Source organism: Bordetella sputigena (assembly GCF_965137885.1).
GTDB classification, from domain to species: Bacteria; Pseudomonadota; Gammaproteobacteria; order Burkholderiales; family Burkholderiaceae_B; genus Bordetella_C; species Bordetella_C sputigena.
On the sequence record NZ_CBCSCA010000015.1, the window covers coordinates 1 to 56,091 of the forward strand.

50 protein-coding genes (1 of these 50 only partly in view) are annotated in these 56,091 nt (G+C 66.5%); 22 read left to right on the top strand and 28 right to left on the bottom strand.

Annotated features, from left to right (window positions below; all coding sequences use genetic code 11):
• Window positions 1–512 precede the first annotated feature (512 nt).
• Both ACNA0R_RS23360 and ACNA0R_RS23365 read left to right on the top strand, forming a co-directional pair.
• A complete protein-coding gene (locus ACNA0R_RS23360) occupies window positions 513–1,112 on the top strand; it encodes an ABC transporter ATP-binding protein (protein WP_415828462.1) in 600 nt (199 codons plus the stop codon).
• Window positions 1,109–1,906 carry an ABC transporter permease gene (locus tag ACNA0R_RS23365; protein ID WP_415828463.1) on the top strand — a complete coding sequence of 266 codons (798 nt, stop codon included), beginning with the start codon at window positions 1,109–1,111 and terminating at the stop codon, window positions 1,904–1,906. Before ACNA0R_RS23360 ends, ACNA0R_RS23365 begins: the two co-directional genes overlap by 4 nt.
• A 21-nt stretch (window positions 1,907–1,927) precedes the next feature.
• Here the strand turns inward: ACNA0R_RS23365 and ACNA0R_RS23370 are convergent, their stop codons facing one another.
• A complete protein-coding gene (locus ACNA0R_RS23370) occupies window positions 1,928–3,427 on the bottom strand; it encodes a catalase (protein WP_415828464.1) in 1,500 nt (499 codons plus the stop codon).
• 122 nt (window positions 3,428–3,549) lie between these two features.
• On the bottom strand, window positions 3,550–4,440 hold the full coding sequence (locus tag ACNA0R_RS23375) for an SDR family oxidoreductase (protein WP_415828465.1): 891 nt from the start codon (window positions 4,438–4,440) through the stop codon (window positions 3,550–3,552).
• A gap of 108 nt (window positions 4,441–4,548) precedes the next feature.
• Here ACNA0R_RS23375 and ACNA0R_RS23380 point away from each other — a divergent pair, with 108 nt between their 5' ends.
• Window positions 4,549–5,523, top strand: a complete 975-nt coding sequence (locus ACNA0R_RS23380) for a helix-turn-helix transcriptional regulator (RefSeq protein ID WP_415828466.1) — start codon at window positions 4,549–4,551, stop codon at window positions 5,521–5,523.
• Here the strand turns inward: ACNA0R_RS23380 and ACNA0R_RS23385 are convergent.
• The 4 genes from ACNA0R_RS23385 to ACNA0R_RS23400 all read right to left on the bottom strand — a co-directional run bounded on the left by ACNA0R_RS23385 (window position 5,453) and on the right by ACNA0R_RS23400 (window position 8,920).
• Window positions 5,453–6,328 carry a formate/nitrite transporter family protein gene (locus tag ACNA0R_RS23385; RefSeq protein WP_415828467.1) on the bottom strand — a complete coding sequence of 292 codons (876 nt, stop codon included), beginning with the start codon at window positions 6,326–6,328 and terminating at the stop codon, window positions 5,453–5,455. The two genes, ACNA0R_RS23380 and ACNA0R_RS23385, sit on opposite strands and share 71 nt — an antisense overlap.
• A gap of 27 nt (window positions 6,329–6,355) precedes the next feature.
• Window positions 6,356–7,294, bottom strand: a complete 939-nt coding sequence (locus ACNA0R_RS23390) for an SDR family oxidoreductase (protein WP_415828468.1) — start codon at window positions 7,292–7,294, stop codon at window positions 6,356–6,358.
• Window positions 7,295–7,366: 72 nt separating this feature from the next.
• A complete protein-coding gene (locus ACNA0R_RS23395; RefSeq protein ID WP_415828469.1) occupies window positions 7,367–7,828 on the bottom strand; it encodes a low affinity iron permease family protein in 462 nt (153 codons plus the stop codon).
• 207 nt (window positions 7,829–8,035) lie between these two features.
• Window positions 8,036–8,920 (bottom strand): manganese catalase family protein, encoded by an 885-nt coding sequence (locus ACNA0R_RS23400; protein WP_415828470.1) that lies wholly within the window; start codon window positions 8,918–8,920, stop codon window positions 8,036–8,038.
• Window positions 8,921–9,132: 212 nt separating this feature from the next.
• Between ACNA0R_RS23400 and ACNA0R_RS23405 the strand changes: the two genes are divergently transcribed.
• Window positions 9,133–9,624: a YciE/YciF ferroxidase family protein gene (locus tag ACNA0R_RS23405; RefSeq protein WP_415828471.1), complete on the top strand. Its 492-nt coding sequence runs from the start codon at window positions 9,133–9,135 to the stop codon at window positions 9,622–9,624.
• Window positions 9,625–9,788: 164 nt separating this feature from the next.
• Here the strand turns inward: ACNA0R_RS23405 and ACNA0R_RS23410 are convergent, their stop codons facing one another.
• The 10 genes from ACNA0R_RS23410 to ACNA0R_RS23455 all read right to left on the bottom strand — a co-directional run bounded on the left by ACNA0R_RS23410 (window position 9,789) and on the right by ACNA0R_RS23455 (window position 18,675).
• Window positions 9,789–10,430, bottom strand: a complete 642-nt coding sequence (locus ACNA0R_RS23410; RefSeq protein ID WP_415828472.1) for a DUF1109 domain-containing protein — start codon at window positions 10,428–10,430, stop codon at window positions 9,789–9,791.
• Window positions 10,427–10,987 carry a sigma-70 family RNA polymerase sigma factor gene (locus tag ACNA0R_RS23415; protein WP_415828473.1) on the bottom strand — a complete coding sequence of 187 codons (561 nt, stop codon included), beginning with the start codon at window positions 10,985–10,987 and terminating at the stop codon, window positions 10,427–10,429. Before ACNA0R_RS23415 ends, ACNA0R_RS23410 begins: the two co-directional genes overlap by 4 nt.
• 102 nt (window positions 10,988–11,089) lie before the next feature.
• Complete coding sequence (locus tag ACNA0R_RS23420; protein ID WP_415828474.1) at window positions 11,090–11,731, bottom strand: DUF1109 domain-containing protein; 642 nt, start codon at window positions 11,729–11,731, stop codon at window positions 11,090–11,092.
• A 13-nt stretch (window positions 11,732–11,744) separates the two neighbouring features.
• Complete coding sequence (locus ACNA0R_RS23425; protein ID WP_415828475.1) at window positions 11,745–12,272, bottom strand: DoxX family protein; 528 nt, start codon at window positions 12,270–12,272, stop codon at window positions 11,745–11,747.
• A gap of 4 nt (window positions 12,273–12,276) precedes the next feature.
• Entirely contained in the window at window positions 12,277–13,029 is a 753-nt protein-coding gene (locus ACNA0R_RS23430; protein ID WP_415828476.1) for an HvfC/BufC family peptide modification chaperone, read from the bottom strand.
• Window positions 13,019–13,945, bottom strand: coding sequence for an MNIO family bufferin maturase (gene bufB, locus ACNA0R_RS23435; protein WP_415828477.1), 927 nt, complete (start codon window positions 13,943–13,945; stop codon window positions 13,019–13,021). Before bufB ends, ACNA0R_RS23430 begins: the two co-directional genes overlap by 11 nt.
• A 23-nt stretch (window positions 13,946–13,968) precedes the next feature.
• Window positions 13,969–14,280, bottom strand: coding sequence for a BufA1 family periplasmic bufferin-type metallophore (locus ACNA0R_RS23440; protein WP_415828478.1), 312 nt, complete (start codon window positions 14,278–14,280; stop codon window positions 13,969–13,971).
• Window positions 14,281–14,379: 99 nt separating this feature from the next.
• Window positions 14,380–16,542, bottom strand: coding sequence for a putative bifunctional diguanylate cyclase/phosphodiesterase (locus ACNA0R_RS23445; RefSeq protein ID WP_415828479.1), 2,163 nt, complete (start codon window positions 16,540–16,542; stop codon window positions 14,380–14,382).
• 232 nt (window positions 16,543–16,774) lie between these two features.
• Window positions 16,775–17,530: a LytR/AlgR family response regulator transcription factor gene (locus ACNA0R_RS23450; protein ID WP_415828480.1), complete on the bottom strand. Its 756-nt coding sequence runs from the start codon at window positions 17,528–17,530 to the stop codon at window positions 16,775–16,777.
• The gene (locus tag ACNA0R_RS23455; protein WP_415828481.1) at window positions 17,518–18,675 is read right to left on the bottom strand and encodes a sensor histidine kinase; all 1,158 of its coding nucleotides are present in this window, start codon (window positions 18,673–18,675) and stop codon (window positions 17,518–17,520) included. The genes ACNA0R_RS23450 and ACNA0R_RS23455 overlap by 13 nt, the downstream gene beginning before the upstream one ends.
• A gap of 336 nt (window positions 18,676–19,011) precedes the next feature.
• On the opposite strand from ACNA0R_RS23455, the gene ACNA0R_RS23460 reads away from it, so the two are divergent.
• Window positions 19,012–20,571: a DHA2 family efflux MFS transporter permease subunit gene (locus ACNA0R_RS23460; protein ID WP_415828482.1), complete on the top strand. Its 1,560-nt coding sequence runs from the start codon at window positions 19,012–19,014 to the stop codon at window positions 20,569–20,571.
• Between the two features lie 84 nt (window positions 20,572–20,655).
• Here the strand turns inward: ACNA0R_RS23460 and ACNA0R_RS23465 are convergent, their stop codons facing one another.
• Entirely contained in the window at window positions 20,656–21,645 is a 990-nt protein-coding gene (locus ACNA0R_RS23465; RefSeq protein ID WP_415828574.1) for a quinone oxidoreductase family protein, read from the bottom strand.
• Window positions 21,646–21,881: 236 nt separating this feature from the next.
• On the opposite strand from ACNA0R_RS23465, the gene ACNA0R_RS23470 reads away from it, so the two are divergent.
• Both ACNA0R_RS23470 and ACNA0R_RS23475 read left to right on the top strand, forming a co-directional pair.
• On the top strand, window positions 21,882–23,351 hold the full coding sequence (locus ACNA0R_RS23470) for an MFS transporter (protein ID WP_415828483.1): 1,470 nt from the start codon (window positions 21,882–21,884) through the stop codon (window positions 23,349–23,351).
• On the top strand, window positions 23,351–24,211 hold the full coding sequence (locus ACNA0R_RS23475; protein WP_415828484.1) for an alpha/beta fold hydrolase: 861 nt from the start codon (window positions 23,351–23,353) through the stop codon (window positions 24,209–24,211). The genes ACNA0R_RS23470 and ACNA0R_RS23475 overlap by 1 nt, the downstream gene beginning before the upstream one ends.
• Before the next feature lie 8 nt (window positions 24,212–24,219).
• On the opposite strand, the gene ACNA0R_RS23480 is transcribed toward ACNA0R_RS23475, so the two are convergent.
• From ACNA0R_RS23480 to ACNA0R_RS23510, 7 genes are all read right to left on the bottom strand, one after another.
• Window positions 24,220–27,396, bottom strand: coding sequence for an EAL domain-containing protein (locus ACNA0R_RS23480; RefSeq protein ID WP_415828485.1), 3,177 nt, complete (start codon window positions 27,394–27,396; stop codon window positions 24,220–24,222).
• 247 nt (window positions 27,397–27,643) lie between these two features.
• Complete coding sequence (locus ACNA0R_RS23485; RefSeq protein ID WP_415828486.1) at window positions 27,644–29,074, bottom strand: GntT/GntP/DsdX family permease; 1,431 nt, start codon at window positions 29,072–29,074, stop codon at window positions 27,644–27,646.
• Window positions 29,071–29,619: a gluconokinase gene (locus tag ACNA0R_RS23490; RefSeq protein ID WP_415828487.1), complete on the bottom strand. Its 549-nt coding sequence runs from the start codon at window positions 29,617–29,619 to the stop codon at window positions 29,071–29,073. The genes ACNA0R_RS23485 and ACNA0R_RS23490 overlap by 4 nt, the downstream gene beginning before the upstream one ends.
• 176 nt (window positions 29,620–29,795) lie before the next feature.
• Entirely contained in the window at window positions 29,796–30,467 is a 672-nt protein-coding gene (locus ACNA0R_RS23495; RefSeq protein WP_415828488.1) for a thiopurine S-methyltransferase, read from the bottom strand.
• 190 nt (window positions 30,468–30,657) lie between these two features.
• Window positions 30,658–32,196 carry a PepSY-associated TM helix domain-containing protein gene (locus ACNA0R_RS23500; protein ID WP_415828489.1) on the bottom strand — a complete coding sequence of 513 codons (1,539 nt, stop codon included), beginning with the start codon at window positions 32,194–32,196 and terminating at the stop codon, window positions 30,658–30,660.
• 72 nt (window positions 32,197–32,268) lie between these two features.
• On the bottom strand, window positions 32,269–32,766 hold the full coding sequence (locus ACNA0R_RS23505; RefSeq protein ID WP_415828490.1) for a DUF2946 family protein: 498 nt from the start codon (window positions 32,764–32,766) through the stop codon (window positions 32,269–32,271).
• 56 nt (window positions 32,767–32,822) lie between these two features.
• Window positions 32,823–33,194, bottom strand: a complete 372-nt coding sequence (locus ACNA0R_RS23510) for a DUF2784 domain-containing protein (protein WP_415828491.1) — start codon at window positions 33,192–33,194, stop codon at window positions 32,823–32,825.
• A 190-nt stretch (window positions 33,195–33,384) separates the two neighbouring features.
• Here ACNA0R_RS23510 and ACNA0R_RS23515 point away from each other — a divergent pair, with 190 nt between their 5' ends.
• The 3 genes from ACNA0R_RS23515 (at window position 33,385) to ACNA0R_RS23525 (ending at window position 36,204) form a co-directional block, all read left to right on the top strand.
• Window positions 33,385–33,750: a response regulator gene (locus tag ACNA0R_RS23515; protein ID WP_415828492.1), complete on the top strand. Its 366-nt coding sequence runs from the start codon at window positions 33,385–33,387 to the stop codon at window positions 33,748–33,750.
• 254 nt (window positions 33,751–34,004) lie between these two features.
• A complete protein-coding gene (locus tag ACNA0R_RS23520) occupies window positions 34,005–35,525 on the top strand; it encodes an aldehyde dehydrogenase family protein (protein WP_415828493.1) in 1,521 nt (506 codons plus the stop codon).
• A gap of 55 nt (window positions 35,526–35,580) precedes the next feature.
• Window positions 35,581–36,204, top strand: a complete 624-nt coding sequence (locus ACNA0R_RS23525) for an FMN-binding negative transcriptional regulator (RefSeq protein ID WP_415828494.1) — start codon at window positions 35,581–35,583, stop codon at window positions 36,202–36,204.
• A 7-nt stretch (window positions 36,205–36,211) separates the two neighbouring features.
• On the opposite strand, the gene ACNA0R_RS23530 is transcribed toward ACNA0R_RS23525, so the two are convergent.
• The 4 genes from ACNA0R_RS23530 to ACNA0R_RS23545 all read right to left on the bottom strand — a co-directional run bounded on the left by ACNA0R_RS23530 (window position 36,212) and on the right by ACNA0R_RS23545 (window position 42,090).
• Entirely contained in the window at window positions 36,212–38,932 is a 2,721-nt protein-coding gene (locus ACNA0R_RS23530) for a mechanosensitive ion channel domain-containing protein (RefSeq protein ID WP_415828495.1), read from the bottom strand.
• A gap of 238 nt (window positions 38,933–39,170) precedes the next feature.
• Window positions 39,171–39,647, bottom strand: coding sequence for a winged helix-turn-helix transcriptional regulator (locus ACNA0R_RS23535; protein ID WP_415828496.1), 477 nt, complete (start codon window positions 39,645–39,647; stop codon window positions 39,171–39,173).
• An 81-nt stretch (window positions 39,648–39,728) separates the two neighbouring features.
• Window positions 39,729–40,895 carry a PQQ-dependent sugar dehydrogenase gene (locus ACNA0R_RS23540; RefSeq protein ID WP_415828497.1) on the bottom strand — a complete coding sequence of 389 codons (1,167 nt, stop codon included), beginning with the start codon at window positions 40,893–40,895 and terminating at the stop codon, window positions 39,729–39,731.
• 127 nt (window positions 40,896–41,022) lie between these two features.
• Entirely contained in the window at window positions 41,023–42,090 is a 1,068-nt protein-coding gene (locus ACNA0R_RS23545) for an Ldh family oxidoreductase (RefSeq protein ID WP_415828498.1), read from the bottom strand.
• Window positions 42,091–42,217: 127 nt separating this feature from the next.
• Between ACNA0R_RS23545 and ACNA0R_RS23550 the strand changes: the two genes are divergently transcribed.
• From ACNA0R_RS23550 to nuoH, 12 genes are all read left to right on the top strand, one after another.
• On the top strand, window positions 42,218–43,225 hold the full coding sequence (locus tag ACNA0R_RS23550) for a LysR family transcriptional regulator (RefSeq protein WP_415828499.1): 1,008 nt from the start codon (window positions 42,218–42,220) through the stop codon (window positions 43,223–43,225).
• Between the two features lie 160 nt (window positions 43,226–43,385).
• Window positions 43,386–44,888: an ABC transporter substrate-binding protein gene (locus ACNA0R_RS23555; protein WP_415828500.1), complete on the top strand. Its 1,503-nt coding sequence runs from the start codon at window positions 43,386–43,388 to the stop codon at window positions 44,886–44,888.
• Between the two features lie 176 nt (window positions 44,889–45,064).
• The gene (locus tag ACNA0R_RS23560; protein ID WP_415828575.1) at window positions 45,065–46,867 is read left to right on the top strand and encodes a gamma-glutamyltransferase family protein; all 1,803 of its coding nucleotides are present in this window, start codon (window positions 45,065–45,067) and stop codon (window positions 46,865–46,867) included.
• Between the two features lie 350 nt (window positions 46,868–47,217).
• Window positions 47,218–48,402 (top strand): porin, encoded by a 1,185-nt coding sequence (locus tag ACNA0R_RS23565; protein ID WP_415828501.1) that lies wholly within the window; start codon window positions 47,218–47,220, stop codon window positions 48,400–48,402.
• Window positions 48,403–48,758: 356 nt separating this feature from the next.
• Complete coding sequence (locus ACNA0R_RS23570) at window positions 48,759–49,118, top strand: NADH-quinone oxidoreductase subunit A (RefSeq protein ID WP_415828502.1); 360 nt, start codon at window positions 48,759–48,761, stop codon at window positions 49,116–49,118.
• Window positions 49,119–49,160: 42 nt separating this feature from the next.
• Window positions 49,161–49,640, top strand: a complete 480-nt coding sequence (locus ACNA0R_RS23575; RefSeq protein ID WP_066353485.1) for a NuoB/complex I 20 kDa subunit family protein — start codon at window positions 49,161–49,163, stop codon at window positions 49,638–49,640.
• A 48-nt stretch (window positions 49,641–49,688) separates the two neighbouring features.
• The gene (locus ACNA0R_RS23580) at window positions 49,689–50,318 is read left to right on the top strand and encodes an NADH-quinone oxidoreductase subunit C (RefSeq protein ID WP_415828503.1); all 630 of its coding nucleotides are present in this window, start codon (window positions 49,689–49,691) and stop codon (window positions 50,316–50,318) included.
• A 2-nt stretch (window positions 50,319–50,320) separates the two neighbouring features.
• A complete protein-coding gene (locus ACNA0R_RS23585) occupies window positions 50,321–51,577 on the top strand; it encodes an NADH-quinone oxidoreductase subunit D (protein WP_415828504.1) in 1,257 nt (418 codons plus the stop codon).
• Window positions 51,578–51,639: 62 nt separating this feature from the next.
• Entirely contained in the window at window positions 51,640–52,134 is a 495-nt protein-coding gene (nuoE, locus tag ACNA0R_RS23590; protein WP_415828505.1) for an NADH-quinone oxidoreductase subunit NuoE, read from the top strand.
• On the top strand, window positions 52,131–53,498 hold the full coding sequence (gene nuoF / locus ACNA0R_RS23595) for an NADH-quinone oxidoreductase subunit NuoF (RefSeq protein ID WP_415828506.1): 1,368 nt from the start codon (window positions 52,131–52,133) through the stop codon (window positions 53,496–53,498). The genes nuoE and nuoF overlap by 4 nt, the downstream gene beginning before the upstream one ends.
• Before the next feature lie 14 nt (window positions 53,499–53,512).
• Window positions 53,513–55,843 carry an NADH-quinone oxidoreductase subunit NuoG gene (nuoG, locus tag ACNA0R_RS23600; RefSeq protein ID WP_415828507.1) on the top strand — a complete coding sequence of 777 codons (2,331 nt, stop codon included), beginning with the start codon at window positions 53,513–53,515 and terminating at the stop codon, window positions 55,841–55,843.
• Window positions 55,843–56,091 carry the start of an NADH-quinone oxidoreductase subunit NuoH gene (nuoH, locus tag ACNA0R_RS23605; protein WP_415828508.1) on the top strand. Its footprint extends 825 nt past the window's final position, so 249 of the gene's 1,074 nt are visible here — the first part of the coding sequence; its start codon is at window positions 55,843–55,845; the stop codon falls past the right edge of the window. The genes nuoG and nuoH overlap by 1 nt, the downstream gene beginning before the upstream one ends.

Below are 56,091 nucleotides of genomic sequence, written 5' to 3' on the forward strand. Positions count from 1 at the left end.
GGGTGGCGGGGCCGGCGTTCCCGGGGGAGNCGAGCCGGGGGGGAAGCGGGTGGGGAAAGCCACGGCGAGTACCTTTGCGGTGATTGCGGCGGATGCCACTCAACCACGGTACACCTCGCCGTCATCGATCCCTAGGCGTAATGTGAAACAAACACTTTTATCCGGCAGTAATGGGAGAAAACCCGCTGGCGGATCAACCCCATCAAGCGGCTGAACAGGATGCCGGCCGCTACCAGCATGGCGTGCCGCCCGCTATTGTCCTTTGCCATGAATGCGCCCGGGAAAGGCGCTGATTCTAGCAAGGCGGGATAAGCGCCAGCCTTTCGTGCTGGGACCTCCACGAGCTGAAGCAGCTCGTCCAGGGACGCGGGCCGGGCCTGCCAAGGGCAGTGTGGCGCGTTACGAGACAGCCTGCATAATCTGGAGAAGACGTTCTTCTTCGGCGACAATGTCGCGCCCGACCAAGCTGGTGTCTTTGAAATCACCGCGCGTCGCCTGCATGTGGATAGCCCATGTCCCTGCTCACCTTGGATAGCCTTTCTTCCCCCCGGCTGGCGCCCGTCAGCCTCGAATGCCAACCGGGGGAATGCCATGCCATCCTGGGGCCTTCCGGCTCCGGAAAGTCCGTGCTGCTGCGCCTGATCGCCGATCTGGATCCGGGCGAGGGCAACGCCGCCCTGCGCGGCGCGCCGCGATCGCGCATGTCGGGCCCGCAGTGGCGGCGGCAGGTGGTCTACTGCCAGGCCGAGGCCGGCTGGTGGCATGAACGCGCCGGCGGGCATTTCGCGGATCGGGACGCCGCGCTGACGATCATGCGCCGGCTGGGGCTGGCGGCCGACAAGCTGGACGCCATGGTGCATGAGCTGTCCACCGGCGAGCGGCAGCGGTTGGGCTTGATACGGGCCTTGCTCCTGCGCCCCGCCGTCCTGCTGCTGGACGAACCTACCGCGGCGCTGGATGCGCAGTCGACGGCGCAGGTCGAGCAGGAAATGCGGCGTTGTATGCAGGAGGGCTCCGCCGTGCTGCTCGTGACGCATAGCGCCGAACAGGCGCGGCGGATGGCGACGCATTCCTGGCGCATGGACCATGGCCACCTGGAGCGCGCCGCGTGAACGTGATCTATCTGACGACCGCCGATCTGGCCCTGGCGGCCAGCCTGGTCGCGCTGGCCGCGGTAATTTCGCTGGGCTTGCGTCTGGCACTGCACCGCCAGGTGCTGTGGGCCGCGGCGCGTACCGTCGTGCAGCTCTTGCTGGTCGGCCATATCCTGCGGCTGGTTTTCACCCACGCGTCGGCGTGGATGACGATTCTGGTATTGCTCGTGATGATGGCGCTGGCCGCGCGCGAGGTCGCCGCTCGCCCGCGCGAGCGTATCGTGCGGCACGGCAATGGCGTGGTGGCGGTGGTGACGGTGATCACGACGACCCTGGTGACCGCCATGTTCATCCTGCATACGGCGCTGCGTCCGGACCCTTGGTACGACCCGCGCTATTCGATCGCCCTGGTCGGTATCGTGCTGGGGAGCGTGCTGAACGCCGCCAGTCTGAGCCTGGATACCGTGCTGTCCGGCGTGCGGCGCGAGCGTGCCGGTATCGAGGCGCGCCTGGCGCTGGGCGCGACGGCGCGGCAGGCCTTTGCCGGCCTGTTGCGGGAATCCGTGCGCCGCGGGATCGTGCCGACGATCAACCAGATGTCGGCGGCGGGAATCATCACCTTGCCCGGCATCATGACCGGGCAGATCCTGGCCGGCATGGACCCGGTGGAAGCCGCCAAGTACCAGATCCTGCTGATGTTCCTGCTGTGCGGCGCCAGCGCGCTGGCGGCGATGGGCGCCGGGTATCTGGCGATGAAGCGCCTGACGGATGGACGCGACAGGCTGCGGCTGGACCGGCTGCGGGACAGGTAAGCCCGCAGCCGTATCACGCTTTCAAGCCTGGCCCTGGCCTTCGGCCGGCTTGGGCGCCTGGCCCTTGCGCACCTTGTCTTCGATGCGCGCGCCGACGTCCGCATCGATCTTGCGCCAGTACTCGAACGCGCGGCTCAGGACGGGTTCGCGGACGCCGCCCAGCAGGCTGCCGGCGACGGTATCGACCAGCGCGGCGCGGTCGGCGTCGCTGAATACGTCGCGCACCAGCGCGCCCGGCTGGCTGAAGTCGTCGTCCTCGGCATGCAGCGTATACGCGCTGCGGACCATCTCGCCGTCCGACTCCCAGCCGTTGTCCACTTTGCCGGTTTCATCCGACCACGGGCGATCGCCGCTGTTCGGCGCATACACCGGCGCCGCGCCCGTATGGTGGTACGCCATTGGGCCGTCGATCATATAGGTGTTGACCGGCACCTTGGGCTGGTTCACCGGCAACTGGTGGAAGTTGGCGCCGATGCGGTTGCGCTGCGCGTCGTTGTAGGCGAAGGCGCGGCCCAGCAGCATCTTGTCCGGCGACAGCCCGATGCCGGGCACGGTGTTGCCCGGGGAGAATGCCGCCTGTTCGATTTCGGCGAAGAAGTTCACCGGGTTGCGGTTCAAGGTCATCTTGCCGACCTTGATCAGCGGATAGTCCTTGTGCGGCCAGACTTTGGTCAGGTCAAAAGGGTTGATGCGGTAGTTCCTGGCGTCGGCATAGGGCATAACCTGCACCGACAGTTCCCAGCTTGGACAGTCGCCGCGTTCGATGGCTTCGAACAGGTCGCGGCGGTGGTAGTCCGCGTCGGAGCCGGCCATGGCGGCGGCTTCGGCGTTGCTGAAGAAGGCCATGCCTTGCTGGCTGTGGAAGTGGTACTTCACCCAGAAGCGTTCGCCCTTTGCGTTGACCCACATGTAGGTATGCGAGCCATAGCCGTTCATCTGGCGCCAGGTGCGCGGCAGGCCGCGCGGGCCCATCAGGTAGGTGACCTGGTGGGCGCTTTCCGGGTTGTTCGTCCAGAAGTCCCACTGCATGTTGTTGTCACGCAGCCCGCGATCCGGCAGGCGTTTCTGGCTGCGGATGAAGTGCGGGAATTTCATCGGATCGCGCACGAAGAAAATCGGCGTGTTGTTGCCGACCAGGTCGTAGTTGCCTTCGCTGGTGTAGAACTTCAACGAGAACCCGCGCACGTCGCGCCAGGTATCCGGACTGCCTTGTTCGCCGGCCACGGTCGAAAAGCGCGCCAGCATCTCGGTCTTGGCGCCGCGCTGGAAGAGGGCGGCCTTGGTGTACTGCGACACGTCTGCCGTGGTCTCGAAAACGCCGAAAGCCCCGGAACCCTTCGCGTGGGGCTGGCGCTCGATGACCTTCTCGCGGTTGAAGTGCGCCATCTGTTCAAGGAAGTGCACGTCATGCAGAACGATGGGCCCGTTCGGGCCCACGGTGAGCGAATTGCGGTCGCTCACCGCGGGCGCGCCCGCGGTGGTGGTCGACGGCGCCGAGGCGTCGAATAGCTTGTCGGTCATGGTGATCTTCTCTCCCTGTGGAGTTGACGGCATGTGACGCGGGCAGCTGCGTACACGCGGAAGCGGATGAGCACAGGGGTAGAGTGCCACAGGGCCCGGGCGCCATGCAACGGCGGCGAAGCTTACATTTCGGCCAGGCGCTCGAGATCCTCCAGCAAGCCTGGGCCGGTGGGTTGCCATCCCAGTTTGCGTCGCGTCCGTTCGCTGGATGCCGGCATGTCGCGCGTGACGAAATGGGCCAGCCAGCCGAAGCAGGCTTCGGCTTCGGAGGCGGCGATCGATTGGACCGGCAGCGCCAGGCGGCGTCCGAGCGTTTCGACGATGTCGCGCATCGCTACGCCTTCTTCGGCGACGGCGTGGTATTTCGCATTGGGCTCGGCTTTTTCGATTGCCAGACGGTACAGGCGGGCGACGTCGCTGACGTGCGCGGCGGGCCAGCGCATATCGCCCGCGCCGATGCAGGCGAGCCTGCCTTGTTCGCGTGCCATGGCGATCAGGTAGGTGATCAGGCCTTGCCTGGCGGTGTCGTGGACTTGCGGCAGTCGCATGACTGACACGTTGACGCCGTCCGCGGCCACGGTCGCGGCGGCTTCTTCGGATGCGGCGCGGGGGATGACGGAGGAACTGATGACCGGGTCGGTTTCCCTGGCGGGCTCGCCTGGCTGGGGGCGGGTCAGGGCGGCGCCGGAAGTGACGATCAGCGGTTTCGCCGTGCCGGCCAGCGCGGCGCCCAATGCCTCGATGACGCGGCGGTCGTCTTCGCAATTGGCCTTGAACCGGGAAAAGTCGTGGTTGAAAGCCAGGTGGATAACGCCGTCCGCCCGCGCCGCGCCGGCTTGCAGGCTCGCCGTGTCTTCCAGGGCGCCGCGGTGGACGGTGGCGCCCGCGCCGGAAAGCGCCGCGGCCTTGTCGTCGGAGCGGCACAGGCCGATGACCTCATGGCCCGCCGAGATCAGTTCCTTGACGACGGCCGAGCCGATGAAGCCAGTGGCGCCGGTGATGAAAATACGCATGGTGATGCATCTCCAGGGAATGGATGAAGGTGGTCCGAAGGAGATAATCTGGGCGTTTTGGCTATCCTGGTAAAGTAGTGGCGTTATCAGGGTATAAGGGTTAACGGGATGGGCACCAACAGCGCCGCCGCCGGCAGGCTTGCCCGCCTGGACACCGCGAGCGCGCCTGCGCGGGCCTCCGCCTCCAATCCGCTGGGCGCCTACCTGAAGGACCGGCGCGCCAGGCTGGATCCGGCGGCCTTCGGGTTTCCCGCCGGCCGGCGTCGCACGCCGGGCTTGCGGCGGGAAGAGGTCGCGCAGCGCGCGAACATCAGCCCGACCTGGTACACGTGGCTGGAACAGGGCAGGGGCGGCGCGCCGTCCGCCGACGTGCTCGACCGTATCGCCAGCGCGCTGATGCTGACGGAGCTCGAGCGGGAGCATCTGTTCCTGCTGGGGCTGGGCCGGCCGCCGGAGGTCCGCTACCGCAAGGACGAAGGCGTGACGCCGCGCCTGCAGCGGGTGCTGGACGCGCTCGATCCCACCCCGGCCTTGATCCGGACGGCGACGTGGGATGTGGTGGCCTGGAACCGCGGCGCCACGGTAATGCTGACGGATTACGGCGCGCTGCCGCCGGAACAGCGCAATATCCTGCGCATCGTGTTCCTGGATCCGCGCGCTCGCGCGCTGCAGTACGACTGGGAGAGCGTTGCGCGTTTCGTGGTGGCGGCGTTCAGGGTGGACGCGGCGCGGGCGGGCGCGGCCGAAGTGGTGGCGCCGCTGGTGGAAGATCTCTGCCGCCTGAGTCCGGAGTTCAAGGCCATGTGGCGCGACAACGATGTGCAGGGACCGCATGGCGACGGCGTTAAGCACATAAAGCATCCGGTGCTGGGACCGCTGTCCTTCGAGTACTCCATGTTCGCGGTCGACGGCCGGCCGGATCTCGGCATGGTGGTCTACAACCCGGCGAAGGCGGCGGATGCCGAGCGGATCCGGTCGCTGATCAAGCCTGGGGCGGCGTCCGAGGCGCGGGCTAGCCGGAGCGCCCGGCCGGCCCCGATTCCTTGCGGTCCCGCAGTTCGGACGCCACCGCGGCGTGATTGATCATCGCAACCAGCGACACGCCGCCGATCACGTTGCCCAGCAGCGTGGGGGCGAAGAAGCGCAGCAGGAAATCTCCCACCGACGCATGGCCCGTCATCACCGCATACGCCGCCTCGACCGAGCCCGCGATGATGTGCGATAGGTGGCTGATGCCGACGATGTAGCTGATGAACAGGATGGTCATCAGCCTTGCCGCCCGGGCGCTGGGCAACAGCCAGACCATCAGCGCGATGAGCCAGCCCGCGAACACCGCGCGCAGCACGGTGGGCCAGAAGCTATCCGGCATGGCTTCGATGGCCAGTGTCCGCAGGTTCCCGACGACCTCTGGCTCGAAAACACCCGGGACCAGCAGCAGGGCTGCGAAGACGATGGTGCCGGCCAGGTTTGCCGCCAGCACCACCAGCCATAGCCGTAACGCGAGCAACACGGTGCGGACGTCGCGGTGGACCAGCACCGGCAGCACGACAGTCAGGGTACTTTCGGTGAATAGCTGCTGGCGCCCGAGGATGACGATGACGAAGCCGGTGCAATAGCCCAGGCCGGCCACCAGATGGCGCCAGGGCGCGTCCGGCATGCCCGCGGCCAGCACTGCCTGCACCAGGAAGGAAAACCCCATCGAAAGTCCCGCCGCGAGCGCGGACCATGCCAGCGCCCGCACCGGACGCTTCAGGGCGTTCTCGCCATCTTCCCGGACGACCTCATGGATGACGGGGGCCTGTGGTGTCGTGTGCTGGGACGCCTGCCCTTGCTCGTCGCTGGAAAGATGCGGAGAGTGGCCGCCGGCCTCGTGCTGCTGCTTAGCCATGTGTGATCGGGCGCCGCCGGTATGGCTTCAATGCACGGGCCGGGTGTTGCGCTGCATGGCGTCGTCCGGATCGGCGGGGTTGCTGTTGCCGAAGCCAGTCGTTTCGCCACTTTCACCCGGGACGTACAGCGTGCCTTGATGCGGTTCGGACGGCGCATTGCGCTGCTGCCGTCCCATCTGCTTGCGGGCCATGCGGTCGGCCAGACCGGGCATCAGCTTGAACATGGTGGTGTTGATCACCGACATGCTGCCAACCTTGACTTCGCGATCCGGGCTGGTGGCGGCATTGAGGATGGCGCTGGCGACCTTGTCCACCGATATCATCGGCGAGGGCAGCTTGGCGACCTGGTCCATGTAGTTGGCCGCATGCTCCGGAAACGGCGTGTCCACGGCCGTGGGCTGGATCAGCGTGACGGAAACCGGCGCCTTGTCGGCCTCCAGCTCCATGCGCAATGCATCAGTAAAACCTTTCACGGCGTGCTTGCTGGCGGAGTACATGCCCTGCAGCGGGACCGAGGCGTCGGACACCTCGCTGCCCACATTGATCAGCGCGCCGCCGTGCGCCTTCAGCAGCGGCAATGCCGCCAGCGATCCGTGCACCACGCCCCAGAAGTTGACCTGGAAGAGCCGCTGCGCGTCTTCTTCCGGCGTTTCGTCGAGGCGTCCGAAGATGGACAGGCCGGCGTTGTTGATCCAGGTATCGACACGGCCGAATTCGGCCATGGCGATGCGCGCGACGCGGTCCATGTCCTCGCGTACGGACACGTCGGCTTCCACCGCGATGGCGTCGAAGCCATCTTTCTTGAGTTCCGCCGCCACGTGTTCCAGGGTGCTGCGGCTGCGTGCCGCCATGATCACCCGTGCGCCTTGATGCGCGGCCATCATCGCGGTGGCCAGCCCGATGCCGCTAGAGGCGCCCGTGATCACGATGACTTGTTCCGCGATCGGCTTGAGTTCGAGTGCCATGGCGTTCTCCCGTGTGAATGTCCGCGGGGCGAACGCAATCGGCATGCCGCCGCATCCCTTGCCGGACGCGGGTCAGGGGTGGCGGTTGCCCGGGGCCGGGTCGGTGTCGCGCGGCGGGTGTGGATGCGCGTTCCTGCGCGAACGCTTTTCGCGTTCGCCGCGTGTCTTGTCCAACCCGACCTGGAATGCCTTGGCCGCCGCTTCGCAACGCGCATGCAGCACGTCCAGTTCCTTGTCGGAGAGCTTTTCTATGCCCATGAACTCGTCTTCCGCGTTCGATGAGCGGATGAGCTCATCGAGCTTGGTCTGCAACGCGTGGCCGTCGCGGTTCTGGGTGTTCTGGATCAGGAAGACCATCAGGAAGGTGATGATGGTTGTACTGGTGTTGATGATGAGCTGCCAGGTCTCGGAGTAGTGGAACATGGGGCCCAAGGCCGCCCAGACCAGCACCAGCAGGACACAGAGTATGAAGGCGTAAGGGCTGCCCGCGGCGCGGGCCGTGGCGTTGGCGAATTTGGCGAACAGTCGATCCATGGTCATCTCCCTGCGGCTGGGCAGCCATGGTAGGGCAAATCACGTGCCTTATGCTGAGCAGAAGCTGTAAAGGGGCGTCCGTTTTTCCGCCGCCTTCGCCCGCGCGGCGACGTTCATGAGTGGCGGCACGCCAAAGGCGGCCATCACAGCGAGAACGCGGCCGGGCATGACGCCGCGGCCGCGTTCCTGTCCGGCATGGGACTGCCTTTATACCGAACGCGTGGCGTTGCCCGCGCCCAGCTCCGCGCCCGTTTCGGGGTTGGAATCCGGATCGGAGGCCGTGCGTGCCACCAGTCCTTGCAGGGCGGTGACTTCGTCCGCGGCCAGTTGTACCGTCGCCATGCCGTCGCCATCCTGCGGCCCGGCTTCGGCGGCGGTCGCGACGAATTCGAAATTCTCGTCGCTGTTCCAGGGACCGCGCGTATCGCCTTCGCCTTCCGACATATTGAAGTAGGTGTTGGCGAAGCGCGGGTCGGGGGGAAGTTTCCCCGGCGGGAAATTGGGCTGCATGGAATACAGCGCCTTTTCGAAGGACTTCTGGTGCGAGACTTCGCGCGTCATCAGGAAGGTGAGCGCGTCCTTCACGCCAGGATCGTCGGTGACGTTGATCAGGCGTTCGTAGATGATCTTGGCGCGCGCTTCCGCCGCGATGTTCGAACGCAGATCACACGACGGGTCGCCGATGGAGTCGATATAGCCGGCATTCCACAGTTGCCCGCCGGAGTTGGTCAGCGCGGGGCCGCCGCCGTACAGAACCTGCGTGACGTGGGAGTCGTTGCCGGCGCCATTGAGGGCGCGATACAGCTCCGCTTCTTCCTCGACCGCTTCGGCGAGCTTGCCCTTGGCGCCCTTGTTCAGCATCGCCACCAGCGTGCCGATGACTTCGAGGTGGCTCAATTCCTCGGTCGCGATGTCGATGAGCATGTCCTTGCGGCCGGGATCTTCTTCGGCGACGTATTGTGTGAAGTAGCGCATCGCGGCGGCCAACTCGCCTTGGGGGCCGCCGAACTGCTCCAGAAGCAGGTTCGCCAAGCCCGGATTGCCGCCGGACACGCGCACCGTGTATTGCAGTCGCTTGTTGTGAGCAAACATAAAACCTCCGTTGGGATCCACGCCGCGAGCCCGCTGCCCGCGATCGGTGCTGCAAAGAGCAACCGCTATTCCCAACAGTGCTTGCTCTGCGTTATCCCGGGCATAGCGTTTGCAGAACGGATCAGTGAACCCGGCATGACGCGCTGCGCCGACGAAGGCCGGTTCGATAAGCAAGTCATCCCGATATCCCCATCACGTACAGGAGCACATTCATGGCTGCGAAAACCGTTGAAGATCTCTTTCTGCACGAACTGTCCGACGTCTATAGCGCGGAGAAGCAACTGACGAAGGCGCTGCCTAAGCTGGCGCGCGCCGCGACCAATCCGGACCTGAAGGCCGCTTTCGAATCGCATTTGCAGGAAACCCAGGGCCAGATCGAGCGTATCGACCAGATCGTCGAATCGGCCGGACTGAAGCTCAAGCGCGTCAAGTGCATGGCCATGGAAGGCCTGGTCGAAGAAGGCAAGGAAATCATCGACGAAATCGAGAAGGGCCCGGTGCTGGACGCCGCCCTGATCGGCGCCGCGCAAAAGGTGGAGCACTACGAAATCGCCAGCTACGGCACGCTGGCCGCCTTCGCCAAGCAACTGGGCCAGCAGGACGCGCTGAAGCTGCTGCTGGAAACGCTGCAGGAAGAAAAGGCCACCGACGAGAAGCTGACGGCGCTGGCCGGCAAGGTCAACCCGGCCGCCAAGGGCCAATAAGCATGGCCGTCCGGCCCGGGCATGAACCGGGCCATCGACAGGTGTGGTCGCCCCGCGTCGCCGCAGGCGTCTCCCCGAACCGGGAGTGCCGCGCGACGCGGGGTCTTTTTTGTTTTGGGCCGCCCCAAGGGCAGGACGGCCGCCGCGGGGAGCGGCAAGCCGGTTTACCAGCGCAGCAATCTCGGGCCGAGCAGCGCGCCCAGTAGGGCCGGAATCGCCATGCCGGCGACGTACCACACTGCCCAGAAGGCAACGCCCATTTCGGGACAATGCAGGCAGTAGGCCACCGTGGCGACGGCGCTGGCCAGCAGGCCCGCGACGGCCCCGGCCTGCCGCAACCGTGTAGGCGCCAATCCCTTCATCGCCCAGAACACCGCGATGAAGGATGGCACCGATAACAGCGTGATATTGAAGGGGCAGGTGCGCCACGTGGCCCCGAGGACCATGGGCAGGCGTTCCGGCGCGGGCGCCAGGGCCAGCATCACCGCCGCGACGATCCAGACCAGGGCGATCGGCGCGGCCAGCAATCGCCACCCGCGGCCGACCGGCATGCCGGGGCGCGACAGGCGCGCGGCCGTCAGCAAGGCGGCCGCGGCGACGCTGACGGGTAAGGCGATCTTCGCCCAGAACAAAGGCGTCACCAGCATTTCGCGGATGTCGGGCCGGATGCCGAACTTCACCGACATCAGCAGCGTCGAGCCCAACCCACCCAGCAGCAACGCCCATCGGTAACGTCGCGCCAGCGCACCGCGATCCACGGGCGCCACGTTCGCCGCGAGCAGCGAGATCATGTCATCGGTTTTCATAGCGAGCCTCTTATTTTTGCGGCAAGCGCCTTCAGTCCACGGTGCACCCCCACTTTGACCGCGGATTCGGACAGGCCGGTCAGCTGCGCGGTCTCGGCGACCGACAGCCCCTGTAATTTGACATGCAGGATGGGCAGTCGATGCCGATCCGGCAATTGCGCCAGCAATTTGTCGACATCGCGGCGCGCCTGCGCCGCTTCTTCATCGGATTCCGCGAAGATATCCTGTTGATCGTCCAGCGGCTCGTTGCGCGCCTCGTGCCGCGATCGATGGCGCAGGTAATCGGCCACCTTGTAGCGCGCAATGGCGTGCGTCCAGGCGGTCAGCGGCTGTTCGGGCAGATAGGTGTGGCGGCCGTTATGCACGGCGATCAGGATTTCCTGGACGATGTCTTCGATGTCGTCCGGCAGCCGGTACAGCCGCTTGCGCAGAAACGCCCGCAGATGGGCGCCCAGCGCCTGCAGGAATGCGTGGTAGGCCTTGGCGTCGCCGTCCAGGCCGGCCAGCAGCAGGGCCCTGAGCCTGGCTTCGGCGGATTCCGGCGATCCATTCTGCATGGCTGGATTCATGGCTCTAGGGCTTGTGCCTGGGTAAGTGCCGTGATTCTACGCGGACGATCGAATGCGGCGTGTTGGCGGGTAGGGTTCATGGGCGGATGGCTACCAGCGCAGGTACTTCGGCGCCATGCCGGCGCCGATGCTTGCGGTCACGGCGATGGCCAGGACATGCCAGACGCTCCAGAACGGCACCGGCATTTCAGGGCAATAAAGCGAATAGACGAGCAGTCCTTGCGCGCCGGCCAGTACACCCGCGCCGGCGCCCGCGGCGATCAGGCGCGTGGGGGCCAGCGTCTTGAGCGCATGCATGGTGGCCGCCAGCGACGGCAGCGATAGCAGCACGACGCCCGCGGTCGTGCTGCGCCAGCCGTCGCCCACCACCAGCTGCAAGCGGTAATCGGATGGCGTGGCGGCCTGGAAGCCCGCGGCGACCAGCAGCATGGTGGCGATCGGCGCCATGGCCGTCAGCCAGGCCAGCGCGGAAGGCGCCCCCGGCCGTGCCAGCCGTTCCGTCAGCTTCAGCGCCGCCGCGATCATGGCCAGCGGAAACGCCAGGCGTATCCAGAACATGGCCGTCAGCAGTTGCTCCGGCATGTCGCTGCCGAATCCATACAGCGCGACGAGCAGCGCGGTGTTGCCGGCCAACCCGGTCATCAATGCCCGGTTCAGGGTTCGCGGTATGGCATTGCGCGGAACCGGCGCCAGGTTGCCGGCCAGGCGCGCGACCAGGTCCTGCGTTCTCATCGGCGCTTCCGTATCAGGTACGCGGCCGGCGGTCGCCGAGCACATGGTCCAGGGAGATGCGGCCGGGGCCCCAGGCGGCGATGGCCAGCGCCATGGCGGCCCAGGTCAGGTGCACCGGCCAGCCGTCGGGCACCGTCAACTCGATGATGCAGGTCATCAGCAGCAGGCCGACGGCCGCGAAACGGGTGCCCAGGCCCAGTACCAGGAACACAGGGAACATGACCTCCCCGCATCCGGATAAAAAGGCGAAAAGGGCCGGCGCCGGGAACGGATAAGGACCGCCCGGCAGGTGCAGCCGGAATTCATCGGTGAACAGCGTGATGGCCGTGTCGTTCAACTGCAGAAAGCCTTGCCATTTCAGAATGCCGGATTTCCAGAACGGCACGGCCAGGGCGATACGAAGCAGCAACTGCGCCAGCCAGGGCTGCGCCAGTCGTTCGACGCCGCGTCGGGCCGCGGCGATTGCCGCGGGCAGCGCGAAAGAACGGTCCTGGCGCGGGCTGCCCGGCGCTGTTTGTCGTGGGTCTTGCAGGGCTGACATGTCGTCAATCTCCGTATTGGATGGCGGCGAATACGCCCGCCGAAATCATCCCCGCCAGGTTGGCGGACAGGTCGAAGGCAGGCTCGGCCTGGAAAGCGGCCGTTGCCGCCAGGCCCAGCGGAATGCCGGCCAACAGGCCGTTCAGGAAGACTGCCCCGCCGGGCGGCAGGCGGGTAACGAGGACATCGTGAGCGGGCCGTGTGATCAGCGCGTCTTCGGCCTCGCCGGAACACAACGGCGTGACCGGGCCATCGCCCTTGTTCATGGTAAAGATGGAGACGGCCGGGTAAGGCGACCGCAGGACGCGCGCGGCGGGATGGGGCGTGAAGCGCAATTCCGGCAGCGATGCGGGATGGACGGCGGCGAGGCCGGCCGCGTTCAGCGGCATTGCGTCGGCGGCGTGGTAGGCGTCCAGCCAGGCGCGCTCGACGCGCGCGGTATCGGCCAGCCATGGCATATCACGCGCGTACTCGTAGGATGCGATGAACGCCGGAAAATCGCGGCCGTATTCGAACAGCAGCGGCGACGCGGGCGGCGTGGCGCGCACGTGGAAGCGCGCCATGGCGCGGAAGAACTCGACGCCGGTGATGCGCCGGACCGCGGGATAGATGGCGGCCAGCGCGTCGATCAGGCTGACCGTGACGTTGTTGCGGTAGACGTTGTAGCGCTTGGCCACGCCCTTGCCGGACCGCGCGATCACGTCCGTGGGCGCGGCGTAGCCGGGGTTGGTCAAGCCGGCCGCGAAATCAGCATGCATGGCTGGCCTCTCGCGCGTGGTTCGACGCATGCGCGTCCATGATGCCGCGCGCCGTTGCCGCCTGCGCTCGCAGGACGGGCCAGGCGGGCAGCTCGCTGTCCCACTCGATCAGCGTGGGCCGGGGACCGATGCGGGCCATGACCTGGCGGTACAGCGCCCACACGGCATCGGCGACGGGGCGGTCGTGGCTGTCTATCAGCAGGATCCCGTCTTCATCGTCGCGCTGTTCGTCATGGCCGGCCAGATGGATCTCGCCCACACTGTCCAACGGAAACGCGTCCAGATAGCCGATGGCCGAATAAGCGTGATTGGTCGCCGACACAAAGACATTATTCAGGTCCAGCAGCAGGCCGCACCCGGTGCGGCGGACCACCGCGCGTATGAAATCCGTTTCGCTCATCGTCGACGACGCGAAGGCCACGTAGGTCGCCGGATTCTCCAGCAGCAGCGGCCGGCGGATCGCGTCCTGTACCTGTTCGATGTGCGCGCAGACGTGTTCGAGCGTGGCCGCGTTGTAAGGCAGCGGCAGAAGATCATTGAAGAACGTGCCGCCATGCGACGACCACGCAAGGTGTTCCGACACCAGCAGCGGCTCGTAGCGCGTCACCAGGTCGCGGAAGCGCGCCAGATGCGCAAGGTCCAGCGGCGCCGGCCCGCCGATGGACATGCACACGCCATGCAGCGAAACCGGATAGCGTTCGCGTATGGCGGCCAGCATCCGATGCGGCGGGCCGCCGGCGCCCATGTAGTTCTCGGCGTGAACCTCGAAGAACGCCCGCGCGGGCCGGTCGTCCAGTATCGCGGCCAGGTGCCCGTGCTTGAAGCTGGTGCCGGCGAGTATGGACGCCGCGCGTATCTCGCCGCCCGGGGGACCGCCAGGTTCGCGTATCGTCGTTGATTCGATGAGGGCGCCCATGGCTGTCCCCGTTGCCGGCGCGGTCAGGACTTGATCGGGGTCAGCGAGCCGTGGCCGCCGCCGGGCACCTGGATGCTTGCGCAGGTGCCACCCTGCACGAACTTCCACGCATTGCCCTGGAAGTCCATGGTCGACGTGCCCTGGCAGGTGGTGCCGGGGCCGGCGGCGCAATCGTTCTGGCCTTTCAAGGCGACGCCGTAGCACTTTTCCTTGTGCGCGGCGATGGCCGCATTGGCTTCGGCCTGCGTCAGCGGCGCGGCATGGGCGATGGACGCGAAGATGCTGGCGACGGCGGTGGCCAGCATGGCGGACGTTACTGTGGTTTTTGCGGACATTCGAGCTCTCCAGTGGGTTCGATAAGCAGGTATCCGTCGCGGATACACAAGCTAATTCGCCCCGGCTGGAAAGCCGGTTACAGCGACATCAAAAAATATTCAGGCGCAGCGGGCTATTCCCGCATCCTGCCCGATGCCGTAGGCACGCGCGAAATCCAGGGCCGGGATCGGCGGGCTGAAGAGGTAGCCCTGACCCTCCGCGCAGGCCGGCGCCAGGGCATCGCGCTGCGCGCCGGTTTCCACGCCTTCGGCGATGGCGTTCACATTGAACGCGCGCGCCATATCCAGCACCGCCCGCACCACCGACGCATCCCGCTCCGATTCCAGCATGCCGTGGACGAAGGAGCGATCGATCTTCAGGCGGTTCAGGGGATAGCGCTTCAACACCGCCAGCGATGCGTAGCCCGTGCCGAAGTCGTCGAAGGCGATGGATACGCCTTCGTCGTGCAGGCGGCGCAGCATGTCCAGCACCACATCGTCGTGATCGAGCGCGATGTTTTCGGTGATTTCCAGTTCCAGCGCATTCGGCGGCAGGCCATGGCGTTCCAGCGCCCGCAGGACATCGCGCGCCAGGTCGCCGACGTGGAATTGGGCGCTGAACAGGTTGACGCCCATGCGGAAGCCGGGCGCGCCGGCGTTGCGCCACCGCGCGGCCTGTGCGCAGGCTTCGTCCAGCACCCAGGCGCCCACCGACGCCGCCAGCGGACCGCCTTCCAGCGCGGGCAGGAAGGCGGCGGGCGCGAGCAGGCCGCGGCGCGGATGGCGCCAGCGGATCAGGGCCTCGGCGCCGACCAGCGCGCCATCGCTCAAGCGCACCTGCGGCTGGTAGAACAGCACGAATTCGCCATCGGTGACGGCACGGTGCAGCTCCATGCCGTGCAGGCGGCGCGAGGTGGCCTCCATCCGCAGCGCGGGCACGAAGACGTAGGCCTGGCCGCGTCCCACCGACTTGGCGCGTGCCAGCGCCAGGTCCGCATCGCCGATCAGTTCCAGTGCTTCCTGCGCCTGCAGGGGCGCGACCGCCACGCCGCAGCTGGCGGCGATAGGTACCTGCTGGCCGGCCGCGGTGACCGGCTCGGACAGCGCGGCCACCGCCTTGGAGGCCACCTCCATGGCGGGCTCGCGGGCATCGACGTCGGGCAGCAGGATGGCGAATTCGTCGCCGCCCAGGCGGGCGACGGTGCCGTCCTGTCCCGCGAGCGCCTGCAGGCGGCGGCCGGTTTCGCGCAGCAGTTCGTCGCCGACCTCGTGGCCCAGGGTATCGTTGATGTCCTTGAAGTTGTCCAGGTCCAGTATCAGCACGGTGGCGGCGCGTGGATGCGTCAGCGTGGCTTCGACCTGCCGGTAGAACTGGTTGCGATTGGCCAGGCCGGTCAGCGGGTCGATGTGGGCCAGGCGGCGCAGGGCGTCTTGCTCGTGGTGCCGCGCGGTCAGGTCCTGCAGGTGAGCGTTGAAGGTCAGGCCCGCGGGGCCGTTTTCGCGCCAGCAGAACAGGGACAAGCCCAATAGAAAAAGACTGCCGTCGCGCCGCTGGCCTTGCAGCGTGTCCGGCATGACGAGGTCTTCGACCGAGCCCGCGGCGAGCGCGCGCCGCACCAGATCGCGGAAGACAGCGACGCTATCGCCGTCCAGCAAGGCATCGAAGGCGAGGCCGGGCGGCTGGGCGCCGGCGCCCTCAGCGTCATAACCGAAGAGCGTGGCGGCGGCGCTGTTCCAGGAAACGATGTGGCAGTCTTCGCCGAACCAGACGACGGCCGTGGGCGAGTCCTTGGCGTAGGCGTCGAATGGCCGCCGCGTAGTTTCGGCGGATACCTCGATGCGGCGCAGCTCCAGGCGGTCGGCGGCCATCAGGGCAAGTTCGCGCAAACGCTGGCGGTCGTCCTCCGAAAAGTCGTGATGGGGCTGGCCGTCGATGATGCACAGGGCGCCCAGGGCATGGCCGGACGGCGAGCGCAGCGGCACGCCCGCGTAGAAGCGTACGCCAGCGCTGCCGGTGACCAGCGGATTGTCGTGGAAGCGCTCGTCCAGGGCGGCGTCGGGCACCACCATGACGTCTTCCTGGTTGATGGCGTGAGCGCAGAAGGATACGTCGCGGGTCTTGTCCACGTCCTCCGGGATGCCGGTCTGGGCAGCCAGGAAAACGTGGTCGCTGCCTATCATGTTCACCGCCGCTACCGGCATGCTGAACATGCGCGCGGCGATCTGGACGACGGGATCGAGGCTGGGCAAAGGGCGTTCGCTGCCCAGCCCGTATTCGGACAATGCCTGGAGCCTTGAACCTTCCTCCGCAGGTATCTCGGGGCATTTCATCGGATTCTCCCTTGCCGTTCACCGGTTCTGGTTGGGGCCACCGAATGCTTCTTGGCCGCGCGACGGGCTTTTGCCGCCGCAATCTCCTCTATTTATAACATCCAGTAACACCGGTGTGTAGCAAAGAGTAATCCCTTGTCGCAATGGCAGAGGGACGTCCTCGCATCACGCCGGAGCCGGCGTGCTAGAAGCGCGCCATGCGGGCCGCTGACGGCTGGGCCGAAAGTTGTTTCTTCAGGCGCTCGAACGCGGTGCCGCCCAGTTCGATGGGCGTGGCCTGCCGCGTGAATTCGACGAACTTGCGCGCGCCCCCGCCGACACGCGCGACGTGATCCAGGTTCAGGATGATGGATCGCGAGGCCTGGAAGAATGGCGGCGAGGGCAGTTGCGGCCGCAGGCCGCTGAGCGTGGCGTGGATCAACTCGGCGGAGCCGTCGGCGCAGCACAGCCTGACGTAGTCGCCCTGTGCGACGACGGCCGACAAGGTCTGTACGCCGATGCGCCGCAGGCCTTGGCGGGTGCGGGCTACCAGGTGTGGCTGCATGGGCGGATCGCCAGGGCCGGTTGCGGCGCCACGGGTGGCCGGGATCAGGGACTGGCGCAGCCGCGTCAGCGTTTGCGCCAGCCGCGGCGCATCGACCGGCTTGAGCAGGTAGTCGACGGCCGCTACGTCGAAGGCCCGCAGCGCGTGATCGGCGTGCGCCGTCACGAAGACGACCGCGGGAGGCTGGTCCAGGCTGTCCAGCACGTCGAAGCCGGTGCCGCGGGCCAGGTCGATGTCCAGGAAGACGGCGTGCGGCCGGTGCATGCGCACGGCGCGTCCGGCTTCCTCGCGGGTTGCCGCTTCGTCGACGATGGCGACGTCGGCGTGGGTTTCCAACAGGCGCCGCAGGTAACGGCGCGCGGGCGCCTCGTCGTCGACGACAATTACGCGAAGCATGGGTCGCCCGTCATATAGAGCCTGGCCACGGTGCGGTCGGCGCGCTGCGCCAGGGAAAAGCGGCTGCGGCCGGGATAGTGCAGCGCCAGGCGCTGGCTGAGGTTGCGCAGCCCCACGCCATTCGATGCAAAGGCGCCGCCGGCGGGCCGCAAGCCTTCGATGGACGGATGGATACGGTGGCCGCCTTGTTCCGTGCCGCCGTCCGCCGGGGCATCGTCCATCCCGCCCGCGCCATCGCCGAAGTCGAAGGGCATGCTCAGGGTGCCGGGATTCTCCATTTCCACGATCAGGGCCGCGCCCTCGCGCCAGGCCCGCAGGTTTATGGAGAAATGCGGGGTTTCGGCGCGCATGCCATGCTTGATGGCGTTTTCCGCCAGGCCTTGCAGCGTCATGTGCGGAATGGGCGCGTCCAGGGAATCCGGATCCACCTCGCAGCGATACTCGAAACGATCGCCGAATCGCAGCGCCTGGATGCCGATGTAGGTTTCCAGCGCGGCGACCTCGTCCCGCAGCCGGCAGATCGCGCTGCCGCGCGCGTTCAGCGAATAGCGCAGATAGGCGGCCAGGCGCCGCGTCATTTCCTCGGCGATGGCGGGGCGATCGGCGATCTCGGCCACGATGGTGTTCAGCGTGTTGAACAGGAAATGAGGCTCGATCTGCAGGTGCAGATGTTCCAGTTTCAGCTGCAACGCGCGCGTCTCGGCCTGCATCGTGGACATGCGCTGCGTACGGGCGTCGAGTTCGGCGCTGACGCCGAAATACACCAGCGTCCAGATGGAAAAAATCCCCAGGTAGTAGATGAACCCCATGGAGAAGCCGTTGCGCGGCACGTAGGTGAGGGCGTGGGCGGGAAACAGCCCATGGATCGTATTGGCGATCAAGGCATTGATGGCGGCGGCCGTGATGCATAGCAGCGCGGCGGTGACCATGGCCTTGATCTTGCCCGTCCCGGGATGACGGGCATGAAAGACGGCGCTCGCGCTTGTCGCCAGGAAACCCAGGGTATCCAGCACCACGGTCAGCACCAGTGCCAGGGTGGCATGGCCGAACGCGCCGTAGCGGGTGAAGAAACCGATGGCGGCGAGGCATAGCCAGCCGATAATCTGGGCGCGCCAGAAACGGGGACCGGTGTCGCCTGCGCTCAACTTCCGGAAAGTATCCACGGAGTCCATTTCTACGGGGCTATCGGGCGTGGGGCCGAGGGAAAGGTCGGGCCGCGGAACAGGGCGGAGGTCCGCCCGCGCCGCGCGTGCCGAAGCATAGCTTTCACCCGGCTTCCGTAACAAGCCCTGTTTTGCGTGTCGATGGCCGTCCGGGCCGGACCCTGGGGCCGGCTCCGGCGGTGTCGCTGGCTCCGGGCTCGCCCGGGGGCCTTGCGCCGATACCCATGACCCTGGGTTGGCCAAGGGTATCGGCGAACGCTCAGGCTGTGTTCAGCTTTGCATGAGAACCTAGGTACACGCGTTTACCAGGCAGGTCCCATGGCTACCTCGCAGAATCCTTCCCCCTTGCCGCCGCTGCAGGGCGGCCAGCTCGTCCTGGCCACCCTGGCAGTGGCGCTCGCCACTTTCATGAACGTGCTGGATACATCGATCGCCAACGTGGCGATACCTACGATTTCCGGCAATCTCGGTGTGTCCGTCGACGAGGGCACCTGGGTGATCACCGTGTTCGCCGCGTCCAACGCGGTGTCGATTCCGCTGACCGGCTGGCTGACCCAGCGCGTGGGGCAGATACGGCTGTTCGTGGCGGCCATCGTGCTGTTCACGCTGGCTTCGTGGCTGTGCGGTATCGCTCCCAGCCTGCCGGTGCTGCTGTTCGCCCGCGTCCTGCAGGGCGCCGTGGCGGGTCCCCTGATACCCATGTCGCAGGCGATTCTGCTGGGCTCCTATCCCAAGGAGAAAAGCTCCATGGCGCTGGCGCTTTGGGCCATGACCGCCACGGTGGGGCCGATCGCCGGGCCGTCGCTGGGCGGATGGATCACGGACAGCTACAGCTGGTCGTGGATTTTCTACATCAATATTCCGGTGGGAATATTCGCCGCCGCGGTGACCTGGAGTATCTACCGCCAGCGCGAGACGCCGACGCGCAAGCTGCCCATCGATCTGGTGGGCCTGCTGCTGCTGATCACCTGGGTGGCCGCCCTGCAGATCATGCTGGACAAGGGGCGCGACCTGGATTGGTTCAATTCCTCCCTGATCGTCGGCCTGGGCGTGACGGCGGTGGTCAGTTTCACGTTCTTCCTGATCTGGGAGTTGACCGAGGACCACCCCATCGTCGATCTGCGGCTGTTCGGGCAACGGAATTTCAGCGGCGGCACGATCGCGATTTCCATCGCCTACGGCGTGTTCTTCGGCAATCTGGTGCTCCTGCCGCAGTGGATGCAGGAATACCTGAACTACCGGTCCGTCGATGCCGGGCTGGTGATGGCGCCGCTGGGCGTCTTTGCCCTGCTGCTGTCGCCGGTGCTGGGCAAGCTGCTGCCCAAGTCGGATGCGCGCATCATCGCGACGGTCGCTTTTGTCAGCTTTGCCATTGTGTTCTATATGCGGTCGAACTACGTCACCGAGATCGATACCTGGCATCTGGTGTGGCCCACGCTGCTGCAAGGCATACCGATGGCGCTGTTCTTCGTGCCCCTGACCGCGATCATCCTGTCGGGCCAGCCGCCGTCCCGCGTGCCGGCCGCCGCGGGGCTGTCCAACTTCGTGCGGGTGTTCTGCGGCGCGATCGGCACGTCGGTGGCGGGCACGGTGTGGAACAACCGCACCATTCTGCACCATGAACGGCTGACCGAAGTGGCGACGCCGTCCAATCCGCTGTTCAGCCGCGAGATCGAGTCGCTGCGCTCGCTGCTGCACCTGGACACGAGGGCGGCGCATACGATGTTCGATGCGAACCTGAATGCGCAGGCGGCGATGATGGGGCTGAACGATATTTTTTATGTGTCGGCCGTCATCTTCCTGCTCATCATTCCCTTGATCTGGATTACCCGGCCGGCCAAGGGCGGCGGCGGGGCCGACGCGTCCGCCGCGCATTGAATGGCAGGTCGCGAGCCGGCCATGGCCGGCGCAGCCGCCACGGCAGGTTTGCCCGCATGCGCGGTCAGGCCATGTGGATGCGCCTCATATCCACGCCACGGCCTTGCCGACCTGCTCGCGCGCCTCGATGCGCGCGTGGCCCTTCGGGATGTCGTCGAAGGCATAGCGGTCCGTGATTTCGATGGACAGGCTGCCATCCAGGATCGCATCGAATACCGCGTCGGCGCGGCGCTGCACGGTGGCGGCGTCGGCCATATGGTCGGCCAGCCGCGGCCGCGTCAGGTATAGCGAACCCGCTTCGCCCAATTCGTAGGGGTCCAGATCCTTTACCGACCCCGATACGTTGCCGTAGTTGACGACCAGGCCCCGCGTGCGGGCGGCCCGCATGCTGTCGCGCAGCGTGGCCTTGCCCAGGGAATCGAAAACCACATCGACCCCACGACCGCCGGTCAGCGTCCGTACCTGGTCGGCGAAGCCGCCATCGGCGTAGGGCAGGGCGGCGTCGGCTCCCCGCCGCAGCGCGACGGCGCGCTTGTCGTCGGTGCTGGCCGTCGCGTATACCGACGCGCCGATGCGCTTGGCCATCTGGATCAGGATCTGCCCTATGCTGCCGGACGCCGCATGCACCAGGCAGCTGCCGCCGGCTTCCAATCGGGCTACATCGTGGATCAGATAGTGGGCGGTGCAGCCTTGGAACATGGCCGACGCCGCCGTATCGAAGCCGATGGCGTCCGGTATGACGGCCGCCAGCCGCGCCGGAATGGCGGCATAGTCGGCGAAGCTGCCCCAGGCGATGCACCAGGCGACGCGTTGCCCCACGGCGGGATGGGTCACGCCGGGCCCCGTGGCCACCACGACGCCGGCGCCCTCCATGCCGAGCGTGCAGGGTGCACGCACCGGGTATGTGCGCGATTCGGCGTACTTGCCCTGGCGGGTGTGGATGTCCATGAAGTTGACGCCCGCGCAGGCCACCTTGACCAATACTTCACCCGCCTTGGGCACGGGGACGGGCGCGTCTTCGCGCATCCGCACAACCTCCGGTCCGCCGTAGGTATCGATGGTGATGGCGCGCATGGCGCCCGTTATCGTGCCGGTCATCCGGGGTCTCCTTGGTGTCGCTGACTTGTGCCAACCGCTGGCAATGGGGCCGACCACCCCTCACGAGGATACCGGTCGCGGCAGGCGGCGGCCGCGTGGCAAGCCATGATTTTTTGTCATGCGGCCCGTGCGTTTATTTGGCTTGCGCTCCCTGGCGGGTAGCCGGAATATTCGCCACGCATCACAACTATAACGATACGGAGACAGAGCCCATGGACACCCACGCCCCCGCCGGCGCGGCGCAGGCTGCCGCGCGCCCGTCGATCGCCGGACATGCCGCGACGCCGACCACGCTTTCCAACGACGAGTACGCCCTGCGGGTGGCGGCGCGGCTGGACCGGCTGCCGTATTCGAAGACCGCCAGGCATTTCGTCTTCCTGATTTCGATAGGGGCGATATTCGAGCTCTACGACCTGTTCATGACCGCCTATATCGCGCCGGGGCTGGTCAAGAGCGGATTGTTCGCCACCAGTTCGCTGCACTTCTTCGGTTTGAGCGGGGTCGGCTTTTTCGTGTTCTGCACGTTCGCCGGGATGTTCGTCGGCACCATTTTCTTTGGCTTCATCGCCGACCGCGCCGGGCGGCGGGCGATTTTTACGGTGTCGCTGGTGTGGTACTCGCTGGCCACGCTGCTCATGGCGTTTCAGCATACCGCCGGCGGCATCGACCTGTTCCGCTTCATCGCTTCCATCGGCCTGGGCCTGGAGCAGGTGACCATCGACACCTTCATCCCCGAGCTGGTGCCGCCGAATGCGCGCGGACGGGCGTTTGCCCTGTACCAGTTCATTGAGTTCCTGATCGTCCCGGTGGTCGCGCTGCTGGGATGGCTGCTGGTGCCGCTGCGGATCCTGGGACTGGACGGCTGGCGCTGGGTCGCCATCATCGCCTCGGTGGGCGCATTGGCCGCATGGTGGCTGCGCCGCGCGCTGCCGGAAAGCCCGCGCTGGCTGGCGATGCACGGTCAACGCGACCGCGCCGAACGTATCATGCAGCAGATCGAGGCCAGCGCCGCGCGCGAGCTGGGGCATGCGCTGCCGCCGGTCCAGGTGCCGTCATCGGCGCGCGTCGAATCCAAGGGGCATTTCTCGGAATTGCTGCGCCCGCCGCACCGCAAGCGCCTGATCGTGATGTCGGTCTTCAATCTGCTGGCGGTGATCGGCTTCTACGGGTTCAGCGCCTGGGTGCCCACGCTGCTGATCGCGAAGGGCGTGGAGATCACCAAGAGCCTGCAGTATGCCTTCATCATCGCCATCGCCAATCCCTTTGGCCCGCTGCTGGGCTTGCTGATCGCCGACCGCATGGAGCCTAAATGGCAAATCGTGTGCGCGGGGGTGGGCATCGGGTTGTTCATGGTGCTGTTTGCCATGCAGGTCAATCCGGCGGCGGTCATCGTGTTCGGCGTGCTGGTCACCTTGTCCAACAACTGGCTCTCGTTTATCTTCCACAGCTACCAGGCCGAGCAATTCCCGACGCGCCTGCGCGGGCGCGCCGTGGGTTTCGTCTATGGATGGGGGCGCGCCAGCGCGGCCATTGTGGGACTGCTGATCGGTTTCTTCCTGGGCGTCGGCGGTACGCCCGGCGTGGCGGCCTTCATGGGCGTCGCCATGGTGCTGATGATCCTGGTCATCGGCATCTTCGGCCCGCGCACCCTGCGCCGGCCTCTGGAGGAGATTTCGAGCTGATGGATACGCAGGATGATGAGCGGCGCTGGCAGGTACCGGACGTCGCGCCGCTGATGGTAAGCGGCGCGGGCGGCGTGCGGCTGGCTACCTACGAATGGGGCAATCCGGATGGCAAGGAGATCCTGCTGGTACACGGCGTCGCCCAATGCCATTTGTGCTTCGCGCCGCAGATCGCCAGCGAGCTGGCCAGCGAGTTCCGCATCGTGGCCGTCGATCTGCGCGGCCATGGCGGCGCCGACAAGCCGCTGGACGCCGCGGCCTACCAGCATCACAGCCATTGGGCGGACGACATCGCCGCCGTCCTGCAAGCCAGGCAATTGCGACGTCCCGTGGCCGTCGGATGGTCCATGGGCGGACGCGTGCTGCGGCAGTATCTGATGCGTTATGGCGACGGCGCGCTGGGCGGCGTCAATTTCGTCGGCTCGCGCGTGATCGAGGATGCACGCGCCGTCGGGCCCGCGACACCGGGCGCGCAACGCGTCGACGTCGCCACGGTGTCGCAGGAGGTCGAGCACACGATCTCCTTCCTGAATGCGTGCTACTACCGGCGGCCGGCCCGTTCCTTGTACGAACGGGCACTTTGCTACAACGCGATCGTGCCCGTGCCGGTCCGGCGCGCGGCGGCTGCCTGGCATACCGATCCCGGCGCGACCATCGCGGCGCTGCGGCAGGTGCGCGTGCCCGTCCTGGTGACCCAAGGAACGCGCGACGTGGTCGTGCTGCCGGAAGGAGCGCGCATGATCGCGGAAGCGATCCCGCATGCGCGGATATCCTGGTATGAGGACTGCGGGCATTCGCCGTTCCAGGAGTTCCCGGAACGGTTCAACCAGGAGCTCGCGGCCTTCGTGCGCGCTGTCTGAGCCGGCGCCTACGCCGCCGCCCACGCCGGCTCGCGTTCGCGCGCCGCCACCCACTCGGGCAACTGCGCGCCGGGCATGGGCCGCCCGTACAGATAGCCTTGCAGCTGGTCACAGCCTATGCGGCGCAGCGTCGTCGCCTCCTGTTCGCTTTCCACGCCTTCCGCCACGACACGCAATCCCAATTCGTGGCCCAGTTCGATGATGGCCTTGACCACGGCGATGTCCGCCGGCGCATCTATCATGTCGCGCACGAAGGTCTTGTCGATCTTCAGGCGATCCAGCGGAAAGCGGTTCAGGTAGCTCAGGCTGGAATAGCCGGTGCCGAAGTCATCCAGCGACAACCGCACCCCCAAGGCCCGCAGGGCATGGATGGCATCCAGATAGCTCTCCGTCTGGCCCATGAGCACCGTTTCGGTGATTTCGAGCTCCAGCCATTCACCCGCGATCTTGTGTTCGGCCAGGCTGGCGCGCAAGGTGTCCAGCAGTTCCGGTTCGCGCAACTGGATGGCGGAGAGGTTGATGGAGATGCGCAGGTCGCCCATGCCCTGGGCGCGCCACGCCGCCAGGTGGCGGCAGGTTTCTTCGATGACCCAGGCGCCGATGGGGATGATCAGGCGGGTTTCTTCGGCGATGGGAATGAAGCGCGCCGGCGGTACGCTGCCCAGTTGCGGATTGGTCCAGCGCAACAGCGCCTCCGCGCCCACGGTGGCGCCGGTGGAGGCATCGATGCAGGGCTGGAAGACCAGCGATAGTTCGCTGTGTGCCACGGCGGTGCGCAGCCCGGCCTCGATCGCCAGCCGCATGCGCGCGCGCTCCGCCATGTCCGGCGAAAAGAACTTGAACTGGTTGCGTCCGCCCGCCTTGGCCTGATACATGGCCGCGTCGGCGTTCTGCATCAGCGTATCGATGTCGGCGCCGTCGTCCGGATACATCGCCACGCCCACGCTGCACGACACCTGCAAGGTGACGCCGCCGATCTCGTGCGGCTCGCGCACCAGGGGAATCAGGCGATCGGAGATAAGCTGCTCGACGTCGGCGCGCGTGCCCACGTCGGCCAATATGATGGTGAATTCGTCGCCGCCCAGGCGGCTGACGGTATCGCGTCCACGCACGGCCTGCAGCAGGCGGCGCGATACGGATTTCAGCAGGCCGTCGCCGATGTGATGGCCCAGCGAATCGTTGATGTCCTTGAAACGGTCCAGGTCGATGAACAGGACCGCGCAGCGCCGCTCGGTGCGCGGTCCGTCCTCCAGCGCGCGGCCCAGCTCCTTGGTGAACAGCGCGCGATTGGGCAGTTGCGTCAGTACGTCGTGTTCCGCCAGGAAGCGGATGCGTGCCTCGCTTTTCTTGCGATCGGTGATGTCGATGACAGTGCAGATGTAGTGCGATACCACCGCGCCCTTGTCGCGCACCGCGTTGACCATCAGCCAGGCTGGAAAATCGCCGCCCTGGCGCCGCCGCACCTGCGCTTCGCCGCTCCAGGTGCTGGCGCGCTCCAGGTCGGACGTCAGGTTCTTCAGCAAGGGCACGCTGGCATGGTCGGCCAGGATGAAGTCCGGCGTCCTGCCGGCGACGTCGGCCGTGGAAAAGCCGGTAGACCGGTAAAAAGAGGCATTGGCGCTGAGCAGGGTGCGGTTGGCGTCCAGGATCAGGATGGCCTCGGAAGAGGCCTCGAAGACCTTGGCCCATAGCTCCAGGCGCTGCTCCATCAGCTTGATCTGGTTGATCGGCGTGAATGCCGTCAGGACGGCATCGCGGCCCTGGAATTGCAGGCGCCGCGCCGACAGCATGGCCCAGGTAGGCTCGGCGCCGGCCTTCCACAAGACCTCGAATTCATCGACGGCATCATGGTCGGACAGTTGCTGGAAGAAGCGTGCGCGCACGGCCGATTCCATGCCGTGCATCCAGGGGTCCACCGTGCGTCCGCCCAGCCAGGCCAGGGCCGGCTGATTGGCATGCAGCACTTCATGGCCGGGCACCGCGGTGACCATCATAGGCACGGGCGTGGCTTCCACCAGCGATTGCTGCGCGGCGGCGGCGCGGGCGGTGGCGGCCATTTCCTTCTGGACGTCGCGCTCCCGGTCCAGCTGCCCCAGCATTTCATTGAAACCGCGCACCAGCTGGCCGATTTCGTCCTGGCTGTCCCACGAGGCGCGCTGCGTGTGGTCGCCGGTGCGCCTTACGCGATCCATGACGCGCGCCAGATGGCGCAGCGGGCGGGAGATCTGCTGCGCGACGAAATACACCATGCCCAGGATGCAGAACAGCAGGAACAGCGCGGTGCCCAGGTGCAGCCACATGCGCGAGTACAGGCCGCGCACCCGGGAATGCAGCAGGGTGTCCAGGTACCCGCTCGTGGTGCCCCACACGTCTTCCACGGCTGTGACGACGCCGCGCTGCGCGTCCCGGGCGCCGCCGATGTCGCCGCCGTCCAGCGCCATGCGGGCGGCCTGACGATAGGCGTCGATCGCGGCCAGCAGATTCTCGATTCCCGGTTCGATCGCGCGTCCCAGCTCGCGGTTGGCGGCACGCCCTTCGGAGAAGTCGGAACGCAGGCCTTGCAGCACGGCGTCGAGCTGCCCCTCCAGCAGCAGGTAGCGGGCGCGGGCGTCGTCGCGCGAGCGTATCGTCGCGTCGCCGCCCGCCAGCAGCCTGCCTATGCCATGCAGCGCCTCCAGCAGCGCGGGATAGCGCAGGATGGAAAGCGACATTGCATAGTAGCTGTCCAGGTCCGGGTCGAGGATGAGGTTGGACTGGTTGCCGACCCGCGTGATCAAGGCGCGGCCGGCGTCCATGGCACGGTCGATGGCAGGCTGGCCCGGCCGCGGAGCGGAGTCCATGCCTATCAGGGCCAGCCGCAGGTTCTCGTTCAGGCGCGCGCTTTCCATGCGGGCGCCGTAGCGGTCCTGCGCGTCGGCCAGCGCGTCGACGGTGCGCGCCAGGCTGGCCGGCGCGACGCCATGTCCCGTGCTGGCCAGCGATACGTCGATCAATGCATCGCGCACCGTCGCCACGTACGCGCTGCCCAGGATCTCCTTGTTGGAAAAATCGATGGACAGGTACTTTTCGTGGATCAGGATGCCGCTAATGAAGACGACGGCGCTCAGATCGAGCAGATAGATCAACAGCAGCTTGCGGCCGACCTTGAGGCGCGCCAGCAAGCGGAAAAAGATATGACGCTTCATCCCAGGCCAAAACCGCGGCGCCTTGCCGCGTTTCCCATGTTGGGCGCGATCCCGCGCCGCGGCCCGCCCGGGCAAGGGCAGGCGTTCGTACGTTTTGCAATCTTATGATTCTAGTGGTTATAACGCAGCCCGGCGGGGGAGGATAGCCGCGTTTGCCCTTGTCGTGGGATTCCGACACCGCGGGCACGAGGCCGGACAGGGTTGCCGCGGGCTGCACTATGTCGGTGCAGCCCGCGGCATGGCGCGCCTACATGACCAGCGACAGACCATAGGTCAGGATCAGGCCCATGACGGCCAGGATGGTTTCCATGAACGACCAGCTCTTGATGGTCTGGCCCACGGTCAGGCCGAAATACTCTTTGACCAGCCAGAAACCGGCATCGTTGACGTGGGAGAAGAACAGCGAACCGGCGCCGATCGCCAGCACGACCAGGGACAGGTGATTGGGCGGCAGATTGCCGGCCAGCGGCGCCACGATGCCGGCCGCCGTGACGGTGGCGACGGTGGCGGAACCGGTGGCCAGGCGGATCAGGACCGCGACGATCCAGCCCAGCACCAGTGTCGACAGGCCGGTGGCAAGGGCGATCTTGGCGATGGCCGCGCCGGTGCCGCCGTCGACCAGCGCCTGCTTGAAGCCGCCGCCGGCGCCGACGATCAGCATCACGCCGACCACCGGCAGCAGGCTGGCGGCGATCTTCTTGCCCAGCACCGAGATGTTGAAACCGACCGATGTGCCGAAGGTCACCATGGCCAGCAGAACCGCGATCAGCAGCGCGAACACCGGGTCGCCGATGAAGTCCAGCACATGGCGCGCCGGCGCGTCCTTGTCCATCCAGATGTCCGCGCCGGCCTTGATCAGCATTAGCACGATGGGGGAAAGCAGGGTGATCAGGGTGACGGTGAACGACGGGCTGCGCGCGGACTTCGCGTCGGCTTCGTCGACCTCTTGAGCCGCGTTCGCGGCATTCCGGCCTTCGGCCGGGGCGGCGGCCTTGCGGTCCGAGCCGGTCACGGCCAGGCCGGCGCCGGCGGCGCCGACAGGCACCAGGCGCGCGGCGAGCAGGCCGAACAAGGGGCCGCCCACGGCGACCGTGGGAATGGCGATCAGCAGGCCCAGCGCCAGGGTCAGGCCCACGTCGGCATGCAGGATCGCGATGGCGGCCAGCGGGCCGGGGTGCGGCGGAATGAAGCCGTGCAGCACCGAAAGGCCCGCCAGCGCCGGAATCCCCAGCCGCATGGCCGGCCCCTTCGATTTATGGACGGCCAGCATGACGACGGGGATCAGCAGCACCAGGCCGATCTCGAAAAACATGGGGATGCCGATGATGCTGGCGACCAGTGCCATCTTCCACGGCAGGGCCGCGGGCCGGCCGCGCAGGATGCGCTCCACCACCTGGTCGGCGCCGCCCGAATCGGCCAGCAGCTTGCCCAGCATGGCCCCTAGCGCGATCAGCACGCCGACGTAGCCCAGGACGCCGCCGACCCCGGCTTCATACGACGCGGTGACTTTTTCCAGCGGGATGCCCGAACCGACGCCCACGAACAATGCGCCTATGGTCAGCGCGATAAAGGCATGCAGTTTCAGCCATACGATCAACACCACCAGCAGCACGATGCCGATGGCGGCGACGACCAGGACCTGGGTATCGTGGGACGTCAAAACGGTGGACGGGCTCATGGGTTCTCCTTTTTTGCTGTTGTTGTAGTCAGGCCCAGCGTTTGGACGATGGTGTTGGCGATGACCGAGGGCGCGGGTCCGATATCCACGCGGATGGCGGGCTCGTCGGCCGTGGGTTCCTGCAAGGCCTCGAACTGGCTGTCCAGCAGGGTGGGCGGCATGAAATGACCATGGCGCGCGGCAAGGCGGGCGGCAATGGTTTGCTTGGAGCCGGCCAGATATACGAACTCCACGCCATGGCCGCGCCGGTTGATGATGTCGCGGTAGGGACGCTTCAGCGCCGAGCAGGTGATCAGGCCGTTTTCGCCGGCATCGAGGCGCTCTTCCACCCATTGCGCGACTTTTTCCAGCCAGGGGGCGCGGTCCTCGTCGGTCAGCGGGTGGCCCGCGTGCATCTTGTCGATATTGGATTGGGGGTGCAGGGCGTCGCCTTCTTCGAAAGGCCAATCCAGCCGGCCCGAAAGAATGGCGGCCACGGTGGTCTTGCCGCAGCCGGATACGCCCATCAGCACCAGGACCACCGGTTTGTCGATGGAATTGGCCATGCCTGTACCCTCCCTAGCATGTTGGTGTGCCCCGCCTTCAGCTTGTGGTCGGTCGGGCGGGCTCCGCAAAGGTTAGCTCATCTGTGGATGAACGCGCGAGCTGGCGCAAGCGGCGGGCCCGCCGGACCAAGGGGGCGCGGGTACGGGCCTGGCGGCGATACGGCCGCGCGGCGGTCTCAGCGGCGCCGCCGCAGGCGGTACGCGAGCGCGTCCAATCTGCTGACGCCGGCTTTCTGGAATTTCGGTTCGAGCGCCAGGATGTCGCGCCGATAGATCAGTTCGGCCACGGAGTGGCCGGCATACAGGGCTTGAACTTCGTCGTCATCGACGCAGAAAGGCGGGCCATCCATTTCGGCCTGCGGATAGTCCAGGGTAACGAGCAAGCCCTGGTAGTCGTCGGCGAGCTGGCCGTAGACGTGCCGCACGTACGGCGCGCGCATATCGCGCGGCAGCGCGACCAGGGCGGCGCGATCGAAGACGCCGGTGCAATCGCGCAAGGTATCCGCATCGACCTTGAAGATATCGCCGCAAATGATTTCGATATTGCCGGCGCCGTGGCGAGCGCTGTAATGCTCGCCCATCGGGGACTGCCGCGCCTGCGCCGCCAGGCCGTTTTCATCGAAAAATTGCTGCACGGCCAGCGGTGAAAGCTCAACGCCCAGCACATGCAAGCCGCGCTCCGCCAGCCACAGCATGTCCAGCGATTTGCCGCACAAGGGCACCAGCACGCGGCTGCCCGGCGCGATATCCAGCGTGGGCCAGAAACGCTCCAGCGGCGGCGTGATGCGGGTTTGATGGAAATGCGTGCGGCCCTCGCGCCAGCGCTCCAGCCAGAATTCCGGTTCCATGCGGCCTGCTCCTTGTAAACGATCCGGCCATTGTAAGGACAGGGCCGCATGCCGATTCAGATCGTCGCCATGTCGATCACCAAGCGGTACTTCACATCGCTCTTCAGCATGCCGCCCTTCGGTGGCCACTATCTGTACTACCCCGGCCACCGGCTGGTGCCGGCGGGCCTGCGCGCCTTCGTCGACGTCCTCAAGGACGTAGAGCGCGACGCGCGGCCGACGGCTCGGCCGCGGCAAGCCGCCAGCGCAGCACATCGACCAGCAGAAAGGCCAGGAAACTGAGGCCCATGAGCGGCAGGCTCCATCCCAGCGCCGCCGCCAGCAGCACCGCGATGCCGCGTTGCGCGCCGGGCAGGCGGCTCCAGGCCTGCGTGACCGTCAGCACGGGCGAACCGGGCGCTGGCCGGCGTCGCCACCACATGGCGTAGCCGAGCACGATCATGGTGCTCAGGGCGATGCCGAAGGCCGCCATCAGCAACTGATTGGGCCAGCCGAACAGGATGCCCATATGCGTGTCGATGCCCCAGCGGATCAGTTTGGCCACCAGCGGGAAGTTGGCGAAATCGGCGCGGCTGACAATGGACATGTCGCGGCCATCGATGGCGACCGCATCGACCTGCGTGGGCCAGGAACGGTCCACTTCGCGTACCGTCCACGCCTGATCGGCCTTGCGCGGCGGGCGGACTTCGATGTCGTTGGCGTCGATTCCCGCCGCGCGGGCAGTGGCGACGACGCGGTCGAACTGCGTTTCGTAGGCCGTCGGCCCGGCGCGGGAGGGCGTCGCGTCCTTCGATGCGGGATCGGCAGGCGTCGCTCCCATCGACGGCATGTTCATGGAATCGCCCGTTCCGGGCGCGCCCATGGTCATGGCGTGGCCGCCATGCCCCATATGCTCCGCGTGTTCGCCGCCTGCCGGCATTGCGTCGCCACCCGGTTTCAGGCTGGTCGCCAGCCCCGGCGTGACCCAGCCCAGTTCCTGTCGCACTACATTGATGTTGCCGCCAGCCCAGCGCGACCAGGTCAGCCCGGTGGCCGACAGGAAGAACAGGCCGATGGCGATCCATAGGCCGATCAGGCTGTGGACGCGCCGCAGGCGTAGCCGGCCGCCGCTCGCGCTGGACCGGGCCACGGCCGGCGCGGCGGTGCGGCGGCGGCCATAGGCCCACAGCACGATTCCGCCCAGCGCGGCGAACCACAGCCACGACGCGGCCAGCTCGCTGTAATTGCGGCCCAGGTCGCCCAGCATCAGGTTGCGGTGCAGGGTGTCCAGGGCGGTGCGCAAGGGCAGGGTGCCGCTGGTGCCGTAAACGTTCAGGTCGCCCTTGACGGCCAGGGTCACGGGATCGATGAATATCGCGCGATGCTCCGAATCCTGCAGCCCCGGCTGGCTGAACATGACGCGCGTCGTGGTGCCTGGCGTGGAGGCGGGCCGGATCGCGGCCAGCCTGGCTTCGGGGCCGATGACAGCGCGCGCGGCGGCGATCTGTTCGGTCAGCGTATGCGCGGGACCGGTGGCATCGCTGTACAGCTGGTCCGCATACAGGCGGTTCTCGATCTGCGGGGTGAGTACGAACAGCGTACCGGTCACCGCGGCGACCAGGATGAAGGGGCCGACGAAAAGGCCGACGTAGAAATGCAGGCGCGTGATGAGCGCCATCAATGCGGTGGCGGCCGCGGGCCGGGCAGCGCCGGCGCGCGCGGACGCGCCGCGGTAAGGAGTATCGGGCATGGTGTGCACCTGTGCTTCAGACAGACGAGCGCAGTCCCGCGTGCGCGCGGACTGCGGTGGAGGCTTGGATCGTCAGGCCGTAGGCGGTGCGCGCGAGCCCAGCGGCGGGCCGGCGGGCGGCAAAGGCGGCAGCGCGGCCGGCGCGGCGAAGCGCACGGCTACGTCGCGGACGGCCGCCAGGAACGGCGTCAGCGCCAGGGAGGGCAGGTCCGCGGCCAGATGGGCGGAGGCCCAGAAGGGGCATTCGGACCCGGCCATGTGGTCGGAGTCCGATTGATGGCCGTGGCCGTCGTGCGCCATGCCGGACATGGCCATGCGCGCGTGCGATTCGCCCGCATGGCCGTGGCCAGGCGCCGGCGGGCTATCCGGCGGGCTATCTGTCGGGCGGCTAACCGCCGGCTGGCCATCCGGCAGGCCGCCGCGCAGCAACTGCAGGACCGACACGGCCCCCGTCGAGGTGCACAGACTGATGCGTACCACGCCGTGCCGCAACGCGGCGGTATCCGGCATATAGCCCACGGGTATCATGGCCCGCAGGCCGACGGCGAGCAGAAGCAGGCACAGCAGCAAGCGCGTGCCGGAATCAATGCGAAGGGGCCGGACAGAGTGGGGCATCGGGCCGGATTTTAGCAATCGCTGTGCCGCCTGCGCCGAAACAGCAGGGCGTACAGCAGCACATTGCCCACCACCAGCAGGACCGCGAGGCTTGCCTGCACTTCGCGGCTCAGCCCGCGCGGATAAATCATGGCGGTCAGGTAGTGCTGGATAAAGTCGCCACCGTAGGGCTGCAGCCCGGCCTGCGAACGCAGCGCGTTTTCCAGGGGCGTCAGCGGACAGATCCACCCCATCCCTGCGATGGTCGCGCCCCACAGCAGGGCCGGCAAATGCAACCAGATCAACCAAGGCTTCCAGAACGCCGCGAATGCGCCGAATATCACCCAGATCACGAAAAAGGCGTGAAGGATCAGGACAAGGTCGGCCAGCAGGGCGTATGGCATGGGGCGCTGGAGCGGGATCGTTATCCCGGAATTCGGGTTCCGGGTATCTTACGCGGCCGCCCGGAGCGGCCCTGCCAGGCACGGCGCTTGCATACGTATTCCTTCGGTCGAGATTCGATCCGCGCGAGCCAAGGGCGCGGTCGGGTGCAGGAACACAGCGGACGCGCATCGCGCGCACGGAGTAGTGGATATGGCAAAAATCATGGTGGTGGACGACGAGGCATCGCTCGCGAGAGTGGTGCATGACGCGCTCAGCGGCGCCGGCCACACGGTGTACGTCGAGAACGACGGTTTGACGGCGTTGACGAGGATGCTGGAGGTCCAGCCGGACCTGGTGGTATCCGACGTAATGATGCCCGGCATGGGCGGCGCGTCGCTGCTGACCGCCATGCGCGACAACGCTTATCTGGAAGAAGTCCCGGTCATTGTGATGAGCGGCTTGCCCGAAGAGTCCATCGTCAAGGCCTGCCCGCATTACTCCGCCTTCATCGCCAAGCCTTTCGACCTGACGCTGATGGTCGATACCGTGGACCGGGTGCTCGGTACGGCGCTGTAGGGCGGCGTGCCCGAAGGTGGTGCGCGGCGGCCCGCTTCCGGGCCTGGCCGCATGGGCGTGGTGCCTGTCCCGGCGCCCGCCGTCTCGATCTTCATGAACCTGGTATCGGCCCTGACGCATAAAGGGGGCGGGATTGTGCGCGCGCCCCGTCGGGCGTTATACCCCTCGTAGAGGCCCGACCCCATCCGGATACGGGCCCGCGCGGCACCCGCGCCAGAAGGGGATTCCGCAGCGATCCCATCCAGGAGACCATCATGAACAGTCCAGCAGACTTGAAGACCCGTCCCGCTCTATCGCCAGGCGTGGAAAAGTGGCTGTCGCAGCCGCGGCCCATGCTGATCGACGGGAAATGGGTGCAGGCGAAATCGGGCAAGACATTCCAGGTGCATGACCCGGCCACGGGAGAAGTCATTGCCCAGGTCGCCGAAGGCGACAAGGCCGACGTCGATGCGGCGGTGCAGGCCGCGCGCCGTGCTTTCGAAAGCGGTCCGTGGGCACGCATGACGGCGTCGGCGCGCGGAAGAATGATTCACCGTATCGGCGACCTGATCCTGCAGCATGCCGACGAACTGGCCGAACTCGAAGCCATCGACAACGGCAAGCCGAAGTCGGTCGCGCGGGTCGCCGACGTCGTGCTGTCGGCCGACATGTTCCACTACATGTCCGGATGGACCACCAAGATAGAGGGCAAGACCATACCCATATCGGCCCTGGCGGCGCCCGGCATGGAATTCGTATCGATGACCCGGCCCGAGCCCATAGGCGTGGTGGGGCAGATCATTCCATGGAATTTCCCCCTGCTGATGGCGGCGTGGAAGCTGGCCCCGGCCCTGGCCACGGGCTGCACCGTGGTACTGAAGATCGCGGAAGAAACGCCGCTGTCCGCCTTGCGCCTGGGCGAACTGCTGCTGGAAGCGGAGTTGCCCGCCGGCGTCGTCAACATCATTCCCGGCTTTGGGGAAACCGCGGGCGCCGCGCTCGCCGCCCATCCCGGCGTCGATAAAGTGGCATTCACCGGGTCGACGGAAGTGGGCAAGCTGATCGTGCAGGCCGCTTCGCGCGACCTGAAGAAAGTCAGCCTGGAGTTGGGCGGCAAGTCTCCCAACATCGTCCTGGGCGATGCCGACCTGGACATTGCCATCCCCGGCGCGGCCGCCGCCATATTCTTCAACCACGGGCAATGCTGCAATGCCGGCTCCCGCCTGTACGTGCAGCGCAATATCTTCGACAAGGTGGTGGAGGGCATCGCCGAGCAGGCCAGCAAAATCACGCTGGGCCACGGCCTGCTTGAAAGCACCCAGATGGGACCGCTGGTGTCGCAGGTGCAGTACGAGCGCGTGACGGGGTATCTGGAGTCCGGCAAGACGCAAGGCGCCCGCGCGGTTTGCGGCGGCAAGGGCCTGGGCGGCGGCGGCTACTTCGTCGAGCCGACCATTCTGGTGGATACCAGGCCGGACATGAAGGTGGTGCAGGAAGAAATCTTCGGTCCGGTGCTGGTGGCCACGCCTTTCGACGAAGTCGACGACGCCCTGATCGCGCAGGCCAACAACACGGTGTACGGGCTGGCGGCCGGCGTTTGGTCGGGCAGCGAAGGCCGTGCCATGAGTATCGCCAACCGCTTGCGCGCCGGAACGGTGTGGATCAATTGCTACCACGTGTTCGACGCCGCCTTGCCGTTCGGCGGCTACAAGCAATCGGGATGGGGCCGCGAGATGGGCCAGGCGGTGTTGAACAACTACCTGGAGACCAAGGCCATAACCACCCGGCTGTCGTAAGCCGCGGTGGCGGCGGGCGGATTGCGACATAATGGCGCATCCTCGGGAGCCCACTATGTACGTACCGCCCGCGTTTCGCGAAGAAGACCTGTCCGCCATCCATCGCGTCATGCGGGAAGCGCGCCTGGTCCAGCTGGTAACCCACGGGGCGGACGGCCTGATCGCCACGCCGCTGCCCATGCTGCTGGCGGCGGACGAAGGCGAGCAAGGGGTCCTGTATGGCCACATGGCTCGCGCGAACCCGCATTGGCGGGCGCCGGTCGAGGGCGAAGCGCTGGCGATTTTCATGGGGCCCGACGCCTACGTCACCCCGTCCTGGTACGCCAGCAAGCAGCGCGACGGCAAGGTCGTGCCGACCTGGAACTACGTCGCGGTGCATGCCTACGGTCCGGTGGAATTCTTCGACGACGCCGAACGCCTGCTGCGGGTGGTTTCCGGCTTGACCGATCGTCAGGAGTCGACCCGCGAAGCGCCCTGGGCGGTGTCGGATGCGCCGGCGGATTACATCGCCGCCATGCTGCGCGGCATAGTCGGCGTGCGGCTGCCCATAGTGCGTATCGACGCCAAGCGCAAGATGAGCCAGAACCGCAATCCGGAGGACCGCGCCGGCGTCGCGGCCGGTCTGGCGGCCAGCGACGATCCGCTCGCCCGCGCGGCCGCGCGGGCGATGCCGGAATAGCGCTGTATCACGTCTGCCTGCGCGCCTGGCCGGTACCGGCGCCAGCACCATCGCCCTGGCGTTGGCTGCCTTGGGCGGGCTGTGTTTCCTGGCCGGTGGGCACGGCCAGCGGCGAGCTGTCGGTCGGCAGCAAGAGGCTGGCGCGCGGGTTGGCGATCTCGATGCCCAGTTCGCGGAAGCGTTCCAGGATGCGGCGGTTGATTTCCCGCTGCACGCCCCAGCGGCCTTTGTCGCTGCAGCGCATCTGGCCGACCAGGGTCACCATCGAGCCATCCACCGAATCCACGCCCCAGACCTCGATATCGTTCAGGATCTGGTCCTTGAAGCTGGCGTCCTCGCGTAGCGACGCGCCGATCTGCTTGAGTTCGCGCACCACCATATCGATATCGGTGTCATAGGCGACGCTGATGCGCACCGCCGCGTTGCCGATGCCGCGATTGCTATTGCTCACCGTCGAGACCGAACTGAAAGGCACGATGTACAGCGCCCCGTCGCCGCCGCGCAGGCGCACGGTGCGTATCGACAGGTATTCGACGCTGCCCGATACGCCGGCGACGGTCACCCAGTCGCCCACGCGCATGGCGTTTTCCATCAGCAGGAATATGCCGGTGATGAAATCCTGCACCAGCTTCTGCGAGCCGAAGCCTACCGCCACGCCGATGATGCTGGCGCCGGCCAGCAGCGGCGTCGTATTGATGCCGATCTCGTTCAGCGCGGTCAGGCCGACGATCAGGGCCACGACGATGAATAGCGCCGTGCGCAGCATGGGCAGCAGGGTACGCAGGCGCGCGGCGCGCACGGCGTCGCCGCGCCGCGTCCAACGGGCCAGCCGGCGCTCGACCGCGTATTGCGCGGCTTCCCAGATCAGGATGGCGACGATAATGGCGATGACGATGGTCGTGACCGCCGACGCCAGGCTGCGGCCCAGCGTCCCGCTGGCGAACCAGCCCAGCGCGTCGAGGCCCCAGGCCTCGAACAGGGCGACTATGGTGCACAGGATCAGTACCAGCGAGACGAGGCCGCGCGTCCACGGATAGTAGCGTTCCGACAGGCGCGTGACGCCGCTGGCCTGGGTGTCGTTCCCATCCTGGTTGCCATGGTTGGCGGTGGCAAACAGCCGGCCCAGGCTGCCCAGAATCAGGATGGCCAGCAGGCGCGCGCCCACCAGCACCACCGCCGACATCAGGATAAAGTGGATCAGCTTGGGGAAGCCGTCCTGGACGCCCATGGCCCATATCACCCACACGCCCATCACCAGCACGATGGCGATCGCCGCCCACGCGTCGGCGAGCCAGTTGCGCGCGACAGCCAGGGGGCCGGTGGCGTGCGGCGCGGCGCGCAAGGCCTGACGGATCGGACGGCGCAGCTTCAGGATCAGTACGACGGCGCTCAGGTGCACCAGCAGGGAGACCGCTTTCAGGAAAGCCATGCGCAGGGCGGGGGCGGTGCCCAGCAGCGGGATGGTGTCGGCGATGGCCACGCCGAACAGCGCCAGGCCGGCAATCCAGCGCACCCAGGTCAGCAGCAGGCGCGCTGTCGCGGGCGTAACGTCCAGGAGCCGCAGTCCTTGCCCGGCCGGCGAGACCAGCAGCCGCACCACCGCCATGGTCAGCCGCAGCGCGACATAGGCCTGGATGAAGCCGGCGACCGCCTCGCGAACGCGCAGGTGGTCGGCGGTCATGTAGCGCAGGGCCAGGCTGGCCGCGATGAAGAACAGCGCGATGGGCAGGATTTCCAGTATGAGCGCGCCGATCGCGTAGGGCAGATTGCTCAAGGTGCGCCAGTGGTGGCGCGATTGCTGCTCCCATGTGGTGTCGCGTGCTTCTCGCGGCTGCGCGGGCGTTGCGTCATTGTCCGTGGCAGGCGGCGGTGTCGCGCCGGCGGCGTTCTGCTTGCCTACCCGCACGGTTTCGACATGATCCACGCCGTCGCGATGCGTCTGGATGACGGCGACGTCGTCGGATGGAGGCGCCAATCCGGCCTGTGCCGCATCGGGCGGCGTGTCGGCCAGTGGCGTCTCTTCTTTTTGGGTTGCCGGTGTGTTTGCGCGCACGGTGTCCGCCGCGGCGGCATGGCGCCTGGCCAGCCGGTTGGCGTGTTCCTGCAAGGCCATCCGCGGCCGGCGCAGGGCGCCATGCAGGCCCCATTCCAGGAGCAGTCCGATGGCGAAGGCGGCGAGCAATGACAGGGTGAGCAGGCCCAGCAGGCGCTGGCCGGCGTCGGTGCTCACCGCGCGGGAGTTCGCTATCAGCAGGGGGATTTCCTGCACGGCCTGCGCGGCTTCGCTCATCTGGGCGGTGAAGTTGTCCATCCAGTTGTCCAGGCTGCGCAGCATGCGAGCCATCAGGCCGCCGCTTTCGAGCGGCACGATGGTATCCGGCTTGTCGTCGGATGCGGTCTGGCTGCCCGGCGGCGCGGCAGGCGCCGCCGGCGTGGCGCTGGCGGGCGGCGATCCCGACGCCGCCGGCGCGGCGACCGCGATGGTATTCAGGACATTGATCAGCTCGGCGCGCCGCGCATCGTCGCGCAGGATGTCGACCGTGCGCCTGGCATCGGCCGGGGTGATCGCCTGCCGCGCCGCCGCCGCGTTCACGGCATTCGCCGCCTGCGCGTCGTGCGCCGTCGGGTGGCCCGGCGAGGCCGGCGCGGCGCTCTGCGCCATGGCGGGGCTATGGATGAAAAGGGAAACGAGGATGCAGACCAGGCCTGCCTTGAAGAATTCGCTCATGCGCATACCGGGAAGCGGGCGCCGCGAAACCGCCGGCGCCATGACCAAAAGGTCAACGGCAGAGCAAGCGCCATTCCCAGGCCCGGGCCTCGCGCCGGTTCACCCCCCGCGTCCTCCCCCGGCGTCCGCGTCTCCGGGGCCTGGGCGCCGCCCTGGCATCGCGGCCGCCTCTCCGCGTCGCCGCCAGTTCGAGGCTGATTCGAGGCTGATTCGAGGCTAGTTCGAGGCTGATTCGAGGCTAGTTCGGGGTCAGTTGCGCTTCCGGCGCCTGCGCGGCGCCGGCGAGGGCATGGCGCGCCGCGTTGCCCGGCAGTGCCGGCAACACGGCCCCTTGCGGGGCGGCGCCTTCCCGCGCCGCATCTCCCATCGCCGCGTCGTCCACCGACGCATCATCCAGCGTGCAAGCGTGCCGCTCGCCCCAATCGCGCAGCGCGGCCAGCACGGGCACCAGGTCCCGGCCGCGTTCGGTCATGACGTATTCCTGATAAACGCTGCCATCGGAGGCCGGCGCGATCGCCAGGATGCCCCGATCAACCAGCATGCGCAGCCGCGCCGTCAGAATGTTGCGTGGTATCCCCAAGCTCTTCTGGATGGCATTGAAACGCCCGATGCCTTTGAACGCGTCGCGCAGGATCAGCAATGTCCACCAATCGCCGATACAGTCCAGCGTCCTGGCGATTGCGCATGGCGATGCATGAAGAGACTTTCTTTTCATCGACTTCTCCTTTGCTTATGCGGTACGGCCGTCTGGCGCGGCCTATCGTTCGATGTGGCGACGGCCCCCGTCCCGGGCGGCCTATCGTTTCGGCGTGAGACGCAGCAGGCGGCCTCCGGGGCCGTCCTCGATCACCCATAGCGCGCCGTCCGGGGCCACGGCCACGTCGCGGATGCGCTGGCCCATGTCCCAGAGATCCGCTTCCTTCGCGCCACCCTTGTCGTCGAATACGATCCGCGCGAGCGCACGGGCCCGCAGGCCGCCGATAAACGCCGATCCGCGCCATTCCGGAAACATCGATCCGCTGTAGAACGCCAGTCCCGCCGGCGCGATCACCGGCGTCCAATAGATCACCGGTGGCGCGAGGTCGGGCCGGGTGGCGTGGCGGGGGATGGGCGTGCCGTTGTAGTTGTCGCCGTTCGATACCAGGGGCCAGCCGTAATTGCGGCCGGCGACGATCAGGTTCAGTTCGTCGCCGCCCATCGGTCCCATCTCGTCCATCCACAGCCGGCCGTCCGGCGCGAACGCCAGCCCGTAGGGGTTGCGATGGCCGGTCGTCCAGGTCTGCGCGCGGACGCCGCCCGACGCCGCCCAGGGGTTGTCGGGCGGCGTGCCGCCGTCCAGATTCAAGCGCAGTACCTTGCCCAGCGCCTGGTCGGGATCCTGCGCCGTATCGGGCCGCATGCGGTCGCCCGAGGTCAGGAAAAGATGCTTGCCGTCCGGGGCGAAGGCAATGATGCCGCCGGGCTGGCCCCCCGAACCCTTGGGGGTCTGCCGCCAGATCACCGACAGATTCCGCAGCGCCGCCGCACCGCCGCTTTGCTCCAGCGTGGCGCGCGCCAGCGCCAGGCCGCTGCCGCCCGCGCCCGGTTCCAGATAGGTGAAGTAGATAACGTGGCTGGCGGCGTAGTCCGGCGCCGCCGCGACGTCGAGCAGGCCGTTCTGGCCGCCGTACGCCACCTTGGGCACGCCCGCCACCGGAATCTTGCGACCCCTTGCATCGACCAGGAACATCCGGCCGGGCTTCTCGGTGATGAGCATGCGCGCGTCGGCCGCGTCGGCGGGCGGCAGGAAGGCGATCGCCCAGGGTTCGTCGAAGGTGGCGACCGCGGTCGCGACAAACGGCTTATCGGCGCTCGGCCTGATCTGGCCGGCGTTGGTTTCCGCCGCCGCCGGCAGCGCGATCGCCGCGCAAAGCATGGCGGCGGCCCCCAGTGCGCCGGCGAGGCTGATGCGAGCGAGCTGCATGCGTCACCTCCTGCGTTCGTTAACCGCGACCCGGCACCGGGGCACTGTGCGCACGCTCCGTACCGCGGGCGCCTCGGTCCGCTTCGCGCCCGTCATCCCACCCACACGGCTCGATCCCGACCGTTCGTCACGCGCCCAGCGGCGCCACGTTTACGCTTTCCGCCAGCGCGTCCAACGCCGCGCGCAGCTCCGCATGGATGGGCACGCCGTTGGCCATGCGTTCTTCATAGGTGCGGTGCGACTGTTCGCCCGGCAGGCGGATCTCATCCCAACCGGGCAGCATCGGCGAGGACTTCATCTGCGCCCAGATGTCGTCCACCTGCTCCTCGAACTCGCGCAATGGCATGAATGCTTCCACGTCCACGGCGATCACGGTATGGCCCGTATTGGTGGTGGTGGCGTAATCCTGGTTGAAGTCGACCACGTCCTTGCCGAAGGCCGCGCCGTTCAGCGTACCGGCCAGCAGGCCGAACATCATCGCCAGGCCGTAGCCCTTGGCGCCGCCGATGGGCAGCAGGAATCCTTCGTTGGATCGCTTCGGATCCAGCAGCGGCTTGCCGTCGCGTCCCACCATCCAGCCTTCCGGCATCATTTCGCCCCGCTGTGCCTTGGCCTTGACCTTGCCGTAGGCGGCATTGGTGGTCGCCATGTCCAGCACGATAGGGGGGCGCGTATGGCCAGGCACCGCGATGGCGATGGGATTGGTGGAGAGCAGCATCTCCGTGCCGCCCCAGGGCGGCATATGGTTGGCGCTGCCCACGGCCATATAGATGCCGATCATGCCGTGTTGCAGCGGCATGCGGGCGTAGATGCCGGCCGGGCCGGCATGGTTGCTCATGCGGGCGCCCACCCACGCGACCCCGGTGTTGCGCGCCTTCTGTACGGCCAGGTCGGCCGCTTTCTTCATGATCAGGTGGCCGATGCCGTTGTCGCCGTCGAGCAGCGCGGAGCCCGCGCGTTCCTTCACGATACGGATATCGGGCCGCATATTCATGCCGCCGGAACGGATGCGCTTGATGTACGGCGGCAGGCGGAAGATGCCGTGCGCGTCGGCGCCGCGCGCATCGGCTTCGGCCATGATGCCGCCCACCACGCGGGCGTCGGCCGCGGGCATGCCGACCGCGGAAAGTGTGCGGGCGATGAAATCCTGGAGTTGGGCGGCGGGCACCCGGATGGCGGTGGTTTCTTGAGGCATCGAAAGTCCAGGATCTGCGTCCTGCCATATCACTTTGAACTGGGGACTTGAAGTATATGTAGCCGGTCCTTGGGCGGCCAATGCTGTTTTCCTGTGCGGCCATAACAAAGTGTTCTAGACTGCGGCCATGAACCTGAAAGCCCTGCGCTATTTCGTCGCCATCGCCGATACGGGCAGCTTTACCGCGGCGGCGGCCCTGGTCCGGATCGCCCAGCCGGCGCTCAGCCGCCATGTGCGCGAACTCGAAAGCGAACTGGGCGTGACGCTTTTGCGGCGTAGCGCCCGGGGCGCCTTGCTCACGCAGGAAGGCGCCGCGCTGTGCGAGGCGGCGCGCCGCATCCTGGCGGAAGCGGAACAGGTCAAGACCCAGCTGACCGCGCGCGCCCAGATGGGCCAGTCCACCATCACGGTGGGCGCCTCGCCGACCCTGGGGCGGGTACTGCTGCCGGGCCTGTTCGAGCGCTGCGACAGCGCCCTCGGCGGCTTCCGTATCGCGCTGCGCGAGTCCTTCACGCCGATTCTTTCGGATTGGCTGGAGCGCGGCCTGGTCGACGTCGCCTTCCTGACCAATCCCGACGGATCGCGCGATTTCGCCCTGCATCATCTCTATAGCGAGCCCTTCGCGCTGATCACCGCCGCGCCGCGTCGCTTTCCCGCCACCGTCACCATCGCCGAACTGGCGGACATTCCGCTGCTGATGACGCGCTTCCATCGCAACCTGATGGAGCGCCAGCTGGGCGTCGTCGGCGGCCGCCTGAACGTCCATGCGGAGATCGACTCAGTGGAGTCGATCAGCGAACTGGTGATGCAGGGGCGCTGGGCCACCGTGATGCCGGTATCGGTGTTCAGCCGCCAGCGCGAGGCGCGCACCGTCGCGCTAACCGAGGTCAGCGGCGTGCAGCTGAACCGCCTGCTGATGCTGGCGGTGCGCCGGGATGGCCGGGCCAACCCAGGCATCGCCCTGTTCACCGAAATCGTCAAGGCGGAATGCGCCGAACTGGTCGCCAAAGGGGTGTTCAGCTTTTCGGACGGCCCCCGGATGGAGCGGGGCCGATCGGACGATGCTCCGGCCAACGCCGGCGACGATAAGCCGCGGGGCGGCCGACCGCGGCAAGGCAAGGCCGCGCGGCCCTGAGCCGACGCCCGGCGCATGGAGGGCGCCCGCGCACGGCGTAAATAAAGCGTGTAATTAAAGGCCTTGATATATCAAGCTTGGATACAATGCCCGCTTTGATCTATCGGCGGCCTGTACGCCATGCGCGGCGCGCGGCTGGCTCGCAATCTGGAGAAGTCTCATGCGTAAACTCTGCCTGGCCATGACGCTGGCTGGTCTGCTCGCCAGCAGCGCCGCGATGGCGCAATCCACCCTGCGTATCGGCCTGCAGGACGATCCCGACGTACTGGACCCGGCGCGGGCCCGCACCTTCGTCGGCCGCATCGTGTTCGCTTCGCTGTGCGACAAGCTGGTCGACATCACGCCCGACCTGAAGATCGTCCCGCAACTGGCCATGTCCTGGTCCACCAGCGCCGACGGCAAAACCTTGACGCTGAAACTGCGCAAGGGCGCCGTCTATCACGATGGCACGCCGATCGACGCCGCATCCGTCAAGGCCAATCTGGACCGCGCCCGCACGCTGCCGGACAGCAACCGCAAGAGCGAACTCGTCACGCTGGCCAGCGTGGACGCCCCGGATGCCGAGACCGTCGTCCTGCACCTGACCGAGCCCGACGCATCGCTGCTGTCCCAGCTGTCCGATCGCGCCGGCATGATGATTTCACCCGCATCCTTCGACAAGGACCCCGGCAGCAAGCCGGTTTGTTCCGGTCCCTACAAATTCAAGGAGCGCGTGCAGAACGACCGCATCGTGCTGGAGAAATTCCCGCAATACTGGGATGCCGCCGACTACCACTTCGACCGCGTGATCTTCACCCCCATCCCCGACGCCACGGTCCGGGTGAACAACCTGCGCGCCGGTGACCTGAATATCATCGAGCGCGTCGCGCCCTCGGACGCCAAGGCCGTCAAGGACGACTCCAGCCTGCGCCTGGCGCCGGTCACCGGCCTGGGCTATCAATCGTTCTCCTTCAACCTGGCCAACGGTGCCCGGGCCAATACCCCGTTCGCCAAGGACAAGCGCGTGCGCGAAGCGCTGGACCTGGCCATCGACCGCGACGCCATCAACCAGGTGGTGGGCGAGGGCATGTTCCAGCCCGCCTATCAGCCTTTCCCGCCGGCCAGCTTCGCCTACGACAAGCGCTTGGAGCGCAGCGGCCGCGATCCCAAGAAGGCCAAGGCCTTGCTCAAGGAAGCCGGCTTCGATCGCGTCAAGCTGGAGATCACCTTCGGCAACAACACCACCATGCAACAGGTGTACGAACTGATCCAGGCCATGGGCGCCGAGGCGGGTTTCGACATTTCCCTGAAGCCGGTCGAATTCGCCGCGCTGCAATCCGCCCTGGCCCGTGGCGACTTCGAGGCCGGGCAGAGCGGCTGGTCCGGCCGTGTCGACCCCAGCGGCAATATCTATCAGTACATGCATACCAAGGGCAGCCTGAACGACGGCAAGTTCAGCAATGCCGAGGCGGACAAACTGCTGAACGAGGCCCGCGCCGAGCCGGACGAGGCCAAGCGCAAGGTGCTGTACGGCAAAGTGATGGACATCATGCACGCCGAAGATCCCATCATCTACCTGTTCTACCTGCCCTGGACCTTCGGCGTGCAGAAGAAGGTGCAAGGTTTCGTGGCTTATCCGGATGGCCTGATCCGCCTCAAAGGCGTGACCATGGCGGCCAAGTGATCTGAGCCCAGGCGCGCCGGCGGCCGGTCCGGCCACCGGCCGCATCCCGGCGATGACCGGTGCCCGCCGGTCATCGCTTCAACCGACATCGGTGGTCGGCCCCGTCCGGTCCCCGCCCCAATAAACGTGTACGGCCGCGCCGCGGTTGCGCGCGGGGCGGCCGGGAGACCGACATGATGTTCACCACGCGCCCGGAAATCCTGGGCACCTTCGGCGTCGTCACTTCGACGCACTACCTGGCCACCGCCGCCGGGATGGCCATGCTGGAGCGGGGCGGCAACGCCTTCGACGCCTGCGTCGCCACCGCCTTCGTCCTGCAGGTGGTCGAGCCCCATCTGGTCGGCCCGGCCGGCGAAGTCCCCATCGTCTTCCATTCCGCCGCCCGGGGCAGGGTAGAGGTACTGTGCGGCCAGGGCACCACGCCGGCCGCGGCCACCCTGGATCGCTTCCGCGCGGAAGGACTGGACCTTATCCCAGGCAACGGGCTGTTGCCGGCCGTCGTCCCCGGCTCCTTCGATGCATGGATGCTGCTGCTGCGCGACCATGGCACCATGCGCCTGCGCGACGTCCTCGAACCGGCCATCTACTACGCGGAAAGCGGCCATGCGCTGATGCCGCGCATCTCCAACACTATCGCCGGCCTGAAGGCCTTCTTCGAGCAGAACTGGCCCACCACGGCCGAAATCTACCTGCCCGGCGGCAACGTGCCGGCCGCCCGCAAGCTGTTCCGTAATCCGCGCCTCGCCCAGACCTGGCAGCGCGTATTGCGCGAGGCCGAAGCGGCCGGCGCCGACCGCCAGCAGCAGATCGAAGCGGCGCGCGACACCTTCTACCGCGGCTTCGTCGCCGAAGCGATCGACCGGTTCGTTCGCCAGCCCTGCATGGACGAAAGCGGAACGCCCCATGCCGGCGTCATCACCGCGGACGATCTGGCGGCGTGGTCGGCCACCTATGAATCGCCGCTGACCTACGACTACCAGAACTACACCGTCGCCAAGGCCGGCGCCTGGAGCCAGGGGCCGGTGTTCCTGCAGACCCTGGCCTTGCTGAAAGGGGCTGGCTTGGACGCCATGGGCCCGTCCAGCCCGGAGTTCGTGCATATCCTGACCGAGGCGATGAAGCTGGCCTTCGCCGATCGCGAGATCTACTACGGCGACCCGGCCTTCGTCGACGTGCCCTTGGCGCAGTTGCTGTCCGAGGCCTACAACGCGCCGCGTCGCGGGCTGATCGGCGAGCGGGCGTCGCACGAGCTGCGTCCCGGCGTGCTGCCGGGCTACGAAGCCCAGCACGCGCGCATGATGGACGTCTTGCGGCGCCTGTCCCGCGTGACGCAGGCCGGCGCGCCCACCAATGAACCGACCATGGCCGACATGCGCGCCTCCGCCTCGGTCAAGCGCGGCGACACCACCCACGTGGACGTCATCGACCGCTGGGGCAATATGGTCGCCGCCACGCCGTCCGGCGGCTGGTTCCAGTCCTCGCCCGTCATTCCCGATCTGGGTTTCGGCCTGACCACGCGCGCGCAGATGTTCTGGCTGGAACCGGGGCTGCCCGGCACCCTGGCGCCGCGCAAGCGCCCGCGCACGACGCTGACGCCGTCCCTGGCCCTGCGCGACGGGCGTCCCTATATGGTGTTCGGCACGCCCGGGGGCGACCAGCAGGAGCAATGGCAGCTGCAGCTGTTCCTGCGCCACGTCCATCACGGGCTGAACCTGCAGGAAGCCGTCGACCAGCCCATGTCGCACACCATGCATTTCCCGAGTTCCTTCTATCCCCGCGATCGCAAGCCCGGCCATCTGGCCCTGGAGGCTTCCTTCGGCAAGGAAGCGATCGACGCCCTGCGCGCCCGCGGGCACGTGATCGAGGAAGTGCCCGCCTGGTCGGTCGGCCGCCTGACCGCCGCGTCGCTGGACGAGGACGGCATCATGCACGCCGCGGCGACCCCGCGGCTGATGCAGGCCTACGCCGCCGGCCGCTGACGCTCCGGGAAGGCGGAATTTCTGAGTCGCGGGCCGCCGGGGTGGCGCCGCGACGGGGATGGTTCCCGCCTTCCTGCCTGTGCCATCCCGGCATTTCGGGGGGCGATACCGTCCCGATATTCTTGTCGCCGGGCCTGGCAAACGGGGACGCAAGTCTTGGGCGGCTCGGCGTCATGTTGTAAGGACCCAACACAGCGCCGGCCCAAAGCCGTGGTTTTGCGGCACGACCATAGCCAGTCCCCCGGATTTTTGATGCAATAGCGTCAACTTCCCTTCGCGGAGTTAGGGGGGCGGCAGGCTGGTGTGCTGGATTGCTGCTCTTGTCACTCAAATCAACGGAGATTTCTTAAATGAAAAAGACTCTGCTCGCTGCCGCCCTGCTCGCCGGTTTCGCCGGTGTGGCCCAGGCAGAAACGTCCGTGACCCTGTACGGGATTCTGGACACCGGTATCGGCTACCAGAACATTCGCGGCGTCGACGGTATCGACAAGCAGTCGAAGTTTGGCATGCTGAATGGCGTGCAAAACGGTTCCCGCTGGGGTCTGCGTGGTTCGGAAGATCTGGGTGACGGTCTGCGTGCTGTGTTCACCATCGAATCGGGCTTCAACTCGGGCGACGGTAACTCCGCCCAAGGCGGCCGCCTGTTCGGTCGTCAAGCCACCATCGGTCTGGCCAGCAACAGCTGGGGCCAACTGGACTTCGGCCGTCAAACCAACGTCGCTTCCAAGTTCTTCGGTTCGATCGATCCGTTCGCTGAAGGCTTCGGCATGGCGAACATCGGTACCGTGTTCAGCTCGTCCAACACGACGCGCTTCGACAACATGGTCCTGTATCAATCGCCCGTGTTCGGCGGCTTCCAGGTTGGCGCTGGTTACTCGTTCAATATCGACGACACCAACTCCTCGCAAACCAGCTGGAACACCAACAACAACCAACGCGCCATCACGACCGGTCTGCGTTACGTGAACGGCCCGCTGAACCTGGCCGCCGCGTACGACCAAGTGAACCGCAGCACGTCCGTGGCTGATGCCGACACCACCGGTGGTGGCGATCGCATCCGCGCCTGGTTGATCGGCGGTGCGTACGACTTCGAAGTCGTCAAGGTCTCGGCTGCCTACGGCCAAACCAAGGGCGGCTGGATCCAGGCTACCAGCCTGACCGGTCTGTTCACCAGCGGTTCGCCCGACCTGAACGGTCCGGCCGCCGGCAACGGCAGCGTGCTGCCCACCAACACCTACAGCGACGACTTCAAGGCGCAGCAGTGGATGTTGGGTGTGTCGGCTCCGATCGGCGGCGCCACCAGCGTCTTCGGTTCGTGGCAGCGTGCCAACGTCAAGGACAGCAGCCTGTACCTGGCTGGCAGCGGCGCCTTCGCCGGCGAAGACAGCAACATGAACGTCTACTCCGTGGGCGTGACGTACGACCTGTCGAAGCGCACCAACCTGTACGCTCTGGGTTCCTACACGAACAACTACGGTTTCGTGGACGGCCTGAAGAGCACGCTGGTCGGCGTCGGTATCCGCCACCGCTTCTAAGCAATACCCGATGCGGGGCGATCCGTCGCTCCGCATCGCATGTGTTTCGTCTGGCCGGGATTTTTCCCGGTGGCGTGAGCATATCGGGCGTGGCGGGTCATACCGTACGCGCCTTTCAAAGCCACCTTTCGGGGTGGCTTTTTTGTTTTCTGCTTTTTGTTTTCCCTTTTGTTTTTTGCTATCGTTATGGTCTCGGCGACAGGCTGCTTCTCGCGGCTTTTGCGATATGCCGAGCCTTGCCATCCGGCCTCAGTCCGCGCCCTTTTATTCCTGTCCGCCGGCTACAGAGTTCAGCGGGAAGTAACGGCGCAAATGCTACAATCCTTAGGTTTGAGCATTTCACGGACGCGCCCCGAATGAACCTGCAACAGTATTTCCCCGTTCTGCTATTCATCATTGTGGCGACGCTGATCGGTTTCGCGCTGATCACCGCGGGCTCGCTGCTTGGACCGCGCCGTCCCTACGCGGAGAAATTGTCTCCCTACGAATGCGGATTCGAGGCTTTCGAAGACGCGCGCATGAAATTCGACGTGCGCTACTACCTCGTCGCCATCCTTTTCATCCTGTTCGACCTTGAGATCGCGTTCCTGTTTCCGTGGGCCATCGCGCACGGCACCGTCGGTCTGGTCGGCTTCTGGACCGTCATGATTTTCCTGGCGGTCCTGACGGTGGGTTTCATCTACGAATGGAAGAAAGGCGCGCTCGATTGGGAATGATGCCTACCCGCTCATATCCCATCCACGCCACCAGAGATCAAAATGGCTATTGAAGAAGGCATTCACAAGCAAGGCTTCATCACCACGAGCGCCGACAAGTTCATCAACTGGGCCAAGACCGGTTCGATGTGGCCCATGACCTTCGGTCTGGCCTGTTGCGCCGTGGAGATGATGCACGCCGGCGCGGCGCGCTACGACCTGGACCAGTTCGGCATCATCTTTCGCCCCAGCCCCCGCCAGTCGGATCTGATGATCGTCGCCGGCACGCTGTGCAACAAGATGGCGCCGGCGCTGCGCAAGGTGTACGACCAGATGCCGGAGCCACGCTGGGTCGTCTCCATGGGTTCCTGCGCCAACGGCGGCGGGTACTACCACTATTCGTACTCCGTAGTGCGTGGTTGCGATCGCATCGTTCCGGTGGACGTCTATGTGCCGGGCTGTCCGCCCACGGCCGAAGCGCTGGTCTACGGTCTGCTGCAGATGCAGAACAAGATACGCCTGACCAACACGATCGCGCGCTGATCGGGCATACGCCTGCATTGCGTGTCCCGGCTTACCTAATCGTTGAAGATGATGACCAGGCTCGAAACCCTGAAAACCAATCTGCACGCCGCGTTCGGTGAAACCATCGCATTGACCGAGGCGCTCGGCGAACTGACGCTGGAAGTCCCGGCGGCCCAGTGGGTGTCGGCGTGCAACCGCCTGCGTACCGACGCGGGCCTGCAATTCGAAACCTGTATCGACCTGTGCGGCGTCGACTATCTGACCTGGGGCAACGGCACGCGCCCGTCGGCCGATGATCGCGGCGGCGCGCGCGGGCAGCGCGGCCGCTTCGCGGTGACCATCCACCTGCTGTCCATCGCGCACAACTGGCGCCTGCGCGTCCGCACCTGGGCGCCGGACGACGACTTCCCCATGGTTGCCTCGCTGATCGATTGCTGGCCCGCGGTCGGCTGGTACGAGCGCGAAGCCTTCGACCTGTACGGCATCGTCTTCGAAGGCCATCCGGACCTGCGCCGCATCCTGACCGATTACGGCTTCATCGGTCATCCGTTCCGCAAGGATTTCCCGCTGTCGGGCAATGTGGAAATGCGCTACGACCCTGAGCAGGGCCGCGTCATCTATCAACCGGTCACCATCGATCCGCGTGAAATCACGCCGCGCGTCGTGCGCGAAGATACCTACGGAGCCGGTCGCTGATCATGGCAGAAATCAAGAACTACACCCTGAACTTCGGTCCCCAGCACCCGGCCGCGCACGGCGTGCTGCGCCTGGTGCTCGAGCTGGACGGCGAAGTCATCCAGCGCGCCGATCCGCACATCGGCCTGCTGCATCGCGCCACCGAAAAACTGGCCGAGCACAAGACCTTCATCCAGGCGCTGCCTTACATGGATCGCCTGGACTACGTGTCCATGATGTGCAACGAGCACGCCTACGTCATGGCCATCGAAAAGCTGCTGGGCATCGAGGCGCCCCTGCGCGCGCAGTACATCCGCGTCATGTTCGATGAGATCACGCGGATCCTGAACCACCTGATGTCGCTGGGTTCGCACGCGCTGGACGTCGGCGCCATGGCGGTCTTCCTGTACGCCTTCCGCGAACGCGAAGACCTGATGGACTGCTACGAGGCGGTATCCGGCGCGCGCATGCACGCCGCCTACTATCGTCCGGGCGGCGTCTATCGCGACCTGCCGGATGCCATGCCGCACTACGGCGAATCCAGCAAGTATCGCGGCGAACGCGAAGTGCGCGCCATGAACGACGCGCGTTCGGGCTCGCTGCTGGACTTCATCGAAGACTTCACCAATCGCTTCCCGGCCTGCGTCGACGAATACGAAACGCTGCTGACGGACAACCGCATCTGGAAGCAGCGCCTGGTCGGCATCGGCGTGGTTTCGCCGGAGCGCGCCAAGGCGCTGGGCTTCACCGGGCCGATGCTGCGTGGCTCCGGCGTGGCCTGGGACCTGCGCAAGACGCAGCCCTATGAAGTCTACGACTTGATCGATTTCGACGTGCCGGTCGGCGTCAACGGCGATTGCTATGACCGCTACCTGGTCCGCGTCGCCGAAATGCGCCAGAGCAATCGCATCATCCGCCAGTGCGTGGAGTGGCTGCGCAACAACCCCGGCCCGGTGATGATCGACAACCACAAGGTCGCGCCGCCCAAGCGGGCCGCCATGAAGACCAACATGGAAGAGCTGATCCACCATTTCAAGCTCTTCACCGAAGGTTTCCATGTGCCCCCCGGCGAAGCCTATGCGGCCGTCGAGCATCCCAAGGGCGAGTTCGGCATCTATCTGGTGTCCGACGGCGCCAACAAGCCGTACCGCCTGAAGATCCGCGCCCCCGGTTTCGCCCATCTGCAGTCGCTGGACGAAATGACCCGCGGGCACATGATTGCCGACGCCGTGACCGTCATCGGCACGCAGGACATCGTGTTCGGCGAAATCGACCGTTAGGGAACGCCGCACGACCTTGAAGAAGACCCGAAGGGGCCTCTTGCATATTCCGGATTCAAACTATGCTGCTTTCCGAACAGGCTTACCAGAAAATCGACCGGGAACTCACGAAGTTCCCGGCCGACCAGAAGCAGTCGGCCATCATGGCCGCGCTTGCCATCGCGCAGGACGAAAAAGGCTGGCTGTCGACCGAAATCATCGAAGACGTCGCCATCTATCTGGGGGTGCCGCCCATCGCGGTGCAGGAAGTGGCCACCTTCTACAACATGTTCAACGTGTCGCAGACCGGCAAGCACAAGATCTCGGTCTGTACCAACCTGCCGTGCGCGCTGCGCGATGGTGAAAAAGCGGGCGACTACCTGAAGCGCAAGCTCGGGGTCGACTACCGCGGCACCACGCCCGACGGCATGTTCACCCTGGTCGAAGGCGAGTGCATGGGCGCCTGCGGCGATTCGCCGGTGATGCTGGTGAACAACAAGCACATGTGTGTACGCATGACCGAAGCGCGGATGGACGAACTGATCGACGGCCTGCGCGCGCAAGGAGAAACGGCATGAATGCGCCGGACCTTTATCGCAACTTCGCCCAGGGGCTGGACCCCAACCCCTTGCGCGACCTGTCCCAGTCCATGTGCCTGCACGGCCGCCATCTGCAGCCGCAGATCCTGGCCGACCTGGACGGCGACAACTGGCATCTGGAAGACTACGTCAAGCGCGGCGGCTACGAGGCCCTGCGCAAGATCCTGACCACCGGCATGAAGCCGGAAGAAGTCATCGCCGAAGTCAAGGCTTCCGGCTTGCGCGGCCGCGGCGGCGCCGGTTTTCCCACCGGGCTGAAGTGGAGCTTCATGCCGCGCACGTTCCCGGGCCAGAAGTACCTGGTGTGCAATTCGGACGAGGGCGAGCCCGGCACGTTCAAGGATCGCGACATCCTGCGCTTCAATCCGCACATCGTGATTGAAGGCATGGCCATCGCCGCGTACGCCATGGGCATCTCGGTGGGCTACAACTACATCCACGGCGAAATCTTCGAAGTGTACGAACGCTTCGAGGAAGCCCTGGAAGAAGCGCGCGCCGCCGGCTTCCTGGGCGACAAGATCCTGGGTTCGGAATTCAACTTCCAGCTGCATGCCTTCCATGGCTACGGCGCCTACATCTGCGGCGAAGAAACCGCGCTGCTGGAATCGCTGGAAGGCAAGAAAGGCCAGCCGCGCTTCAAGCCGCCGTTCCCCGCCAGCTTCGGCCTGTACGGCAAGCCCACGACGATCAACAACACCGAAACCTTCGCGGCGGTGCCCTGGATCATCCGCAACAGCGGCCAGCAATACCTGGAAATCGGCAAGCCCAACAACGGCGGCACCAAGATCTTCTCGATTACCGGCGACGTCGAGCGCCCCGGCAATTACGAGATCCCCATGGGCACGCCGTTCTCCAAGCTGCTGGAGCTGGCCGGCGGCATGCGCGGCGGCCGCAAGTTGAAGGCCGTGATCCCTGGCGGCTCCAGCGCGCCGGTGCTGCCCGCCAGCATCATGATGGAAACCACCATGGACTACGACGCCATCGCCAAGGCCGGCTCCATGCTGGGTTCCGGCGCCGTCATCGTCATGGACGAAACGCGCTGCATGGTGAAGTCGCTGCTGCGCCTGTCCTATTTCTACTTCGAGGAAAGCTGCGGCCAGTGCACGCCGTGCCGTGAAGGCACGGGCTGGCTGTATCGCATGGTGAACCGCATCGAGCACGGCGAAGGCCGTCCGGAAGACCTGGATCTGCTCGACAGTGTGGCGGGCAACATCATGGGCCGCACGATCTGTGCGCTGGGCGACGCGGCCGCGATGCCCGTGCGCGGCTTCCTGAAGCATTTCCACGACGAATTCGCGTACCACGTCGAGCACAAGAAGTGCGTGGTACCGCACTATCTGTAGGTCAGGAAAAGAGAATGGTTGAACTAACCGTCGACGGCAACAAGGTAGAAGTGCCCGAAGGCAGCATGGTGATGCATGCGGCCCAGAAGCTCGGGCAGTACGTGCCGCATTTCTGCTACCACAAGAAGCTTTCCATCGCCGCCAACTGCCGCATGTGCCTGGTCGAGGTCGAAAAGGCGCCCAAGGCGCTGCCGGCCTGCGCCACGCCCGTGACCAACGGCATGGTGGTCTTCACCAACTCGGAAAAAGCCAAGGCCGCGCAGAAGTCGGTCATGGAGTTCCTGTTGATCAACCACCCGCTCGATTGCCCCATCTGCGATCAGGGCGGCGAATGCCAGCTGCAGGATCTGGCGGTGGGCTACGGCGGATCGGCTTCGCGCTATCACGAAGAAAAGCGCGTGGTGTTCCACAAGGACCTGGGCCCGCTGGTGTCGGCCGAGGAAATGAGCCGTTGCATCCACTGCACCCGCTGCGTGCGCTTCGGCCAGGAAATCGCCGGCGTGATGGAGCTGGGCATGATCAACCGGGGCGAACACTCCGAGATCACCTCCTTCGTCGGCCGCTCGGTGGAATCGGAGCTGTCCGGCAACATGATCGATCTGTGCCCGGTGGGCGCACTGACGTCGCGGCCGTTCCGCTATAGCGCGCGCACCTGGGAACTGGCGCGCCGCCGTTCGGTCAGCCCGCACGACAGCCTGGGCGCCAACCTGGTGGTGCAGGTCAAGGGCGACAAGGTCATGCGCGTGGTGCCCTTCGAAAACGAAGCGCTGAACGAGTGCTGGCTGAGCGACCGCGATCGTTTTTCCTATGAAGGCCTGAACGCCGACGATCGCCTGGAAACGCCCATGATCAAGGGCGCCGACGGCGAATGGCGCGAAGCGTCGTGGGCCGATGCGCTGCAAGCCGTGGCGCAAGGCCTGTCCCGCGTGCGCGACAACTTCGGCGGCGGCCAGATCGGCGCGCTGGCGACGGAATACGCCACCACCGAGGAATACGCGCTGTTGGGCCGCCTGGTCCGCGCGCTGGGTTCCGAGAACATCGACTTCCGCCTGCGCCAGACCGATGCGGCGCTGGGCGCCGCGCTGGAAGGCGCGCCCTGGCTCGGTATGCAGGTCGCCGATCTGGATACGCTGGATCGCGTGCTGGTCGTCGGCTCGGTGCTGCGCAAGGATCATCCGTTGATGGCGCAGCGCCTGCGCCAGGCCGCCAAGCGCGGCGCGCAGGTCCTGCTGGTCGATAGCCTGGCGGACGATCCGCTGATGCCCGTTACCGGCCGCCTGACCGTCGCGCCGTCGGCGCTACCGCGCGCGCTGGCCGAAGTCGCCGTGGCGCTGGCCCAGGCCAAGGGCGTGGACGTACCCGCTGAATTCGGTGGCGTGGTCGCCGGCGAACAGGCCAAGGTCATCGCCGCCAGCCTGGCCTCGGGTAGCCAGACCGCGGTCCTGCTGGGCAACATGGCCGTGGCGTCGCCGCAGGCCGCGACGATTGCCGCCAATGCGCAGGTCATCGCCGGCATGGCCGGCGCCCGCCTGGGCTTCCTGACTTCCGGCGGCAACACGGTGGGCGGCTACCTGGCCGGCGCCGTGCCGGGCAAGGGCGGCAAGACCGCGGCCGCCATGCTGGCGGATCCGTTGAAGGCCTACATCGTCCTGCACGCCGAACCGCTGCTGGACGCCGATAACGGCCCGCAGGCCGTCGCCGCCTTGCGCGATGCGCAATTCGCCGTCGCGCTGACGCCGTATCGCGCCGCCGCCCAGGAATGGGCCAACGTGATGCTGCCCGTGGCGCCGTTCACCGAAACCTCGGGCACCTTCGTCAACGCACAGGGCACCGCGCAAAGCTTCAAGGGCACGGTCGTGCCGTTCCGCCAGACCCGTCCGGCGTGGAAGGTGCTGCGCGTGCTGGGCAACGTGCTGCAACTGGCCGGCTTCGACGACGAAACCTCCGAATCGGTGCGCGACAGCGTGCTGGCCGGCGGGCTGGAAGGACGCTTGTCCAACCGCGTCAATGCCGCGCCCGGCGTGGGCGCGACGGTCCTGGGCGGACTGGAGCGCGTCGCCGACGTACCGATCTACCGCACCGATGCGATCGTGCGCCGCGCCCACTCGCTGCAGGCCGCGCCTGCTTCGCGTTCGCCGTCGGCGCGCATGAATGGCCAGACCCTGGCCAGCCTGGGCCTGACGGCCGGCGTCAAGGTGCGCGTGCGTACCGCGACCGGCGCCGTCGAACTGGAAACGGTGCAGGACGAAACGGTGGCCGACCGCGCGCTGCGGGTATCCGCCGGCTTCGAACAGACCGCCGCCCTGGGTGGCGCATTCGGTGAAATCAGCGTGGAGCGTGCCTGATGGAATGGCTCAATATTCTGGAAAGCCACGGCCAGGCTCTGCTGGGCGCAACGCCCTGGCTGGTGGTCTGGACCATCATCAAGGTGGTCATCATCGCGGTACCCATCATCCTGTGCGTGGCCTACCTGACGTACTGGGAACGCAAGATGATCGGCTTCATGCACGTGCGCAGGGGCCCGAACCGCGTTGGCTATCGCGGCCTGCTGCAGCCCTTCGCGGATGTGTTCAAGCTGTTGACCAAGGAAGTG

What these genes read in the sequence shown, in the direction of transcription:
- ACNA0R_RS23570 (WP_415828502.1), top strand. Translation starts at nt 48,759, where the DNA reads ATGAACCTGCAACAGTATTTCCCCGTTCTGCTATTCATCATTGTGGCG.
- ACNA0R_RS23390 (WP_415828468.1), bottom strand. Translation starts at nt 7,294, where the DNA reads ATGGCACTCGAACTCAAGCCGATCGCGGAACAAGTCATCGTGATCACG.
- ACNA0R_RS23415 (WP_415828473.1), bottom strand. Translation starts at nt 10,987, where the DNA reads ATGCAGAATGGATCGCCGGAATCCGCCGAAGCCAGGCTCAGGGCCCTG.
- ACNA0R_RS23430 (WP_415828476.1), bottom strand. Translation starts at nt 13,029, where the DNA reads ATGCATGCTGATTTCGCGGCCGGCTTGACCAACCCCGGCTACGCCGCG.
- ACNA0R_RS23520 (WP_415828493.1), top strand. Translation starts at nt 34,005, where the DNA reads ATGAACAGTCCAGCAGACTTGAAGACCCGTCCCGCTCTATCGCCAGGC.
- ACNA0R_RS23535 (WP_415828496.1), bottom strand. Translation starts at nt 39,647, where the DNA reads ATGAAAAGAAAGTCTCTTCATGCATCGCCATGCGCAATCGCCAGGACG.
- ACNA0R_RS23470 (WP_415828483.1), top strand. Translation starts at nt 21,882, where the DNA reads ATGGACACCCACGCCCCCGCCGGCGCGGCGCAGGCTGCCGCGCGCCCG.
- ACNA0R_RS23530 (WP_415828495.1), bottom strand. Translation starts at nt 38,932, where the DNA reads ATGAGCGAATTCTTCAAGGCAGGCCTGGTCTGCATCCTCGTTTCCCTT.
- ACNA0R_RS23545 (WP_415828498.1), bottom strand. Translation starts at nt 42,090, where the DNA reads ATGCCTCAAGAAACCACCGCCATCCGGGTGCCCGCCGCCCAACTCCAG.
- ACNA0R_RS23465 (WP_415828574.1), bottom strand. Translation starts at nt 21,645, where the DNA reads ATGCGCGCCATCACCATCGATACCTACGGCGGACCGGAGGTTGTGCGG.
- nuoE (WP_415828505.1), top strand. Translation starts at nt 51,640, where the DNA reads ATGCTGCTTTCCGAACAGGCTTACCAGAAAATCGACCGGGAACTCACG.
- ACNA0R_RS23480 (WP_415828485.1), bottom strand. Translation starts at nt 27,396, where the DNA reads ATGAAGCGTCATATCTTTTTCCGCTTGCTGGCGCGCCTCAAGGTCGGC.
- ACNA0R_RS23575 (WP_066353485.1), top strand. Translation starts at nt 49,161, where the DNA reads ATGGCTATTGAAGAAGGCATTCACAAGCAAGGCTTCATCACCACGAGC.
- ACNA0R_RS23490 (WP_415828487.1), bottom strand. Translation starts at nt 29,619, where the DNA reads ATGGCCAATTCCATCGACAAACCGGTGGTCCTGGTGCTGATGGGCGTA.
- ACNA0R_RS23515 (WP_415828492.1), top strand. Translation starts at nt 33,385, where the DNA reads ATGGCAAAAATCATGGTGGTGGACGACGAGGCATCGCTCGCGAGAGTG.
- nuoF (WP_415828506.1), top strand. Translation starts at nt 52,131, where the DNA reads ATGAATGCGCCGGACCTTTATCGCAACTTCGCCCAGGGGCTGGACCCC.
- ACNA0R_RS23425 (WP_415828475.1), bottom strand. Translation starts at nt 12,272, where the DNA reads ATGTCAGCCCTGCAAGACCCACGACAAACAGCGCCGGGCAGCCCGCGC.
- ACNA0R_RS23555 (WP_415828500.1), top strand. Translation starts at nt 43,386, where the DNA reads ATGCGTAAACTCTGCCTGGCCATGACGCTGGCTGGTCTGCTCGCCAGC.
- ACNA0R_RS23370 (WP_415828464.1), bottom strand. Translation starts at nt 3,427, where the DNA reads ATGACCGACAAGCTATTCGACGCCTCGGCGCCGTCGACCACCACCGCG.
- ACNA0R_RS23420 (WP_415828474.1), bottom strand. Translation starts at nt 11,731, where the DNA reads ATGAGAACGCAGGACCTGGTCGCGCGCCTGGCCGGCAACCTGGCGCCG.
- ACNA0R_RS23380 (WP_415828466.1), top strand. Translation starts at nt 4,549, where the DNA reads ATGGGCACCAACAGCGCCGCCGCCGGCAGGCTTGCCCGCCTGGACACC.
- ACNA0R_RS23475 (WP_415828484.1), top strand. Translation starts at nt 23,351, where the DNA reads ATGGATACGCAGGATGATGAGCGGCGCTGGCAGGTACCGGACGTCGCG.
- nuoG (WP_415828507.1), top strand. Translation starts at nt 53,513, where the DNA reads ATGGTTGAACTAACCGTCGACGGCAACAAGGTAGAAGTGCCCGAAGGC.
- ACNA0R_RS23360 (WP_415828462.1), top strand. Translation starts at nt 513, where the DNA reads ATGTCCCTGCTCACCTTGGATAGCCTTTCTTCCCCCCGGCTGGCGCCC.
- ACNA0R_RS23525 (WP_415828494.1), top strand. Translation starts at nt 35,581, where the DNA reads ATGTACGTACCGCCCGCGTTTCGCGAAGAAGACCTGTCCGCCATCCAT.
- ACNA0R_RS23405 (WP_415828471.1), top strand. Translation starts at nt 9,133, where the DNA reads ATGGCTGCGAAAACCGTTGAAGATCTCTTTCTGCACGAACTGTCCGAC.
- ACNA0R_RS23460 (WP_415828482.1), top strand. Translation starts at nt 19,012, where the DNA reads ATGGCTACCTCGCAGAATCCTTCCCCCTTGCCGCCGCTGCAGGGCGGC.
- ACNA0R_RS23565 (WP_415828501.1), top strand. Translation starts at nt 47,218, where the DNA reads ATGAAAAAGACTCTGCTCGCTGCCGCCCTGCTCGCCGGTTTCGCCGGT.
- ACNA0R_RS23450 (WP_415828480.1), bottom strand. Translation starts at nt 17,530, where the DNA reads ATGCTTCGCGTAATTGTCGTCGACGACGAGGCGCCCGCGCGCCGTTAC.
- ACNA0R_RS23485 (WP_415828486.1), bottom strand. Translation starts at nt 29,074, where the DNA reads ATGAGCCCGTCCACCGTTTTGACGTCCCACGATACCCAGGTCCTGGTC.
- ACNA0R_RS23375 (WP_415828465.1), bottom strand. Translation starts at nt 4,440, where the DNA reads ATGCGTATTTTCATCACCGGCGCCACTGGCTTCATCGGCTCGGCCGTC.
- ACNA0R_RS23550 (WP_415828499.1), top strand. Translation starts at nt 42,218, where the DNA reads ATGAACCTGAAAGCCCTGCGCTATTTCGTCGCCATCGCCGATACGGGC.
- ACNA0R_RS23385 (WP_415828467.1), bottom strand. Translation starts at nt 6,328, where the DNA reads ATGGCTAAGCAGCAGCACGAGGCCGGCGGCCACTCTCCGCATCTTTCC.
- ACNA0R_RS23580 (WP_415828503.1), top strand. Translation starts at nt 49,689, where the DNA reads ATGATGACCAGGCTCGAAACCCTGAAAACCAATCTGCACGCCGCGTTC.
- ACNA0R_RS23495 (WP_415828488.1), bottom strand. Translation starts at nt 30,467, where the DNA reads ATGGAACCGGAATTCTGGCTGGAGCGCTGGCGCGAGGGCCGCACGCAT.
- ACNA0R_RS23400 (WP_415828470.1), bottom strand. Translation starts at nt 8,920, where the DNA reads ATGTTTGCTCACAACAAGCGACTGCAATACACGGTGCGCGTGTCCGGC.
- ACNA0R_RS23440 (WP_415828478.1), bottom strand. Translation starts at nt 14,280, where the DNA reads ATGTCCGCAAAAACCACAGTAACGTCCGCCATGCTGGCCACCGCCGTC.
- ACNA0R_RS23560 (WP_415828575.1), top strand. Translation starts at nt 45,065, where the DNA reads ATGTTCACCACGCGCCCGGAAATCCTGGGCACCTTCGGCGTCGTCACT.
- bufB (WP_415828477.1), bottom strand. Translation starts at nt 13,945, where the DNA reads ATGGGCGCCCTCATCGAATCAACGACGATACGCGAACCTGGCGGTCCC.
- ACNA0R_RS23500 (WP_415828489.1), bottom strand. Translation starts at nt 32,196, where the DNA reads ATGCCCGATACTCCTTACCGCGGCGCGTCCGCGCGCGCCGGCGCTGCC.
- ACNA0R_RS23395 (WP_415828469.1), bottom strand. Translation starts at nt 7,828, where the DNA reads ATGGATCGACTGTTCGCCAAATTCGCCAACGCCACGGCCCGCGCCGCG.
- ACNA0R_RS23410 (WP_415828472.1), bottom strand. Translation starts at nt 10,430, where the DNA reads ATGAAAACCGATGACATGATCTCGCTGCTCGCGGCGAACGTGGCGCCC.
- ACNA0R_RS23585 (WP_415828504.1), top strand. Translation starts at nt 50,321, where the DNA reads ATGGCAGAAATCAAGAACTACACCCTGAACTTCGGTCCCCAGCACCCG.
- ACNA0R_RS23510 (WP_415828491.1), bottom strand. Translation starts at nt 33,194, where the DNA reads ATGCCATACGCCCTGCTGGCCGACCTTGTCCTGATCCTTCACGCCTTT.
- ACNA0R_RS23540 (WP_415828497.1), bottom strand. Translation starts at nt 40,895, where the DNA reads ATGCAGCTCGCTCGCATCAGCCTCGCCGGCGCACTGGGGGCCGCCGCC.